The sequence below is a fragment of the Streptomyces sp. NBC_00016 genome (assembly GCF_045040885.1).
GTDB classification, from domain to species: Bacteria; Actinomycetota; Actinomycetes; order Streptomycetales; family Streptomycetaceae; genus Streptomyces; species Streptomyces coriariae.
Window position 1 is genome coordinate 4633098 of the sequence record NZ_CP108304.1, and the last position, 57671, is coordinate 4690768.

Annotated in this window: 47 protein-coding genes, 1 tRNA gene and 1 pseudogene (2 of these 49 cut by a window edge); 24 read left to right on the forward strand and 25 right to left on the reverse strand. The window is 71.1% G+C overall.

Annotation, left to right across the window (positions count from 1 at the left end; all coding sequences use genetic code 11):
- A protein-coding gene (locus OG933_RS20480) for an ArsA family ATPase (protein ID WP_362522396.1) crosses the window boundary here: on the forward strand, nucleotides 1-1016 show its 3' portion. Its footprint begins 403 nt before the window's first position; 1016 of the gene's 1419 nt are visible here — the last part of the coding sequence; the start codon falls outside the window, past its left edge; the stop codon is at nucleotides 1014-1016.
- A gap of 14 nt (nucleotides 1017-1030) precedes the next feature.
- Here the strand turns inward: OG933_RS20480 and wblA are convergent, their stop codons facing one another.
- A complete protein-coding gene (gene wblA, locus OG933_RS20485) occupies nucleotides 1031-1369 on the reverse strand; it encodes a transcriptional regulator WblA (RefSeq protein WP_020129278.1) in 339 nt (112 codons plus the stop codon).
- 407 nt (nucleotides 1370-1776) lie between these two features.
- On the opposite strand from wblA, the gene OG933_RS20490 reads away from it, so the two are divergent.
- Complete coding sequence (locus OG933_RS20490; protein ID WP_405628277.1) at nucleotides 1777-4050, forward strand: transglycosylase domain-containing protein; 2274 nt, start codon at nucleotides 1777-1779, stop codon at nucleotides 4048-4050.
- Nucleotides 4051-4288: 238 nt separating this feature from the next.
- Here OG933_RS20490 and OG933_RS20495 read toward each other — a convergent pair whose 3' ends face one another.
- On the reverse strand, nucleotides 4289-4753 hold the full coding sequence (locus OG933_RS20495; protein WP_362522392.1) for a GatB/YqeY domain-containing protein: 465 nt from the start codon (nucleotides 4751-4753) through the stop codon (nucleotides 4289-4291).
- A gap of 94 nt (nucleotides 4754-4847) precedes the next feature.
- Between OG933_RS20495 and OG933_RS20500 the strand changes: the two genes are divergently transcribed.
- The 3 genes from OG933_RS20500 to OG933_RS20510 all read left to right on the forward strand — a co-directional run bounded on the left by OG933_RS20500 (nucleotide 4848) and on the right by OG933_RS20510 (nucleotide 6816).
- Nucleotides 4848-5774, forward strand: a complete 927-nt coding sequence (locus OG933_RS20500) for a metallophosphoesterase (RefSeq protein WP_405628280.1) — start codon at nucleotides 4848-4850, stop codon at nucleotides 5772-5774.
- Between the two features lie 140 nt (nucleotides 5775-5914).
- Nucleotides 5915-6700, forward strand: coding sequence for a Pr6Pr family membrane protein (locus OG933_RS20505; protein WP_362522388.1), 786 nt, complete (start codon nucleotides 5915-5917; stop codon nucleotides 6698-6700).
- A gap of 42 nt (nucleotides 6701-6742) precedes the next feature.
- A tRNA-Pro gene (locus OG933_RS20510) sits at nucleotides 6743-6816 on the forward strand.
- A 122-nt stretch (nucleotides 6817-6938) separates the two neighbouring features.
- Here the strand turns inward: OG933_RS20510 and OG933_RS20515 are convergent.
- Nucleotides 6939-7769: pseudogene (locus OG933_RS20515) on the reverse strand (LacI family DNA-binding transcriptional regulator); the annotation flags it as partial.
- Between the two features lie 713 nt (nucleotides 7770-8482).
- Here OG933_RS20515 and OG933_RS20520 point away from each other — a divergent pair.
- Together OG933_RS20520 and OG933_RS20525 are read left to right on the forward strand one after the other, a co-directional pair.
- Complete coding sequence (locus OG933_RS20520; RefSeq protein WP_405628282.1) at nucleotides 8483-12301, forward strand: tetratricopeptide repeat protein; 3819 nt, start codon at nucleotides 8483-8485, stop codon at nucleotides 12299-12301.
- Nucleotides 12298-12672, forward strand: a complete 375-nt coding sequence (locus OG933_RS20525; protein WP_405628284.1) for a hypothetical protein — start codon at nucleotides 12298-12300, stop codon at nucleotides 12670-12672. Before OG933_RS20520 ends, OG933_RS20525 begins: the two co-directional genes overlap by 4 nt.
- A 457-nt stretch (nucleotides 12673-13129) precedes the next feature.
- Here OG933_RS20525 and OG933_RS20530 read toward each other — a convergent pair whose 3' ends face one another.
- Together OG933_RS20530 and OG933_RS20535 are read right to left on the reverse strand one after the other, a co-directional pair.
- Nucleotides 13130-13864, reverse strand: coding sequence for a hypothetical protein (locus OG933_RS20530; protein WP_405628286.1), 735 nt, complete (start codon nucleotides 13862-13864; stop codon nucleotides 13130-13132).
- Nucleotides 13854-14390, reverse strand: a complete 537-nt coding sequence (locus tag OG933_RS20535) for a SigE family RNA polymerase sigma factor (protein ID WP_362522384.1) — start codon at nucleotides 14388-14390, stop codon at nucleotides 13854-13856. Before OG933_RS20535 ends, OG933_RS20530 begins: the two co-directional genes overlap by 11 nt.
- A gap of 263 nt (nucleotides 14391-14653) precedes the next feature.
- Here OG933_RS20535 and OG933_RS20540 point away from each other — a divergent pair, with 263 nt between their 5' ends.
- Both OG933_RS20540 and OG933_RS20545 read left to right on the forward strand, forming a co-directional pair.
- Nucleotides 14654-15778, forward strand: a complete 1125-nt coding sequence (locus OG933_RS20540) for a sigma factor-like helix-turn-helix DNA-binding protein (RefSeq protein WP_405628289.1) — start codon at nucleotides 14654-14656, stop codon at nucleotides 15776-15778.
- A 107-nt stretch (nucleotides 15779-15885) separates the two neighbouring features.
- Nucleotides 15886-17595, forward strand: coding sequence for a transglycosylase domain-containing protein (locus OG933_RS20545; protein WP_405628292.1), 1710 nt, complete (start codon nucleotides 15886-15888; stop codon nucleotides 17593-17595).
- Between the two features lie 9 nt (nucleotides 17596-17604).
- Here the strand turns inward: OG933_RS20545 and OG933_RS20550 are convergent, their stop codons facing one another.
- Both OG933_RS20550 and OG933_RS20555 read right to left on the reverse strand, forming a co-directional pair.
- A complete protein-coding gene (locus tag OG933_RS20550; protein ID WP_405628294.1) occupies nucleotides 17605-18942 on the reverse strand; it encodes a HupE/UreJ family protein in 1338 nt (445 codons plus the stop codon).
- A 5-nt stretch (nucleotides 18943-18947) separates the two neighbouring features.
- Nucleotides 18948-20159 carry a DUF3500 domain-containing protein gene (locus tag OG933_RS20555; RefSeq protein WP_405628297.1) on the reverse strand — a complete coding sequence of 404 codons (1212 nt, stop codon included), beginning with the start codon at nucleotides 20157-20159 and terminating at the stop codon, nucleotides 18948-18950.
- A 124-nt stretch (nucleotides 20160-20283) separates the two neighbouring features.
- Here OG933_RS20555 and OG933_RS20560 point away from each other — a divergent pair, with 124 nt between their 5' ends.
- Both OG933_RS20560 and OG933_RS20565 read left to right on the forward strand, forming a co-directional pair.
- Entirely contained in the window at nucleotides 20284-21030 is a 747-nt protein-coding gene (locus tag OG933_RS20560) for a response regulator transcription factor (RefSeq protein WP_405628300.1), read from the forward strand.
- Nucleotides 21027-22553 carry an ATP-binding protein gene (locus tag OG933_RS20565; RefSeq protein ID WP_405628303.1) on the forward strand — a complete coding sequence of 509 codons (1527 nt, stop codon included), beginning with the start codon at nucleotides 21027-21029 and terminating at the stop codon, nucleotides 22551-22553. The genes OG933_RS20560 and OG933_RS20565 overlap by 4 nt, the downstream gene beginning before the upstream one ends.
- 28 nt (nucleotides 22554-22581) lie before the next feature.
- Here the strand turns inward: OG933_RS20565 and OG933_RS20570 are convergent, their stop codons facing one another.
- From OG933_RS20570 to OG933_RS20585, 4 genes are all read right to left on the reverse strand, one after another.
- On the reverse strand, nucleotides 22582-22815 hold the full coding sequence (locus OG933_RS20570) for a hypothetical protein (protein WP_362522370.1): 234 nt from the start codon (nucleotides 22813-22815) through the stop codon (nucleotides 22582-22584).
- Between the two features lie 5 nt (nucleotides 22816-22820).
- Nucleotides 22821-23417: a DUF5994 family protein gene (locus tag OG933_RS20575; RefSeq protein WP_405628307.1), complete on the reverse strand. Its 597-nt coding sequence runs from the start codon at nucleotides 23415-23417 to the stop codon at nucleotides 22821-22823.
- A 209-nt stretch (nucleotides 23418-23626) separates the two neighbouring features.
- Complete coding sequence (locus OG933_RS20580; protein ID WP_362522366.1) at nucleotides 23627-24025, reverse strand: DUF5994 family protein; 399 nt, start codon at nucleotides 24023-24025, stop codon at nucleotides 23627-23629.
- An 852-nt stretch (nucleotides 24026-24877) separates the two neighbouring features.
- Nucleotides 24878-25720, reverse strand: a complete 843-nt coding sequence (locus tag OG933_RS20585; RefSeq protein ID WP_362522364.1) for a helix-turn-helix transcriptional regulator — start codon at nucleotides 25718-25720, stop codon at nucleotides 24878-24880.
- 149 nt (nucleotides 25721-25869) lie between these two features.
- Here OG933_RS20585 and OG933_RS20590 point away from each other — a divergent pair, with 149 nt between their 5' ends.
- From OG933_RS20590 to OG933_RS20600, 3 genes are all read left to right on the forward strand, one after another.
- Complete coding sequence (locus tag OG933_RS20590; protein WP_405628309.1) at nucleotides 25870-26619, forward strand: SDR family oxidoreductase; 750 nt, start codon at nucleotides 25870-25872, stop codon at nucleotides 26617-26619.
- 59 nt (nucleotides 26620-26678) lie between these two features.
- The gene (locus OG933_RS20595) at nucleotides 26679-27281 is read left to right on the forward strand and encodes a TetR/AcrR family transcriptional regulator (protein ID WP_405628312.1); all 603 of its coding nucleotides are present in this window, start codon (nucleotides 26679-26681) and stop codon (nucleotides 27279-27281) included.
- A gap of 92 nt (nucleotides 27282-27373) precedes the next feature.
- Nucleotides 27374-27940 (forward strand): dihydrofolate reductase family protein, encoded by a 567-nt coding sequence (locus OG933_RS20600; protein ID WP_405628313.1) that lies wholly within the window; start codon nucleotides 27374-27376, stop codon nucleotides 27938-27940.
- Between the two features lie 204 nt (nucleotides 27941-28144).
- Here the strand turns inward: OG933_RS20600 and OG933_RS20605 are convergent, their stop codons facing one another.
- Nucleotides 28145-29566 (reverse strand): DUF2252 domain-containing protein, encoded by a 1422-nt coding sequence (locus OG933_RS20605; RefSeq protein WP_405628316.1) that lies wholly within the window; start codon nucleotides 29564-29566, stop codon nucleotides 28145-28147.
- A 315-nt stretch (nucleotides 29567-29881) separates the two neighbouring features.
- On the opposite strand from OG933_RS20605, the gene OG933_RS20610 reads away from it, so the two are divergent.
- The 3 genes from OG933_RS20610 to OG933_RS20620 all read left to right on the forward strand — a co-directional run bounded on the left by OG933_RS20610 (nucleotide 29882) and on the right by OG933_RS20620 (nucleotide 36195).
- Nucleotides 29882-30292, forward strand: coding sequence for a hypothetical protein (locus OG933_RS20610; RefSeq protein ID WP_054241834.1), 411 nt, complete (start codon nucleotides 29882-29884; stop codon nucleotides 30290-30292).
- Nucleotides 30293-30823: 531 nt separating this feature from the next.
- Nucleotides 30824-35065, forward strand: coding sequence for a hypothetical protein (locus OG933_RS20615; RefSeq protein ID WP_405628319.1), 4242 nt, complete (start codon nucleotides 30824-30826; stop codon nucleotides 35063-35065).
- A 359-nt stretch (nucleotides 35066-35424) separates the two neighbouring features.
- Nucleotides 35425-36195 (forward strand): glycosyltransferase family 2 protein, encoded by a 771-nt coding sequence (locus OG933_RS20620; protein WP_054241836.1) that lies wholly within the window; start codon nucleotides 35425-35427, stop codon nucleotides 36193-36195.
- On the opposite strand, the gene OG933_RS20625 is transcribed toward OG933_RS20620, so the two are convergent.
- The 5 genes from OG933_RS20625 to OG933_RS20645 form a co-directional block, all read right to left on the reverse strand.
- Nucleotides 36185-36358, reverse strand: coding sequence for a ferredoxin (locus OG933_RS20625; protein ID WP_405628322.1), 174 nt, complete (start codon nucleotides 36356-36358; stop codon nucleotides 36185-36187). The genes OG933_RS20620 and OG933_RS20625 overlap by 11 nt on opposite strands.
- Nucleotides 36359-36395: 37 nt before the next feature.
- Nucleotides 36396-36899: a hypothetical protein gene (locus OG933_RS20630; RefSeq protein WP_362522352.1), complete on the reverse strand. Its 504-nt coding sequence runs from the start codon at nucleotides 36897-36899 to the stop codon at nucleotides 36396-36398.
- A gap of 179 nt (nucleotides 36900-37078) precedes the next feature.
- A complete protein-coding gene (locus tag OG933_RS20635; protein WP_405628324.1) occupies nucleotides 37079-37474 on the reverse strand; it encodes a luciferase family protein in 396 nt (131 codons plus the stop codon).
- A gap of 84 nt (nucleotides 37475-37558) precedes the next feature.
- A complete protein-coding gene (locus OG933_RS20640) occupies nucleotides 37559-38299 on the reverse strand; it encodes a TIGR03943 family putative permease subunit (RefSeq protein WP_362522348.1) in 741 nt (246 codons plus the stop codon).
- Nucleotides 38296-39345, reverse strand: coding sequence for a permease (locus tag OG933_RS20645; RefSeq protein ID WP_405628329.1), 1050 nt, complete (start codon nucleotides 39343-39345; stop codon nucleotides 38296-38298). Before OG933_RS20645 ends, OG933_RS20640 begins: the two co-directional genes overlap by 4 nt.
- Before the next feature lie 188 nt (nucleotides 39346-39533).
- Here OG933_RS20645 and OG933_RS20650 point away from each other — a divergent pair, with 188 nt between their 5' ends.
- Nucleotides 39534-41423, forward strand: coding sequence for an NAD-binding protein (locus OG933_RS20650; RefSeq protein WP_362522509.1), 1890 nt, complete (start codon nucleotides 39534-39536; stop codon nucleotides 41421-41423).
- Nucleotides 41424-41475: 52 nt separating this feature from the next.
- Here the strand turns inward: OG933_RS20650 and OG933_RS20655 are convergent, their stop codons facing one another.
- On the reverse strand, nucleotides 41476-43290 hold the full coding sequence (locus OG933_RS20655) for a prolyl oligopeptidase family serine peptidase (protein WP_362522344.1): 1815 nt from the start codon (nucleotides 43288-43290) through the stop codon (nucleotides 41476-41478).
- A gap of 190 nt (nucleotides 43291-43480) precedes the next feature.
- Here OG933_RS20655 and OG933_RS20660 point away from each other — a divergent pair, with 190 nt between their 5' ends.
- Nucleotides 43481-44383 (forward strand): SURF1 family protein, encoded by a 903-nt coding sequence (locus OG933_RS20660; RefSeq protein WP_405628332.1) that lies wholly within the window; start codon nucleotides 43481-43483, stop codon nucleotides 44381-44383.
- Here OG933_RS20660 and OG933_RS20665 read toward each other — a convergent pair.
- From OG933_RS20665 to OG933_RS20680, 4 genes are all read right to left on the reverse strand, one after another.
- Nucleotides 44353-45384: a hypothetical protein gene (locus tag OG933_RS20665; RefSeq protein WP_362522341.1), complete on the reverse strand. Its 1032-nt coding sequence runs from the start codon at nucleotides 45382-45384 to the stop codon at nucleotides 44353-44355. The two genes, OG933_RS20660 and OG933_RS20665, sit on opposite strands and share 31 nt — an antisense overlap.
- A 134-nt stretch (nucleotides 45385-45518) precedes the next feature.
- Nucleotides 45519-46142 (reverse strand): SigE family RNA polymerase sigma factor, encoded by a 624-nt coding sequence (locus OG933_RS20670; protein WP_362522339.1) that lies wholly within the window; start codon nucleotides 46140-46142, stop codon nucleotides 45519-45521.
- Between the two features lie 468 nt (nucleotides 46143-46610).
- A complete protein-coding gene (locus OG933_RS20675) occupies nucleotides 46611-47669 on the reverse strand; it encodes an aspartate-semialdehyde dehydrogenase (protein WP_054241844.1) in 1059 nt (352 codons plus the stop codon).
- Nucleotides 47669-48961 carry an aspartate kinase gene (locus OG933_RS20680; protein WP_020129234.1) on the reverse strand — a complete coding sequence of 431 codons (1293 nt, stop codon included), beginning with the start codon at nucleotides 48959-48961 and terminating at the stop codon, nucleotides 47669-47671. Before OG933_RS20680 ends, OG933_RS20675 begins: the two co-directional genes overlap by 1 nt.
- Before the next feature lie 228 nt (nucleotides 48962-49189).
- Here OG933_RS20680 and OG933_RS20685 point away from each other — a divergent pair, with 228 nt between their 5' ends.
- Nucleotides 49190-49939 (forward strand): response regulator transcription factor, encoded by a 750-nt coding sequence (locus OG933_RS20685; protein WP_405628337.1) that lies wholly within the window; start codon nucleotides 49190-49192, stop codon nucleotides 49937-49939.
- The gene (locus tag OG933_RS20690) at nucleotides 49936-51303 is read left to right on the forward strand and encodes a HAMP domain-containing sensor histidine kinase (protein ID WP_362522335.1); all 1368 of its coding nucleotides are present in this window, start codon (nucleotides 49936-49938) and stop codon (nucleotides 51301-51303) included. The genes OG933_RS20685 and OG933_RS20690 overlap by 4 nt, the downstream gene beginning before the upstream one ends.
- On the opposite strand, the gene OG933_RS20695 is transcribed toward OG933_RS20690, so the two are convergent.
- Nucleotides 51269-51766, reverse strand: coding sequence for an SgcJ/EcaC family oxidoreductase (locus OG933_RS20695; RefSeq protein WP_405628341.1), 498 nt, complete (start codon nucleotides 51764-51766; stop codon nucleotides 51269-51271). The two genes, OG933_RS20690 and OG933_RS20695, sit on opposite strands and share 35 nt — an antisense overlap.
- Before the next feature lie 108 nt (nucleotides 51767-51874).
- A complete protein-coding gene (locus OG933_RS20700; RefSeq protein ID WP_054241848.1) occupies nucleotides 51875-52063 on the reverse strand; it encodes a hypothetical protein in 189 nt (62 codons plus the stop codon).
- A 113-nt stretch (nucleotides 52064-52176) separates the two neighbouring features.
- Here OG933_RS20700 and OG933_RS20705 point away from each other — a divergent pair, with 113 nt between their 5' ends.
- Both OG933_RS20705 and OG933_RS20710 read left to right on the forward strand, forming a co-directional pair.
- On the forward strand, nucleotides 52177-52908 hold the full coding sequence (locus OG933_RS20705) for a TSUP family transporter (protein WP_405628343.1): 732 nt from the start codon (nucleotides 52177-52179) through the stop codon (nucleotides 52906-52908).
- Nucleotides 52899-53063, forward strand: a complete 165-nt coding sequence (locus OG933_RS20710) for a hypothetical protein (protein ID WP_405628346.1) — start codon at nucleotides 52899-52901, stop codon at nucleotides 53061-53063. Before OG933_RS20705 ends, OG933_RS20710 begins: the two co-directional genes overlap by 10 nt.
- Nucleotides 53064-53219: 156 nt before the next feature.
- Here OG933_RS20710 and OG933_RS20715 read toward each other — a convergent pair whose 3' ends face one another.
- Entirely contained in the window at nucleotides 53220-53390 is a 171-nt protein-coding gene (locus tag OG933_RS20715; RefSeq protein ID WP_267019165.1) for a hypothetical protein, read from the reverse strand.
- A 186-nt stretch (nucleotides 53391-53576) separates the two neighbouring features.
- On the opposite strand from OG933_RS20715, the gene OG933_RS20720 reads away from it, so the two are divergent.
- Nucleotides 53577-57671, forward strand: partial view of a hypothetical protein gene (locus tag OG933_RS20720; protein ID WP_405628348.1) — the 5' portion only. 321 nt of this gene lie beyond the right edge of the window; 4095 of the gene's 4416 nt are visible here — the first part of the coding sequence; its start codon is at nucleotides 53577-53579; its stop codon lies beyond the right edge, outside the window.

The window sequence follows — 57671 nt, forward strand, 5'->3', positions numbered from 1 at the left end:
CGCTCTCGGCGGGCTTCGCGGGCACGCAGGAGTACATGGCGATGGAGAAGCTGGGGCAGCTGCGCGCGCGGGACGAGTGGGACCTGATCGTCGTCGACACGCCGCCGTCCCGCTCGGCGCTGGACTTCCTGGACGCGCCGAAGCGGCTCGGGTCGTTCCTGGACGGCAAGCTGATCCGCGTCCTGCTGGCGCCCGCCAAGGTCGGCGGCCGCGCGGGAATGAAGTTCCTGAACGTCGGGATGTCGATGATGACCGGCGCGCTCGGCAAGCTGCTCGGCGGGCAGCTGCTGAAGGACGTGCAGACGTTCGTCGCGGCGATGGATTCGATGTTCGGCGGCTTCCGCACGCGCGCGGACGCCACGTACAAGCTGCTCCAGGCGCCCGGCACGGCGTTCCTGGTGGTGGCGGCTCCCGAGCGGGACGCGCTGCGGGAGGCCGCGTACTTCGTGGAGCGGCTGGCCGCCGAGGACATGCCGCTGGCCGGCCTGGTGCTGAACCGCGTGCACGGCAGCGGTGCCGCCCAGCTGTCCGCCGAGCGGGCGCTCGCCGCTGCGGAGAACCTCGACCTCGTCCATGCCCGCGCGGATGAAAATCTTGAAGAGCCCCGCATTGTGGATCAGGACGGCGGGAAAGCTGGTCTTCGTAACTCTCCCGACACGTACGGCAGTTCAGAATCTCCCGCAACCGATCCGGAGCGCGACGCCCCCACCGGCGCGAACCGGCACACGGCCACCGACACGGACCGGACAGCGAGCGCCGACGCGAACACCGGCGCGGACGCGGACCGGACCGTGGACGACCTCACCGCAGGCCTGCTGAGGCTGCACGCGGAACGCATGCACCTGCTCTCCCGCGAGCAGCGCACGCGTGACCGCTTCACCGCGCTGCACCCCGAGGTGGCGGTGTCCGAAGTGGCCGCGCTGCCCGGCGATGTGCATGACCTCACGGGGCTGCGGGACATCGGGAACCGGCTCGCGGCCAACCGGCCGGAGCTGCCCGAGGCTGCCGACGCCTGAGCCGAGGGTTCTCCTCAGCCCACCGCCGCGTAGTTCTCGTAGATCTCGTCGTCGTCGAGCGGCAGGATGCCGGCCCCACGCTCATACTCCGAACGCGCCGTCTCCAGCAGGCGGCGCCAGGAGGTCACAGTCGGACGCCTGCGCAGCAGTGCGCGGCGCTCGCGCTCGGTCATGCCTCCCCACACGCCGAACTCGACGCGGTTGTCGAGCGCGTCGGCCAGGCATTCGGTGCGTACCGGGCATCCGGTGCACACCGCCTTGGCCCTGTTCTGCGCTGCTCCCTGAACGAACAGTTCATCCGGATCGGTAGTGCGGCAGGCAGCCTGCGCACTCCAGTCGGTTACCCAGCCCATACCGGCGCCGTCCTCTCCCGAATCGAGGCTCCCCCACGGCGGCAGCGGCATATTCACCGCCGCCAGTTGAGGACGTTACGGAAGGTGGGCACAGCGCAACACCCCCTTCGGGCCCAATCTTGAATGGCCCGAACGGACTATGCGTAAGCGGCAGATCACCCGGGGGAGTGAGCCCGCGACATATGCGGCTTTCCCGGCAACCGGGACAGTTCAGTTGAGTCACAACGGACGCCGGGTGACACACAAGGCGGATTCGGACACGTCCCCATCAAAAAAGTCGGGGAACCTCCGGAACGATTCGGGGTCGCCGGACGTATTGATACGTAGCCCTGCTGCTGTGACAGTTGAGAGCAGCTTAGGCCAAGGCATTGACGCGTGTCCGGCGAATGAGAACGTAGGCTGCCCTCATGCCAAAGAAGCGCTCGGGCGGTGGTCTGTCGCCAACGCAGCAGGCCGCCAAGTTCCTCGGTGTCAGTGTGCTCGCGGGAGCCGTGCTGGCCGGTATCGCCCTGCCCGCGTTCGGCGCGCTGGGCCTCGCCGCCAAGGGGTCGGTGGAGTCGTTCGACGAACTCCCGGCCAACCTCAAGACGCCCCCGCTGAGTCAGCGCACCACGATCCTCGACGCCGAAGGCGGCCAGATCGCCACGGTCTACTCGCGGGACCGCACGGTGGTCGACCTCAAGAACATCTCGCCGTACATGCAGAAGGCGATCGTCGCGATCGAGGACTCACGCTTCTACGAGCACGGCGCGGTCGACCTGAAGGGCATGCTGCGCGCGCTCAACAAGAACGTGCAGAGCAGCGGGGTCTCCCAGGGTGCCTCCACGCTCACCCAGCAGTACGTGAAGAACGTCTTCGTGGAGGAGGCGGGCGACGACCCGACGAAGGTCGCGCAGGCCACCCAGCAGACCATCGGCCGCAAGATCAAGGAGCTGAAGTACGCGATCCAGGTCGAGGAGGAGCTCGGCAAGAAGAAGATCCTCGAGAACTACCTGAACATCACGTTCTTCGGCGAGCAGGCCTACGGCGTCGAGGCGGCCTCACAGCGTTACTTCTCCACGCACGCCAAGGACCTCACCCTCCCCCAGGCGGCGCTGCTGGCCGGCATCGTCCAGTCCCCGACCGTCTACGACCCGGTCAAGGACGACGTCACGGCCACCAACCGCCGCAACGTCGTGCTGAAGCGCATGGCCGAGGTGGGCGACATCACCGAGGCGGAGGCCGCCAAGGCGCAGAAGTCGCCGCTGGACCTGAAGGTCAAGCAGCCGAAGAACGGCTGCATCACCGCCGTGAAGGGCGCCAGCTTCTTCTGCAAGTACGTGGAGCGCGTCTTCCTCAGCGACCCGGTCTTCGGCAAGACCAAGGAAGTGCGGGCGAAGCTCTGGAACCAGGGCGGCCTGACGATCCGGACGACGCTCGAACCGCAGTCCCAGAAGTCCGTCCAGGACTCGCTCAAGGACCACGTCTACAAGTCGGACAAGGTCGCCGCGGCCGCCACGCTCGTCGAGCCCGGCACCGGCAAGATCCTCGGCATGGGTCAGTCGAAGCCGTACGGCTACGGCAAGAACGAGACCGAGTACAACTACTCCGTCAACGCCTCCATGGGCGGCTCGAACTACGGCTTCCCGACCGGCTCGACCTTCAAGCCGTTCGTGGCCGCGGCCGCGCTGGAGGAGGGCCGCCCGGCGAACCAGAGCTACCCGGCGCCGTACGAGATGCCGTACCCGGAGACGGTCCAGACGTGCAGCAGCAAGCCGTGGACCAACCAGGGCAACGACAAGCTGGAGAACGAGAGCGAGTCCGAGAAGGGCCCGTACCAGCTGAAGAAGGCCATGGAGCTGTCGGTCAACACCTACTTCGTGCAGATGCTCGCCGACATCGGCATGTGCCCCGTGGTGAAGATGACCGACAAGCTGGGCGTGGTCCAGGGCAACGGCGACAAGGTCCCCGAGGTGCCCTCGTCGATGACCCTCGGCTCCACCGGCCTCTCCCCCCTGACGATGGCGACCGCGTACGCGGCCTTCGCCAGCCGGGGCATGTACTGCACCCCGATCGCGATCGAGTCGATCACCCAGACCGTGGGCGGCACGAAGAAGTCGCTGGAGGTGCCGAAGTCGACCTGCTCGCGCGCGATGAACGAGAAGACCGCGGACACCATCAACACGCTGCTGAGCGGTGTGACCGACTCCGGTACCGGCAAGCAGGCCGGTCTGTCCGGCCGCGCCAACGCCGGTAAGACCGGTACGACGGACTCCCGCAAGAACGCCTGGTTCGTCGGCTACACCCCGAACCTCGCCGGCGCCGTCTGGGTCGGCAGCGCCACCCAGAAGGTCGAGATGACCAACATCACCATCGGTGGCGTCTACCACTCCCAGGTCTACGGCGGTGACACCCCGGGCCCGATCTGGCGCGACGCCATGACCGGCGCGCTCGAGGGCAAGGAAGCCCCGTCCTTCAACCTCGTCAACATCCCGAACCCGCCCGACAAGGACCGCGGTGACGAGAACGACGACGATGACAACGGTGACAACAACGGCGACACCGGGGACAACGACGACGGCTTCCTCACCGGTCTGCTCACCAACGGCACGACGAACGGCGGGAACTCGACCGGCGGCAACGACGGAGGCACGTTCTTCCAGGGCCAGAGCAACGGAAACGGCAACGGCGGACGCGGCTGAGGCCGGTCCGACGCCGGCCGGTCGGTCGGTCCGCCGGTAGGCAACACAGCGAACGGCCCCTGCTTCTCGTACGGAGAGGCAGGGGCCGTTCGTCGTGCGGGGGCCGTTCGTCGTGCGAGGCCGTTCGTCGTGCGGGGCCGGTGGCGCTCGGCGGAGGCTGACGCTCCGATACGGCGCGTGGCGGCTCGCGGCCGTCACATGGACGGGGTCAGGCCGTCACATGGACGGCGTCAGGCCGTCATCCCGCGAGCAGCCTCTTGACGACCGCGGCGACGCGGCCGCCCTCGGCCAGGCCGGCCACCTTCGGGTTCACGATCTTCATGACGGCGCCCATCGCCCGCGGCCCCTCGGCGCCGGCCGCCCTCGCCTCCGCGACGGCCTGGGCGACGATGTCGTTCAGCTCCTCTTCGCTGAGCTGCTTGGGCAGGTAGGTGGCGAGCAGCTCGCCCTCCGCCTTCTCCCGCTCGGCCGACTCGGCCCGACCACCCGCCGCGAAGGCGTCCGCGGCCTCACGGCGCTTCTTCGCTTCCTTGGTGATCACCTTGAGGACCTCGTCGTCGGAGAGCTCGCGCTTCTCCTTGCCCGCGACCTCCTCCTTGGTGATCGCGGTGAGCGTGAGCCGGAGCGTCGAGGAGCGGAGCTCGTCGCGCCCCTTGATAGCGGCGTTGAGGTCTTCCTGCAGCTTCGACTTGAGCGTGGTCATGGGTTTGATTGTCGCAGGTGTCGGCGGCCGCACGCCCGCCGATTTAAGGGGCGGCGGGGCAAAGGCTTTTGACGGCGTCTGACACGATGGACGTATGCGCGCGCGATACGGAGTTCCCCTGTCCATTGCAGCGGCCGGCGCCGCCGGTCTGGTGTACGCGGCGGGCTTCGAAGCCCGCTCCTTCCGCCTGCGGCGGGTGACGGTCCCCGTCCTCCCCGCCGGGATGCGCCCCCTGCGCGTGTTGCAGGTCTCCGACATCCACATGGTCGGCGGCCAGCGCAAGAAGCAGCGCTGGCTGCGATCCCTGGCCGGCCTGCGCCCCGACTTCGTGATCAACACCGGGGACAACCTGTCCGACCCGGAGGCCGTGCCCGAGGTCCTGGACTCCCTCGGCCCACTGATGGAGTTCCCGGGCGCGTACGTCTTCGGATCCAACGACTACTACGGCCCGACGCTGCGCAACCCCGCCCGCTACCTCTTCGAGAAGGCCCAGGGACGCCACGGCCTGAACGGCAACGCACCCGCCGTCGACGTGGTCCACAACCCGTGGGAGGACCTGCGCGACAACTTCGACGCGGCGGGCTGGCTGAACCTGACGAACACCCGGGGCGTGCTGAAGGTCGAGGGTGCGTCGATCGAGCTGACGGGCGTGGACGACCCGCACATCAAGCGCGACCGCTACGCGCAGGTGGCCGGTGGCCCGTCGGCGTCGTCCGACTTCTCGATGGGCGTCGTGCACGCGCCGTACCTGCGGGTCCTGGACGCCTACACGGCGGACGACTATCCCCTGATCCTGGCCGGCCACACCCACGGCGGCCAGCTCTGCATCCCCTTCTACGGCGCCCTGGTCACCAACTGCGACCTGGACACGGAACGCGTGAAAGGCCTGTCCACGCACACGGCGGAGGGGCACACGTCCTACCTGCACGTGTCGGCGGGATGCGGAACGAGCCGCTACACGCCGGTGCGCTTCGCGTGCCCGCCCGAGGTGACCTTGCTGACGTTGGTCGAGAAGGAGTAGGGCGAGGAGCGACAAGGGGCGGCTGCGACGGAGGGGCGGCTGCGACGGTGGGGCGGCAACGGTGACGGTGGGGCGGCGGAGGTTCCCTCGAACGGCCCTCCCATATCGCCCCTTCTGTCATGTTTGCCTAGCTTGAGGGTATGACCGCGCCGATACCCAGGGACATCCCGGATCTGCCCGCGATACCGCGGACCCACGCGCTACTGCTCTCCTCCGTCCCCGCCTCGGCGGTGGTCGCCCCCGTGCGCCGTCCACTGGCCGCCGTCCTGCGCCTGCTGCTGGCCGGTACGGCGGCCGCGGGCGTGACGCTCGCCCTCCTGCTCGGCAGCCCCTTGCGGGTCCTGAGCCACTTCGCGATCCAGAGCAACATCCTGCTGGCCCTGGTCGCGCTGCTGTCCGCCCGCCGAGCGTGGACGGCCCGCCACCCCCTCCCCGCCGCCCTGACGGGCGCCGCGCTGCTCTACGTCACGATCACCGGCCTCGTCTACCACCTGCTCCTGACGAACGCGGCGGCCCCCTTCTCGGTGACCGGCACGACGACCGCCCCCACGGGCTGGCACCTGGTCGCCGGACACCTCATCCACACGGTGACACCGACAGCCGCCGTCCTCGACTGGCTGCTGCTGACACCCCCGGGCCGACTGCGCCTGCGCCGGGCCGCCACCTGGATGATCTACCCCGTGGCCTACCTGGCGTTCTGCCTCACCCGCGCCCAGCTGATCCCGGCCGGCACCCCGGGCCGCTACCTCTACCCCTTCTTCGACGTCGAGGCCCACGGCTACAAACACGCCCTCGCCAACGCCCTCCTCCTCGGCCTCTCCTTCTACGCCCTCGCGGTCCTCCTCGTGGCCCTCGACCACGCCCGCCCGAACCCGATCAGCCACCGCGCCAAAACCGGATTTCGTCTCGGGCCACCGGTGGGCTAAAGTAAACGACGTCGCCGCGACAAGCAGGACAAGCAGCGACATCGGGGTGTAGCGCAGCTTGGCAGCGCGCTTCGTTCGGGACGAAGAGGTCGTGGGTTCAAATCCCGCCACCCCGACAGTGAAACACCAGGTCAGGCCCGGTGCTGAGAAATCAGCACCGGGCCTGCCTCGTTCTCCAGGGGATCTCTGGAGAAATCCTGGAGAAGATCTTGAAATCTGTCCCCAGATCAGCGCGCTGCTAGCGAGCTTTCAGCAGCACATCCAGAGCAGTCACAGGCGAGCCGAGACTCATGGTCCGGCGCGCGTCCAGTGCTTCCTCCCACATCCCGGTGAGCGCAGTCATGAGTGCCTGCCGCATCCCTGGCGTGATGTGGTCATAGCGCGACTGGACGGAGCCGTCCTCATGACCCATGCGCTCGTCCATGAGCTTTGGCGGGGTCCCCACTTCCCTCATCAGGGTCTTGTGAGTGTGGCGCAAACCGTGCGGAGTAAGCCCCGGGGCGATCGGCACCCAGCACGCCTCAGCCCGCTTGGATGCTCCTCGCCCGCGTGCCGGGATGCCAGGCCACGGCTCAGCAACCACAGGCACTGGCCGCTCTTCCTGACTGCCTCGCCCGGGATACCGCCCTGTCGCAGCCGGTCGAAAGAGCCACGTGGCGAAACCGGAGCGCCGCCAGTGAGCAGCCAACTCCCCCGATGCGGCGTTGCGGATGTACCCGAGATCACTGATGGCTTCCAGCACCTTCAGGCGAATCGGCTCCGCCACAGCATCCGGGCGGTTGAGGACGTTGGAGACGGTGCCGGTCGATACGCCAGAGCGGCGCGCCACGTCGACTAGCTTCGCTCCGGGGCGGCTTACGGACCCGTTGGCGGTTCCATGGCCGCGGAAGACGTAGGCCAGTCCGTGGCACTCGCACGGCTTCGGTCTCGTCCGGGCGATGTGGCCGGCCAGCAGTGAGGCGAGGAAGTCCGGCGTGTCGATGTCGCGGTAGGAGTGGTCCTTGGGCGGGCAGCGGTGCAGTTCGCCTGTGTCGAGTTCGTAGAGCTGCCACTCCACGCGGATGCTCTGCCGCGCCCTGCCCCTGCCCCTCCGGGCCCCGGAGACTGACGAGTTGTTTCGAGGCTGCGTTTAGGAGCCACAACTCAAATTCACCGTCCGGCTCACTCGCTGAAATGCGACGCAGCACTACACCTCCGGCAGGGGGCCGGCCCTGTGAGTCGTGCACTGCACCCTCATGGTGCGCCAACGTCGCTACGAGGTGCGGAGTGGCGGCTCGGGCCAGGAAGGTGAAGCAGGGGACCGCGCCTCAGTGGGAAAGGGTTTCGACTCTGAGTGCGTCTTCGACGTTGCGACGGTAACGCACTCAATCCTTGCGCTGCCGAATCGACTAGGAGTGTCGGGACACCATGTGCGCAGGTCGGACGGGTCGAAGTGGCTTCGATGTTTCACGTGAAACAAGATCCCCGACAAGACCCAGGGCATCTCATCACTTGCCGCAGCACCCTGAGCCTGCCTGCCACAGCCGTGCCACATAGTGCGGTCAGCAGCGGTCAACGACGGCTCGCACAGTCGAAATACGCCCCTCTCCTGGAATGCCGCTACGACCCGAACGACCTGGGGAACAGCGCTGCCAACCACGTCCGCCCTTACGGGGGCTGCGGCCTGCCCTCCTCCGGTGCAGTCGTGCTCGGGTCGATATCCGGCGAGGTGGCCGCGGAGCCGCTTCAGCTGATTCGGGCGTTTTGGCCTCACGGTTAGGGCCTTGTTTCTACGCTGAGTTCATGGTTACGGGGCTGGTGGTGGATGCCAACGGGTTTGAGCTGGTCGTTGAGGGCCGGCGGGTCGGCCCTCGTCGGGTGTTGCAGACCTCTGACGTCGAGCTGCTCGATGCCGTGGCTGGCCGGTATGTGGATGCGGTGCGGAACGGCTCCAGAGACCAGGCGTTGCTCGCGGTGGGACGCGAGTTGTATCGGTGGCTCGACGGCGACCTCGGTCCATTGACGCGACTGCTCAATGAGGCCTCGGCGCCTTTGGTGTTCGAGGTCCGAGCGCCAGCGAACCCGTCCGCAGCGGCGTGGGCGTTGCTGCGGGCACCGTACGAGCTACTGGCCGCGCCCGAGGGCGGGTTTCTCGCCGAGGCGCCGAAGCTGTTCGCCGTGGCGCGTCGGCTCGGTCAACCGAGTCCGGCGCCGGCCCTGGACGGGTATCGGCTCGGGGTGGCGTTCATGGCCTCGGCGCCTCGGGGTCAGCACGAGCTGGACTTCGAGGCCGAGGAAATGGCCATCCTCAGCGCCGTCGGGGAGACGAGCCTTGATCTCGTCGTCGAGGACTCCGGCAATCCCGAGCATCTTGGCCTGCGTCTGTCCGAGCTCGGCGGGATGCCGGTGGTTCATCTGTCGTGTCACGGTCTGCACAACTGGCGCCCGGGGCCCGATGGACCCGCCACCCCTGTCCTACTGATGGAAGACGATCTCGGGAACGGATGTCCGACGAGCGCGGACGAGCTGGTGGGCCTGTTGACTCCTCGGCCGCGGCTGGCGTTCGTGTCGGCTTGCCTGACCGCCACCGGTGCCGACGTGGCCGGGCACGTTCCCGCCGGTGCTGGCCACCGCGGCGGTCCGGCAGCCGAGCCGGGCGTGCCGGTGGCGTACTCGATGGCCACCGGGCTGGTGACCGCTGGGATTCCCGCGGTCATCGGCTGGGACGGCTCGGTCAGCGACCAGGCCGCCACTCGTTTCGCCGAACGCCTGTACCGGCAGCTCAGCCGCCGTGTCGAGGTGGCCGAGGCCGTCGCCGACGCCCGTCGCCACCTGTTGGCCAGTCCCGATGAGCGCCTGCGCGCCGAATGGCACCTGGCGCGGCTGTGGCTGGGGCCGGCTGGTGGCGGTCCGCTGGTCGCGGGAAATCGTAAACGCCAGATGGTGCCCCCACATCATGTGACCAAGACGTTCCTGGACCGCAAGCACCAGCTGCCGGTCGCGGCCGCGGAAATGTTCATCGGCCGCCGTTCGGAAATGCAGCGCACGCTGCAGGCTCTGCGTGGCGGGCAGAAGTCCGGGGTCCTGCTCCACGGGCAGGGACGGTTGGGCAAGTCGAGCCTGGCCGCCAGGATCGCCGACCGTCACCCCAACCGGGCCGTGGCGGTCGTGTTCGGCGCCTACACCCCGACGGCGATCCTCGACGCCATCGCTGACGCCGTCGCCGCCAACCCCGAGGCCCGCGCCCTCATCGAACAGCGGCGCACCGAGATCCGCCAACAGCCAGAAGGCCTCAAACCGCTACTGACTGATCTGCTGGCCGGACCGTGCGCCCAGGTACTCGACGACGTCCGCAAACCCCTCCTACTGATTATCGACGATCTCGAACAGATCCTGACAGCCAACCCTGACGGTCCGCACCGGGTCCACCCCGAGCACGCCACCGTGCTCGCCGACGTGCTCTCCGCGTTCGACCCCGCTCTCACCGATAGCCGGCTACTGCTCACCAGTCGCTATACGTTCACTCTCGGCGGGTTGGAGGCCCGGCTGGAACCGGTCCAGTTGCAGCCACTGAAGCCGGCGGCCCAGCGCAAGCTCCAGCGTCGTCAGCAGGACCTCGCCCCGGCCGGGTACCAGACCCGGCGCGCCGACCTGGCCCAGCGGGCACTTGACGTCAGTTGCGGCAACCCCGGGCTGCAGGACCTCATCGGGTTGCGCCTGGTCTACAGCGACCAGGTCGACCAGGCCCGCGCCGAGGCCGCGGTCGCCGGCATGGAGGCCTACCTTCACCAGGGTGATCTCCCAGCCGACAACTCCGACATCAGAGAGTTCCTGGAAAATCTGGCTCTCGACACCCTCCTCGACCAGGCCGGGCCCGCCCACCGCGACCTGTTGCGAGCCTGCACCCTGTTCACCGTCCCGGTCCCGCAACCCGTCATCGACGTCCTCGCCGATGCTGTCGGTGGATCGGCGTCCCGTCTTTGCGGCCTGGGGCTTCTTGACGCCTTTCCCGACCAGCAGCGCCCCGACTTCCCGGCCTTGGCCGTCAATGCCCTCGCAGCCGGACGCTTGGCCCCCCTCACCCCCGACGAGCGGGCCGCCCTCGCCACCGTGGCTGCCGAACCGCTGTACGCCCAGTGGGGCGGTGCCACACCCCACCCCGACCGCGGCAGCGACCTGGACTTGCAACTGACCCAACTGGCCCTGGCCGCCGACAACCCGACCATCACCGCCGACTGCGCCGCCGTCGCCGTGTCTGCCCTGAGGCAAGGCCCGGCCTCCACCGCCGCCGAACTCGGCCACCAAGCGATCACCCTGCTCGACCGGCACCACCACGAGGTTCCTGTCACCCTGCTACGGGTCGTCGCCAGCGCGGCCGTCACCAGCGGCAACGGCGACCACGCCGACACCCTGCTCCACCGTGCCGTCCAGCAGACCCAGACCAGCGACCGGCAGATCAACCCGGTCGCCCACGCCGCAGTCCTCTACGACCACGCCAACCGCCTGATCACCCGCGGCGAGATCGACCAAGCCCAGGACTTACTCCACCAGGCCCGCCAACTGTTCACCGACACTGGCGACACTCGCTCGGTCGCCATCATTTGGGGAAAGATCGCCGATATCCTCGAGCAGCAGGGCGAGGTCGACGAGGCCCTGCGCATCCACCGCGAGACCGCACTGCCGGCGTTCGAGCGGCTCGGTGACACCCGCTCGGCCGCGATCATCTGGGGCAAGATCGCCGACATCCTCCAGCAGCAGGGCGAGGTCTACGAGGCCCTGCGCATCCACCGCGAGACCGCACTACCGGTGTACGAGCGACTTGGTGACACCCGCGAGGCCGCGATCACCTGGAGCAAGATCGCCGACATCCTCCAGCAGCAGGGCGAGGTCGACGAGGCCCTGCGCATCCGCCGCGAGACCGCACTGCCGGCGTTCGAGCGGCTCGGTGACACCCGCTCGGCCGCGATCATCTGGGGCAAGATCGCCGACATCCTCCAGCAGCAGGGCGAGGTCTACGAGGCCCTGCGCATCCACCGCGAGACCGCACTGCCGGTGTACGAGCGGCTCGGTGACACCCGCGAGGTCGCCATGACCTGGGGCAAGATCGCCGACATCCTCCAGCAGCAGGGCGAGGTCGACGAGGCCCTGCGCATCCGCCGCGAGACCGCACTGCCGGCGTTCGAGCGGGTCGGTGACAGCCGCGAGGTCGCCATGACCTGGGGCAAGATCGCCAACGTCCTCCAGCAGCAGGGCGAGGTCGACGAGGCCCTCGAACTGCAGCTCAAGCGTTTGAGAGTCAATGAGCAGCTCGGCGACATGGACGGCATCGCGGCAACCAACTGGGACCTTGCCCGAATCTATCTGGATCGCGAGGATTTCGACGCGGCGACGCCGAGACTGGTCACCTCGTTTGAGCTCTTTCTGAAGATGCAACGGCCGGAAGGCATCGCAGCAGTCGGGACTGTATTCGGGCAATTTCTGCTGGCCGCGGGTGCACGCGGGCAGGCCCAGCAGGTGTTTCAGGCGAGCCGAACCGCTGCAGCCAAGATCGGTCACGCGGACGCTGTTGACCAACTAGATGAGCTACTGAAGGCCACTGGCGACGGAAACGAGGAATTGTGATCATCAAGTTTGTCGGAGCGGACGTCCAAACCGCCGGGAAGAGCTTCGCCGCGTTGACCTCGAGCTGGGGCTACCCTCCCGAACCAGCTCCGACAGCGGAACCGGCGACCGGTCCGGAAACCAAGGGCGTCGATCCAGTCGCGGTGGCGTCCCTGCTGGTGTCCATTCCATCGGCCATGCTCGCAGTCGCGGACATCGCCGATCGCATCCACAAACGGCGCCGCGCCGGCGAGCTCATCGAACGTGCCCAACAGCTCAGAGCGCAGCAGGCGGCGGCACGACTTGTGTGCGATGACCGCACCGTCGACCTTGCCACTCTCACCCCCGACCAGCTTTTGGAACTCGTCGCCGACGAACCTTCTGCAACCTGATAGCAGGGAACACGGCCCGACGACCGGACTTGGTCCGCCCGGCCCGGCGAACCCGGGACCGCGACTGTCCGCAGGAGAGGAACGTGTGTCAAAGTGTCGTGCCCCAGGGTGTCGAGGAGTTGGCGCGTCAGACCTCTGGTGCAGTATCCGAGCCAGGAGGCGCGACGGAGTGAGTGTCTAACTGCGTGACAACGCCGACGGACAACGACGGACGAGCGCGGACGCCTGTGGACCATCAACGTTGAGTAGCAGATCAGAGGGCCCTTGCCGGGTAGGTGAGGGCCCTCTGGCGTTGCCGCGTGTCTCGCGGCGCGGATTGCCCGGCCGGCGCACGTCCTTCTGTGGTGGGGCGACGACCCGACTCGCGTGGATCTGTGGGCCTGCCTGTCGGCGCACCGCAAGCGACCCGGACAGGGCCGGCGTCGGCTTGGGCCGCCGTGCAGGTTTCGGCGCGGTCCTAGCCCGTTCCCCCCACGGCGGGGGCGATGTGGGCCCCGGTGGATGGGGACGCCGTGGCGGCGGGTGAGGGGGTGGCTGCCGGTGTCGGGGCTGTGGTTACCGAGATGTTGGTGCCGAGGTGGATCCGGGCGTGGAACCACTGGGCGTCCTCGGTGCTGAGGGCGATCACGCCGGCTGTGACGTCGTAGTCCCCCCGCGCCTTGATGTCCGGGGCGAAGGCGCCGACGTAGAGCAGGCCGCCCTTTGCGTCGCGCAGCTGGACCGCGTACATGACGTTCACCACGGTGGTGCCTTTGGAGGGCAGGTCGGCGGCCAGTGCTATCCGGACCGGCTTCGCGACCACCGTCATCGGGGTCGTGCTCGTCGGCCCGGGCGAGAGGTCGAACGTCGAGAGGATCGGCATCACCCGGCCGCCGAACGTGAGGTCGCTCCCGGGCAGGTCGAGCGTGCCGGAGACGGGTACCGGGGTGGCCGCCGACGGCGGGGCGGAACCCGAAGATGCCCCGGCGGCGGTTCCGCGCCCGGCCGGGTGGTCCGGGTCCTCGCCGAGACGCAGGGTCAGGGCGAAGCCCAGCAGCGCGAGGGCCGCGGTCCCCGCGCCCAGGGTCGCGGCGGCACGGCGGCGGCGCCTGCGGCGCATCGCCCGGGCACGTGTCGCGGGGCCGCCGACGATCGGAGCGGTCGCCCGGGCGGCGGCCAACTCGCGTAGTGCGGCGGACAGTTCATCGGACACGGCGGCTCTCCTTTCGGACCGGCCCGTCGGCCTCGTCCACGCGGCCGTCGGCGTCGTCCTCCGCGAGTCGCTTCGCCAGCTCTGCCCGCCCCCGGAACAGCCTCGCCTTGACCGTCCCCACGGGCGCGCCGGTCTCGGAGGCTACCTGCTCCACACTCAGGTCGCACAAATGGTGCAGCACGATCGCCATCCGCTGGGCCGGGGGCAGTTCGCGCAGGGCGGCCACGAGCGCGGTGCGCTCGGGACCCGGGCCCGGGGTCGATTCGGGCGGCGGAGTGCGCCGTACGAGTTCCAGCCAGCGCCTCGCACGCCGCCAGCGGCTCACCGCCAGCCGCATGGCCACCGTGCGGATCCACGCCTCGGGAGCACTGTCCGACAGGAAGTGCTGTCGCCGGTCCCAGGCCCGTACGAACGCTTCCTGAACGACGTCCTGGGCCTCCCCGTGGTCTCCGGTGAAGGCGTAGAGCTGTCCGGTCAGCCGGGGGAACGCGGTCGCGTAGAAAGCGTCGAACTCGTCCTCGGTCATGCCTCCACCGGAATCTCTGCCCTTTCCTTGCAACCCCGCCCCCTCCGTCGTGCGTACAGGTCGCGTAGGTCGCGTAGGTCGCAGCCGGCGAAGCGCAACCCCACCGGGAAGACGGCGTACACGGGTTCCAGGCTCCCTCTCCCCTGACGGCGTTGGCTCACTGCCTGCTCAACCTACTTGCACGACCGAACGGTTGCCCGACCAGGACGGACGGCCCCATGCGTCCGGCCACGACCGAGTTCCCGAGCCGAAGGACCGCCCACGTGCCACCGACCCCCGACGTACTCCCCGGCCGCCCCGTCCACCCTGTCCGCCCTGTCCGCCCGGTCCGCCCCGTGGTGCTCGCCGCCGCCGGCCACGACTTCGCCGCGTACGCCCGGGCGCACTGGTCCCGGCTGGTCGTGACCGCTCGGCTGCTCACCGACGATGCCGGTGCCGCGGAGGAACTGGCGCGGAGAACGCTGGTGCGGATGTACGCACGGTGGCGGCGCGTTCCGCGCAACGACGTGGACTTCCATGTGCGGCGCTGTCTGGTGCGCACCCACCTGCGCCGGCCGCGCGGACGACGGGCCGCGCGACGACGGGCCGTTGTGGTGCTGCGGGTCTGGGAGGGGCTGGCGGACGCGGAGATCGCCCAGCTGCTGGGCTGCTCGGTGGGGGCGGTGCGTGCCCATGCCAGACACGGTCTGAAGGAGGCCGGCACCGGCCCCGGGCAACTGCGCGAGGTGTTCACCCGTGCCGCCGCCCGGAGCGTCGTCCCGTCCGAGGTGCCTCTTTCCGACATCCGGGCACAGGGCCGCATCCGGCGACGACGTCGCCTTGCCGTGGCCTCGGCCGCCTGCGCCGCGCTGCTCACCCCCGTCGCCCTCCTCGGCGCCGACCGTCTCGGGGGTGGCGGTGCGCAGGACGGGACGTCCGGAGCCCGGTCCGGGGACGGCAGTCGCCAGGCCACGAGCCCGATCCGGGTCGTGGCGCCGGGCGAGCGGGTGACCGCCGGGGCGGGGGTACGGATCTGGCTGACGGCCGACGGCGCGCACTGGTCCGTGCCCCTCCCCGGGGACGACAGCGACCGCCCCCTCGACGAACCGGGCGTCTCCCTCCGGGTGGACAGCGTGACCGGCGGGTTCTTCCTGTCGGGCCTCTTCCACGGTCTCGGCGGCGATCCGGGTCGCGTCGAGGTGAGAACCGGCGACGGCGGCAGAACCACCGCGAAGGTCCTCGTCCTGGCGGGCAGTCCGGGGTGGGGCATCTGGTACGCGAGCACGCCATTGCCCAGCAGGAACGTGCAGGCGCTCCTCTCCATGGACGGCGACGATCGGGTCGTCACGGTGTACGACGCCGCCGGCAGGGTCGCCGTACGGTCGGACCGCGAGTGGTGGCGGATATGAACCCGATCGAGGACGGCAACCTGGACGGTGACGGGGACAGGGACGGGGACAGGGGCAGGGACGGGCTGCCTCGACCGGGGCGCGCTGCGCGGCGGCCGGGGAAGGGGATGCTGTCGAGGCGCCGGCACCGTGAGCGCGCGCCGCTGCGGATCCGGTTCCGGCGCAACCGCGGTCGGCGGCTTCGCCGGCTGCTCTACGCCTTCCTCACGCTGCTCGCGACGCTGTGCGCGGCGGCCGTCGTGGCGTACCACCTGACGTCCATTCCGAAGCCACACCCCGAGACCGTCACCCAGAGCACCGTGTTCCTCGACGCGGACGGCGCCTATCTGGGCCGGCGCGGACCGGTCGACCGGCAGGACATCCCGTTGTCCGCGGTCCCGAGGCATGTGCAGGAGGCGGTGATCGCCGCGGAGAACCGTTCCTTCCGTACGGACAGCGGGATCTCGCCGAAGGCCATCACGCGGGCCGCCCTGGCGACGCTGACGGGCGGCGACCCGCAGGGCGGCTCCACCATCACCCAGCAGTACGTGAAGAACGCGCTGCTGAGCCCGGAACACTCGTTGGCCCGCAAGGCACGTGAGGCGCTCATCGCGATCAAGCTGGACCGCACCCGCACCAAGGACGAGATCCTCGAGGGCTATCTCGACACCGTGTACTTCGGGCGGGGTGCCGCCGGGATCCAGTCCGCCGCGCGCAACTACTTCGGCGTGGACGCGAAGAGCCTGACGGTCGCGCAGGGTGCCGCGCTGGCGTCCATCCTCAACATCCCCTCGTACTACGAGAAGGCGGGCTCCGATCCGAAGGTGACCGCGAAACTGGAGAACCGCTGGGAGTGGGTGCTCGACGCGATGGCCGCGAGCGGAAGCATCACGGCGAAGCAGCGGGCCGCGGCGCGTTTCCCGGCGTTCCGGTTCTATCCGCCGGGCGAGACCGAGGGGCAGCGGCAGTACCTGATCGACGTCGCCGCGAAGGAGGCCGCCGACCGGCTCGGCATCACCGAGGACCGGCTCGCGAGCGGCGGCTACAGCGTGACGACCACCTTCGACCTGGCGCTGCAGGACAGCGCCACCCAACTGGCGCAGAAGCATCCGGGGGGCAAGAAGGGCGTGCGGGTGCACACCGCCGTCGTGGGCATGGTGCCCGGCGACGGAGCGGTGCGGGTGCTGTACGGGGGCTCGGACTACGCGCGGCAGTCGTTCAACGACGCCGTGAGCGGGGCGGTGGAGGCGGGTACCGCGCTGGATCCGTTCAGCGAGGTGGAGCGCGCGGGCGAGCCGTTGAGCAAGCTGCTGAAGAAGCCGGCGCCGACCCCGCTGGACCTGGCATCGGTGTACGCGACGGTGGCGGCGGACGGCAAGTACACCGGCCCGTACACCGTCGCTCGCATCACGAAGGAGGGCCGCACCGTCTACCGGGCGCGTCCCGACGTGCGGCAGGTCCTGGACGAGAAGGAGGCGCTGGTGGCGGGCGCGCGATCCGGGGCCGGACCGACGCCCGTCGCCGTCGCCGTCGATGCCGGTGCCGATGCCGATGCCGATGCCGATGCCGATGTGGCCGCGGGCCCGGCGGTGGCGAAGGGTTTCGCCACCGCCGGGGCGGGCGGCGGCATCACCCGGCGGACCGTGTGGACCACCGGGTACGACGGCCGACTCGCCCTGACGGTCGCGCTGTTCGCCGACCGGGCAGGCAGCAAGAAGGGCACGACGGTGCCCGCGCAACTGCCGAACGAGCCGTCACCGACGGAGTTCGCGCAGAGGGTGGCGGCGGGGATCTGGGACGCCACCACCTCGAAGGGCGAGGCGAAGGCCGGGCCCTGATCTTCGTGCCTATTTCCCGGCCACCGTCCAGGGCACCCCACACCGGAGGCGGGCCGCGACGGCGAGGGTCGCGACCGCGCCGGCGACGAGCAGAGGGTGCCCGACCAGCCATGTCTGAGCGCCCTCGAACGGGTCGCCGGCGGTCAGCGTCGCGCGTTCGAGCATCCAGGACACCGAGAACACGAGCCCGATGACGGCCACCCCGATGCGGAACGCGGGGTAGACGGTCGTGCGGGACAGCACGATCAGCGACGGCATGATCAGGGCGACGACGAGCAACTGGGTCAGCTCGATGCCCAGGTTGAAGCCCAGCAGCGTGGTCACGAGCGACCCGCGGTCCAGGCCGAGGTCGCCGATGAGCGAGGCGAACGCGAGGCCGTGGACGAGCCCGAAGCCCGCGGCGATGAGCACCTCGCCGCGCGCCACCAGCGGCCGTATCGCGTGGACCGCGGAGACGGCGATGGAGAAGGCGATCAGCGTCTCGACCGGCCGTGACGGGACGTGGATCACTCCCGAGGCGGCCAGGGCGAGGGTGAGCGAGTGGCCCAGGGCGAACGCCGACACGACGTGCACGACCCGTACGAGACTGCGGCGCGCCGATGTGCCTCCGGCGACTCCGGCGACTCCGGTGGCTCCAGTGGCTCCGGTGGCTCCAGTGGCTCCAGTGGCTCCGGTGCGCCATCGGCCGGCGGTGGCCACCAGCGGGGCGGGGATGAGCAGCATCAGCAGGAACAGCAGGTGGTCCGCGCCCTCACCGACGTGCTCGATGCCGAGCCCCGCGGTGGTGACGAAGCCCTTCAGCCAGGAACCCTCGTCGGCCGGGACCCGCAGGCTCTTGGTGTCCCAGTCGAGGACGCCGAGGGTCTCGGCGTCGTCCGTCTTGAGGATGCCGCGGTCGAAGTCGTACCGGACGGTGGCGATGACCTTGTGGGTGAGGAGTTCCTCGACGATGACGTCGTAGCGCAGACGGAAGTCGGTGACCCGTCCGTCCGGCGGGCGGATGGTGAGCGGGTAGACGAGGTGCGCCGTCCCGTCGATCGTCCGCACCGACCCCGTGCCGAGCCCCACGGTCCAGGGGGTGCCGTCCTCGCCGACGGCGCTGATGTGCCGCGCCGTGTAGCGCTTGAGGAAGGACCGGTCCTCGCCGAGCACGCCGGCGGGGGTGAGGTCGCGGTCGACGGCGATCGCCAGACGGTCGATGGGCAGCTGCACCTCGCCCTCGACCCGGTCGTCACGGATGTCGAGCAGGACGGCCGAGGTGCTCATCGGGTGGGCGGCGGCCGGCGACGCGAGGCCGCCGACCAGCAGGAACGCCGAGAGCAGCAGGGCGGAGACGAGACGGCGCACGGACGTCACTCCCAGCCGTAGTCGGAGGTCTCGTCCCGGAAGATCGTGTGCTGGTGGATCTCGTCGGTCGAGGCGCCGGGCTGGTTGGAGAACTCGATCCAGGCGGACGGCCCGTCGAGACGGACGTACGTCTGGTCGTTGTCGATGGTGGTTCCGCCGCTCCAGCCGATGTACGTCTCGTCGTACTCGGCGACGTACTTGGCCAGGAGCCGTGCCGCGGCCTTCTCGTCCAGGTCGTCGACCCAGGTGCGCAGCATCGCGGTGACCTTCGCCTGCTGCTTCTTGGTGAGGCTGCCGACGAGGACGCCCTCGGGTTCGGTCGGGAAGGGGCCGTCGTTGCCCGGGCCGAGGTAGAGGTCGTCGAAGCTGCCGTCGATCTCGGCGGCGGCCAGTTCGTCGGCGGTGAGCGACTGGACGGCGCCGATGGTGGCGGCCCGCTTGTCCGCGAGCGGGGCGTAGGCCTTGTCGTCGAGGATGAACTCCTCCGGCTCGACCGCGGTCAGCGTGGGTGACATGGTCACGTTGTTCCCGGCGTAGGTGATGTTGTACGCCGCGTGGTGACCGCCGTACTGGACGGTGAACTCGCCGGTTTTGCTGGGCTGTCCGAAGAAGGAGAGGTAGTACCACTCCGAGCCGAAGTTGGCGCCGCCGCCTCCTCCGCCGGGACCGCCGGGGCCGCCGGTGGCGCCGTCGGTCGGGGCTCCGGAGGGAGGCGTGCGGGTGGCGGTGGGGGAGGCCGACGCGCTGTCACCGGTGTCCGCGCCGTCCGACAGCGACGCGAGGTAGTCGTCCGCCTTGCGGATCTCGACGAGTTCCTCGTAGCCCTGCTTGCTGAGCGCCGCCTCCATGACCTTCATGGCCGCCGCGTCCTGCGCGTCGGTGAGGTCGCCCAGCTTCAGGCCGTTGCGCTCGACGACGGGCGTCGGGAAGTTCGACCAGCCGGTCTTCTTCGCCTCGTCGTCGAAGTCGTAGAGGACGGCGTCCTTCTGTTCGTCGGAGAGCGTCGCGAGGAAGGCATCGGCGGCCTTCACGACCTCGGCGGTGTTGGCGCCACCGGCTCCGGTGCGGGCCGCGGAGGCCGGGACCGCCTGCTTGGCGACCGTCGCCGAGGCGGACCCCGGGTCGAACGCGAGATAGCCGACGGTACCGAGGGCGATGCTGAGGCACGCGGCGAGCACCACGGGCCGGCGCAGAACGGGGCGGGTGTGGGAGGACATGGGGCTCCTGTGGCCTGAGGGTGGTGGGGTCCTCCATCGTGGGAGAGCGGTCTCAGAGCGCGGCCGGAGCCAGTCCGGAATTGGATGAGAAGGGGCTCACAGAACGCTGTGCGAGCATGCGCGCATGCCGGAACGTGTCCTCGTCGCCGACGACGATCGTGCCGTCCGCGAAGCCGTCGAGCGGGCGCTGGAGCTGGAGGGGTACGACGTCGTCACCGCCGGTGACGGTGTGGAGGCCCTGGTCCTGGCCCGCAGGGAGTCCTTCAGCGCGCTCGTCCTCGATGTGATGATGCCGCACATCGACGGTGTGGCCGTGTGCCGGGTGCTGCGCGCCGACGGTGACCGCATCCCCGTGCTGATGCTCACCGCACGGGCCGAAATCCCCGACCGGGCGAACGGTCTGGACGCCGGCGCCGACGACTACCTGCCCAAACCCTTCGAAGTGCCCGAACTGCTCGCGCGTCTGAGGGCGCTGCTGCGTCGGGCCGTGCTGACGGCAGCGCCCGCCTCGCCGGCCGAGCGGAAGGAGGGCGCCGAGGGCGCCGAGGCCGAGGAGGGCTCGCGCTCCGGTGACGTGCTGCGGATGGCGTCGCTGCGCATCTCCCCCGGTACGCGGCGCGCCTGGTGGGGAGCGGCGGAACTCCGGCTGACCAGGACCGAGTTCGACCTGCTGGAGCTGCTGGTGCGCGACGAGGGGCTCGTTCTGGACCATGCGGCGATCTACCGGAGCGTCTGGGGTCCCGACGCCGGTGTGGACGCGAAGAACCTCGCGGGGTACATCGGCTACCTGCGGCGCAAGCTCACCGATGCCGGGGCACCCGATCTGATCCGCACGGTACGCGGCGTGGGTTACGCGGCGCGGCGGCCGTGAGTCTGCGCTCGCGGTTCGCGCTCGCCTTCGCCGCCGTCGGTGCCGTGGTGGCGGTGACGGTCGGCGCGCTGAGCTATCTCGCCGCCTCCGACAGCGTGTTCGCGGAGGTCGACCGGACGCTGCGGTCGACCACCGTGGCCCTGACCCGTGGCATGGAGAAGCGCCAGGAGCAGACTCCGGCCGACCAGGCCGGCCCGGTCGGCCCGGTCGGCCAGAGCCCCGGCAGCCAAAGTCCGAGCAGCCGGGATCCCGTCGGCCCGAGCCCCGGCGGCCGGGATACCGGCAGTCGGACCCCCGCGCCCTTTCCCGGGCTGGACCTGCCCGCCCCGGGAGGTGAAGCGGCACCGCAGCCGGTCCTGCAGGCCGTGGGCCGGGACGGTACGCCGATCCGCCTGAGCGGCCCGCTGGAGAAGCTGCCGGTGTCCGACGCCGCGCGCGCCCTCGCCGCCTCCGGCGAGGCCGGGCAGTCGGACACCACCGAGATCGACGCGGGCGGTCACAGCTACCGCCTGCTGACGACCGCACTCGGCGAGAGCCGCGGCGCCCTGCAGGTGGCCGTCCAGGTCGACCAGACCCGCCAGGTGCTGGCCGGCATGGCGCGACAGATCGCGGCGGTCAGTCTGGCGGTCATGCTCGTCGCGGCGGCCGCGGGCCGGCTGCTCGCCGGACGCGTCACCCGACGGCTGGCCCGGCTGGCCGAAGTCGCCGAGGAGGTCAGCACGGACGGCCGCGTCACCCACTACGCCACGGAACCGGTGGACGGACGCGACGAGGTCGGGCGGCTTTCCGCGTCCTTCAGCAGGATGCTCGGCCGCATGGTCGCCGCCCGCGAGGCCCAGGAACGGCTGGTGCACGACGCCGCCCACGAGCTGCGGACCCCGCTGACCAGCCTGCTGGCCAACGCCACCGTGCTGCACCGCGTCACCGAGCTGTCCCCCGACTCCCGCGACCGGCTCCTCGACGACGTCCGGCACGAGACGCGCGAACTCGGTCACCTCGTCGACGAACTCGTCGAACTGGCTCTGGCGGGCGGCCGCGAGGAGACCGAGGAACCCGTGGACCTGGCCGAGGTGGCGCGGCGAGCGGCTCGGCGCGTGTACCGGCGCAGCGGACGCCTGGTGCATGTCGACGCCGACGGCTCCGTGGTCCGCGGCCGCCCCCAGGGCCTCGAACGCGCGGTGGGCAATCTGCTGGAGAACGCCGCCAAGTTCGACGCCGACGGCGACGAGCCCATCGAGGTGTACATCCGCCAGGGGGCGGTCACCGTCCACGACCGGGGGCCCGGCATCGCCGCCGACGACACGCGCCGCGTGTTCGACCGCTTCTACCGGGCCGACAGCGCTCGCGGTCTGCCCGGCTCCGGACTCGGCCTCGCCATCGTCCACGACGTCGCGGAGGCCCACGGCGGGTCCGTGTCGGCGGGTGCGCGGCCCGGCGGTGGCGCCGCGGTGGGCTTCACGGTGAGCCGGTCACGTCTTCTGCCGGCCTCCCGCCCACCTACGGGGGCCGCGGCGGCGGACTGACCGCGCCCACGCGTCCGAGGAGGACACCTCAGAGGTGCGGCGCCGGGGGTGGAGCCGTCCGCGACCGCCGTCGCGACGGTCGCCCGCCGCGGGTCTTCCGCGGAGTCGCTGGAGACGGTCCCGGTCCCGCGACGGGCGTCCCGGAGCGGGCGTAGTGGAAGGCGGCGATGCGTTCGCTGTGCTGCGAGTTGAGCCGGTGGATGAGGAACACCCCGACGGCGATCATCGCGAGGATCACGATCACGACCACGAACGTCTCCACGGTCCTCACCTCACCATCGGCCGATGCGGCATCGCTGCGGTGCCGGCCGGGACACGTGGACGTGCGACCCGGTCGCCGGCCTCGTGCCCCCCTTCGGAAGCCCAGACCGCTTCCACGGCCCGGTCGGTCTCGGACACCGTCCGCCGGCGCGCCGCCTCCTCCATCAACCGGCTCGCGGTCGATGTGCCCAGTGGGTCGCTCGCGGCGGACATCAGCCAGGCGGCCGAGGCGGGATCCGTCCGCGGCGGGACCACGAGGAGGTTCCAGCGGCCCATGCGGTAGGAGAGCAGCAGCAGTTCGTGCGGGTCCTGCTCGGCCAGGAACCAGCCGACCTTCACCACGTGCCCGGCGCCAGTCACCTTGCGCGGGAAGACCGGCCAGTGGGTGGGATTCACCGTGACCCGGGTGATCCGCCCCCACAGCGGGTCCAGTACGGCTGTCAGAGAGGGGAGTTCCGCCGCCAGATCGCGGGAACGGGGCCACCAGGCGCCGTCCAGCAGCGCCGGGGCGGAGCCGACGGGAGCGAGCGACAGACGGAGGGAGGTCGGGGAGGACCGGTCTTCGGCTTCGAGTGTCGGCGAGGGGGAAACGGTCGCAGTCATGACGCGAACCCTGCCCCGGGCCGGTGGCGACCGGCCCGGCATAGTGAATCGCCGAAAACGACACGGGCATGAAAGCCGGTGCGCGAAATGCCCTCGGTCACTCCAGGCTACTCCTCGGACAAGGCGAACGGACTTCGCCGGCCGGTCCGCCAGCGGTCCGTCCGCCGGTCCGCCAGCGGTCCGTCCGCCGGTCCGTCCGCCGGGCGATGTCAGGAGTGAGCGTCTGCCGCGGCTGCCATGGACAACTGTGCGGCCTGCTCGGTGGTGTCCGGAGGGACGACCAGCAGATCCCAGCGCCCTTGGCCGGGCGCGAGCAGGACGACGGTGTCCGGGGCGGATGCCGTCGCGGTTCTGCGCAGTCGTACGACCTGGTTGCAGACGAGGGTCCGGCCGGGCGTCGCGGACCACTTCGACCCGCTGACGGTGACGCTGGTGATCTGGCCCCACTCGGGCGGCAGTCCGCCCAGCAGGCGGGGCAGTTCGGCGAGCAGGTCGTAGGAGCGGGGCCACCATGCGCCGTCGATGGACCGTGGCATGGTGCCGCGGGGCGCCAGGCTCAGGCGGAGGAGGGGATGGGAGGGAAGCGGGGGCTGCAGTGCGATGGTCATATCTGCTCCTGTCGGCTGCCGTACGGCGGTCGCATCAGTGGCGGTGGTCGGTGGGCAGGGCGCGGTGGGCAGGGCGCGGTGGTCGGTGGGCAGGGCGCGGTGGGCAGGGCGCGGTGGTCGGTGGGCAGGGCGCGGTGCGCGGTGGCCGGTGGCCAGTGCTCGGTGCTCGGTGCGCAGCGGCCAGCGGCCAGTGCTCGGGTGGTCGGGCTCGGGCCCGGCGGTCGGCGATCCGGGCCGGAACTCGACCGCCGAAGTCGGCGGAGCGGCCGGAGCGGCGGACGCATGTCGTGCACGCTGCCGAGGTGTTCGAGGAGGCGGATGACGGCGGCGGGCTCCGACCTCGGTAGGCGCGAACCCGTCGGGGCCTTGCGCCTCGGTGGGGGTGGGCCCCTCCGGCGAGGGCGCGGCCGGGGGAAGCGCTGCCCTGCCGGAGGGGGACGGAGGTGCCGCGGGGGCGGCGATCAGCGGCTTCTGCCGTCCACGAGGGACTGTCCGCGCGAGCCGTCGTCTTCGCGCCTCGCAGGAGAGCTCCCGGTGTCGTCACAGGCGAAGAACCAGCGGAGCGCGTCGGCGGCCTGCCGGGCGACCGCCGGGTACGACGACACCCTCGGCGCGGCCGAGGCACGATCGGACCGGTGAGCGGCTTCGGCTGCCATAAGGCGGAACCTGCCTCGAGCGCGGAGCACCCGGTGTGGTCGAACCAGGAGGACGAGACCGGCCTGAACGCCGGTGTACGGAGGATCCTCGCTCCCCCAACCTACTCCCCCGTGCCCCGGGACGACGCGGGTCCATGACGACGGCCCGCTCCGGGACCTCGGACCGAGGCCTGCCGCGCCGTCACGTTGCGGCGGCTCAGGGGGTGAGCTGCTGCCGTCCCATGACGGAGAGGAGTTCGAGCTTTCCCTGACTCTCCGTGCCGGGCCGGGCGGTCATGACCACGAGGGTCTGGGCGCGGTTCTCGGTGAACAGGACCTGGGCGTCGACGTCGATGCGGCCGAGGTCGGGGTGCAGGACCGTCTTGCTCTCGCCGTAGCGCTGGGCGACTTCCTGGAGTTCCCACAGGCCGGCGAACTCGGGGCTGCGTTCCTGGAGTTCGGCGACGATCCGGGAGGCCCGGGGGTCTCCGCTGCCGACCGTGAGCGCGGCCCGCAGGCGTGCTGCCTGGGTACGGCTGTGGCGGGGGTGGTCCTCCTCGGGGTACACCAGCCGTTCGGCGGGGTCGGTGAACCAGCGGTAGTAGGCACTACGGGACAGGCCGGTGTGGCACGTCTGGTCGCCGAGCAGCGCGAGGGCGATCGGGTTCATCGCGAGGGTGTCGGCCATGTCGGACAGCACCAGGGCCGGGGTGTCGTCGTTCAGGCGCTCCAGGACCCGCATGAGGGCCGGGCTGACGTGCTCGGAGCGCTGGAAGCGGGCGGGGGCGTTGTGACCGATGAGGGCGAAGAGGTGGTCGCGTTCGTCCGGTGTCAGCCGTAGGGCCCGGGCCAGGGCGGTGGTGATCTGGAGGGACGGTTGCGGTGCGCGCTGCTGTTCCAGGCGGGCGTAGTAGTCGGTGGACATGCCGGCGAGCTGGGCGACCTCCTCGCGGCGCAGCCCCCGGGTGCGCCGGCGCGGGCCCTCGACCAGCCCGACGTCGCGGGGACGCAGCGTCTCGCGCCGCCGACGCAGGAACTCGGCCAGCTCTTTCCTGTCCATGCCCTCCATCGTCGCCGCTTTGCGTGGTCCCAGCCAGGGACCACCGATCCATGGATAAACCTTCCTCTCCCGCCTCCGCGCGGGCGCTCCTACGGTCGGGGCTGCGGGCGTGGGTTCACCGGCTCGCGCTCGGCGAAGGAGAGATTTCCATGAAGACGACCGGCAACACGATCCTGGTCACCGGCGGCACCTCGGGCATCGGGCTCGGCCTGGCCCTGCGTCTGCACGAGGCCGGCAACAAGGTGATCGTCGCCGGGCGCCGCAAGGAACTCCTCGACGAGATCACGACCGGGCACCCGGGCATCGAGGCGCTCGTCCTGGACGTCGCGGACCCGGCGTCGATCGCACGGGCCCGGGAAGCGGTGGCGTCCGCCCACCCGGAGCTGAACGTGCTGGTCAACAACGCCGGCATCATGCTGCGGGAGAACCTCCTCGACCCGGCCGACCTCCGGGTCGCCGAGGAGCACGTCGCGGTCAACCTGCTCGGCACGATCCGGATGACGTACGCCTTCCTGCCGCTGCTGCTGGGCACGGAGGACGCCGCCGTCGTGAACGTCACCTCGGCGCTGGCGTTCGTGCCGCTGCCGGTCACCCCCACCTACAGCGCGACCAAGGCCGCGCTGCACTCCTTCTCCGAGAGCCTGCGCGTGCAGCTCTCCGGCGCCGACGCCGGCGTCCAGGTGATCGAGGTGGCTCCGCCGGGCGTGCGCACCACCCTGCTCGGTCAGCAGGACGACGAGAACGCCATGCCGCTCGACGACTTCCTCACCGAGACCCTCACCCTCCTGCGCGAGCGGCCCGACGCCGGGGAGATCGTCGTCGAGCGCGCCAGGCCCGTCCGCGACGCGGAGGCCAACGGCACGTACGACGACGTACTCGCCATGCTCAGCGGCATCTGACGGCCCCTGACGGCCTCTGGCCGACTCTGATGCGGACCCACGGACCGAAGGAGCCGACGGTGACACCCACCGCCGAGCGGGCCGATGCCGCCCGCAATCGTGCCCGGCTGCTGGAGGCGGCCGCCCGGCTGGTGGCCGAGCGAGGGGCCGAGCACGTGACGATGCGGGAGGTCGCGGAGGCGGCCGGGGTGGGAAAGGGCACGCTGTTCCGCCGGTTCGGCGACCGCGACGCGCTCCTGCTGGCCCTGCTCGGCGAGGCGGAGGCCGAGTTCCGGGAGGCGTACCTGTGCGGTGCCCCGCCGCTGGGGCCGGGTGCCCCCGCGAGGGAGCGGCTGGTGGCGTTCGGCTGCGCGCTGATCGAGCGCATCGCGGCCGAGACGGACCTGGGCGCCGCGCTGGGGCGTCAGGTGGTCCACGAGCGCCGCCACGCGTCCGGCACCGGCCGCGCCTTCCACCGTCACGTCTCGACCCTTCTCGCGGAGGCCGGAGTCGACGGGGACCACGACATGCTCGCGCACGCCCTGCTCGCCTTCACGAACTTCGAGACGACGGACTACCTGCACGTCGGGTGCGGGGCCTCCGTCGCACGTCTGAAGGCCACCTGGGCGGACCTGGTACGGCGGGTGGCCCCCGCCGAGCGCCGGGCTCCCGGCTCCGGGTAGCGGTCGCCGTTTCTCCGCGTCCCGGTCAGAGTCGAGCGTGCGAGGGGCAGCGGCGCCGGATCGCCGCGCCGGTGGAGCGAAGGAGGCTCGGGATGAGCAAGGTCGTGCTGGATGTGTCGATGTCCCTGGACGGGTTCACCGCCGGACCGAACGTCCGTGCGCAGGAGCCCATGGGGGACGGCGGCGAGCGGCTGCACGCGTGGATGGCCGGTGCGGGGCCGGACGGCGGGGTCGACGTCGCCGTCCGCCGGGAGATCGATGCGAGGGTGGGGGCCGCCGTCGTCGGGCGGCGCACCTTCGACCTCGGTCTCGGCCCGTGGGGCGGCACGCCGTGGCCCGGCGTCCCGAGCTTCGTCGTCACCCACCGGACCAGGGAGGACCTCCTCGGCGACAACGGCGGGACGTTCGCCTTCGACGGGCTGCCGGCCGCGGCCCTGCGGGCGAAGGAAGCCGCGGGGGACAAGGACGTCCTGGTGCTGGGTGCGGACATCGCCCGGCAGTTGCTCGGGGCGGGCCTGCTCGACGAGGTGCACATCCATCTCGTGCCCGTCCTGATGGGGCGGGGCACCCCGCTGTTCGCCGGGGAGCGGGCCGACCTGATCCCGCAGGGCAAACCGCGCACGGGGTCCGTGACCCACCTGCGCTACCGGGTCGTCTGAACGGCCACGGGGCGGAGGCCGGAGGCAGGTGGCCGATGGCGGTGGCGGTGGCGGTGGCCGATGGCGGTGGCGGAGGCGGTGGCCGGAGGCGGTGGCCGGAGGCGGTGGCCGGAGGCGGTGGCCGGAGGCCGTGGGACGGAAGCCGCCCGGCCGGTGCGAGGTGCCGCTGTGAGCCACCTCCGCACCTGCCGGGCGCGCCCGGCTTCAGGCCGCCTGGGCCGGCAGTCGCCCCTCCGCGACGGCGGTGACGAGCGCCTCGTGGTCGCGCTCGTTCTGGTCGGCGTACTGCTCGGCGAAGGTCACCAGCGCCCGGTCGAAGCTGTCGCCGCCGCCCAGATAGGCGGCGATGGCGATCCGGTCGCCGGATCTCGCGTGGGCGCGGGCCAGCGTCGCTCCGCACAGCGCGCCGAAGGTGCGCATGCCGCGGGGCACCATGTCCTCGGCCACGGCGACCCACTTCCAGTCCCGCAACTGCCGTACGTAGAAGTCCCGTCGCCGGCCGTCGATGCCCTCGACGCGCTCCCAGCCCAGGAAGATGTCGCTGGTGGCCTGCATCAGCCGCTGTCCGGCGACCACCCGCTCGCCCTGCGTCCGGTACGTGCTCACCCCGGCGAAGGGCGCCAGCACCGACTCGTCGGCCTCCTTGGCCTGCAGGAACAGCGGATCCTCGTCGTCCTTGCCGAGCAGCAGCACGATCCAGCAGCGGGTTCCCACGCTGCCCACGCCGACGACCTTGCGGGCCATGTCGGCCACCCGGTACTGCTCCAGCAGGTACCGCCGGTCCGACTGGATGGACTGGCCGTAGCGCTCGATCAGCCGGCGGATGCCCTTCTCCACGTCGCCACCGCGGCCTTCACCGGGCAGCAGGTCGTCGAGACGGGTGATGAGCGGGGGGTCGGGGGCGATGAGGCGCCTGCCGTCGACGACGTGGGTGAGCTTGTCGAAGACCTGGAGGGTGTCGTGCGAGAGCGCCTTGGTCACGGCCTGCGCCCACCGCTCGCGGCCCCGCGCGGACAGGTCCGCCCCGAACCGGTCCCGTACCCAGTTGACGTCGAACTGGGCGTACCAGACGGCCAGGTTGCCGAGTCCGGCGAAGGACCGCATGCTCTCCCGGTACGACCGCACGGTGGCCCGTACGATCCTGGCCCGCTCCTTCGTGCTGAAGCCGTTCGCCCGGCCCGCGATGACGAGGCTCGCGGCCAGGCGCTTGACGTCCCACTCCCAGGGGCCCGGCAGCGTCTCGTCGAAGTCGTTGATGTCGAACATGAGGCGCCGCTCGGGTGAGGCCAGCAGCCGGAAGTTCAACATGTGGGCGTCACCGCACAGTTGGGTGCGCAGCCCCGTCGTCGGGGTGTTCGCGAGGTCGGACGCCATGATGGCGGCGGCCCCCCGGTAGAACCGGAACGGCGACTCGGACATCCTGCTGTAGCGGATCGGCACGAGGCCGGGCAGCCGGGTCGCCGACTGCTTTTCGATGATCTTCAAGGGGTCCGGCCGCTTCGGTCCGGGCGCGAACTCGGCGTGGCTGGAGCGGGGCGCGTTCGCCCGCGCGGCCTTGCCGAGCGCGGCCCGTTCCTTCGGGGCGCGGTGCCGCACGTCGTGTCCGTCCAGTTGGTTGTCGGTCATGGCTGCGGCTCCGTGGGGTGGTCTCGCCGGACGCCCGGGGCATCGACGAAGGTCATGGCCATGGCGAGATTGCGGGCTCCCTTCGGCCGATCATGAGCGGTCCGCGTGCCCGCGTCTCGACGGGAGCGCGGTCGGCGTCGGCCGGTGCGAGCGCCCGGACGCCTGCCGCATCGCCGGTGTGTCCGCTTCCAGGGCACCAGGGATCCGCGCCGCAAACTTCACCCGCCCCGGGTGATCTCCCCGCCCCGGCCACACCACAGGCTCGGAGAGGCAGTGCCGCACATCGCGCATCACCGACGAAGTGAGGAATCCGCCATGACCACGAGCACGGTGCACCACAGGTCGTCCGCGTCCGAGGCGACCGCCGGCGGGCTGGTGACGTTCGCCGGCGTGATGCTGTTCCTCGCCGGTGTCCTCGATCTGTTCCGGGGCATCATGGCCATCGCCGGGGACGACATCTACGTCTCCACCCCCAACTACGTCTTCAAGTTCGACCTGACGAGCTGGGGCTGGATCCAGCTGGTCCTCGGCGTGATCGCCATCGGCGTGAGCGTCGGTCTCTTCTCGCGTGCCACCTGGGCGCGGGTCGTCGCGGTCGGCATCGCGGGGCTGCTGATCATCGCCAACTTCCTGTCGATCCCGTACTACCCCGTCTGGTCGCTCACCCTGATCGCGCTGTACGCCTTCGTGATCTGGGCCCTGTGCACGGCCCCGCGGGAGCGCTGACGGCACGGCCCCGCGGGAACGCTGCGCGCGGGCGACCCGGTCGCGGCAAGCCCGCCGAGCGGCCACCCGGCCGACCCCCGGGCTGCTGGCCGCCGCGCTCCTGATCCCGCGGCTCCTCCCCGACGTCTCACCGCGCAGGGTCGTGCGGTCCGGGATCCTCGCCCTGTTCTTCACCCACGGATCCCGACGACCCAGGCTCGACCCGGCGGTAGCGGGGAGCCCTCGTCCTCCACCGTCGTCTCGTCGAAACCCGGGGATCGTCACACGCCGCACCGTTGGCCACCGGTCCCTCCCCTCGTGCGGACCGGTGACGAACGGTGCGGGTGGAGTCGACCACGCCATGGCGGCGTGGTTCGCGCGCCGGGCGCGCGGTCGCCCGCGTTACGCCCGGTTCATGCGCTTCTGCCTCCGGATCCTGCCAGCTGAGGCCCGAACCGAGGAGGATCCGATGTCCGGTCAGCCACTTAACCGCAGGTCAGCCATATAAAGTGGTTTTTCCGGTCCGGATTGCAGGTGCGGGGGAAGTTAGGGGTGGAGGCCTTGAGTTCCGACTCGGGCGCACGCACAGCCTTCGCGGAACGACTCGCGCTGCTGTACAAGGAGGCCGGCAACCCTCCGCTCAAGCGCGTGTCCGAGACGGTCGCCCGACTCCAGCGGGTCGACGAGCGGGGACGGCCCGTAAGGGTGTCCACCCAGCGGATCAGCGACTGGCGACGGGCCAGGAACGTACCCGCCCAGTTCGCCGCCCTCGCCGCCGTACTGCACGTCCTGATACCCGAGGCACGGCGCGCGCGGCCCGCACCGGTGTCCACCGGGCTGTACGACCTCGGCCAGTGGCAGCGGCTGTGGGAGCGGGCGGTGGCCGATCCGGTCGTCGGCGATGCCCCCGTCGCCCCGGTGACGGAAGAGGAGGGCGAGCGGCCGGCGGCCGAGGCTCAGGGTGTCCCCGGAGGGGTGTGCCCCTATCGCGGGCTCGCCTCGTACCGCGAGCAGGACGCCCGTTGGTTCTTCGGCCGGGAGCGGAGCACGGACGCCCTCGTCGCCCAGCTTCGCGCGGCGGAACGGACGGGCGGCCTGGTCATGCTGGTCGGCGCTTCCGGGGCGGGCAAGTCCTCCCTGCTCAGCGCCGGTCTCGTGCCCGCCCTCCAGAACGGTGCGGTCTCGCTCGTCGCCGACCGGAACCGCGACGGCCGGGCGGCGAAGGCCGGCGGCTCCGCACGGGTCCTGCAACTGGTGCCGGGCGCCGATCCGCTCGCCGAGCTGACCAGCCGAATCCCCGAGCTCGCCCCTTTCGTTACATCGGCATCGACCTCTGCCTCTGCCTCTGCCTCTGGCTCTGCCTCTGGCTCTACCTCTGACTCTGGCTCTGGTTCTGGCTCGACCTCAGCCACGACCTCAGCCACAGCCGCGGCTCCCGGCGGGAAACCCGGCACCCCCGGCTTCGCGCGGACCGTACGGGAGGCCGTCACCGCCTGGGCGCGACGAGACACGGCCGCCTCCTCCGAAGCTTCCGCCTCCTCCGAAGCTTCCGCCCCCTCCGGAGCGTCCGACCCCTCCGGTCTCCCCGCCCGCCCCGTCATCATCGTCGACCAGTTCGAGGAGGCCTTCACCCTCTGTCCCGACGAGGCGGACCGGCGCCTCTTCATCCAGCTCCTGCACGACGCCTGCACCCCCGCCGACCCCGACCCCGGCACGGACGGCAGGCCGTTACCACCCCCCGTCCTCGTCGTCCTCGGTGTCCGCGCCGACTTCTACGAGGAGTGCCTCAGCCACCCCGAGCTCTCCGACGCGCTCCAGCACCGGCACATGGTGCTGGGGCCGTTGTCCACTTCGGAGCTGCGCGAGGCGGTGACCGGGCCGGCCAGGGCCGTGGGGCTGGAGCTCGAGCCCGGGCTGGCGGAGCTGATCATCCGTGAGGTGACCGTAGACGGCCCGCGCGGAGCGCACGCGGGCGCGCTTCCCCTTCTCTCGCACGCCCTGCTCGCCACCTGGCAGCGCCGGAAGGCGGGACGGCTGACGCTGGCCGGCTATCGCGCGGCGGGCGGCATCCAGGGCGCGGTGGCGGCGACCGCCGAGCGGGCCTGGTCCGGGCTCGACCCGGCGGCGCGTACGGCCGCCCGGCTGCTCCTGATGCGGCTGGTCCGGCTCGGCGAGGACACCCAGGCCACCCGGCGCCGGGGCACCCGTCGGCAGCTGGCGGAGGAGTCGGCCGACCCCGGCAAGACGGAGGAGTCGCTCGAGGCCCTGGTGCGCGCCCGGCTCGTGACCCTCGACGCGGAGACCGTCGAGATCACCCACGAGGCGCTGCTGCACGCCTGGCCGCGGCTGCGCGACTGGATCGACGAGGACCGCAGCGACCATCTGCTGCGTCAGCGGCTGGAGGAGGACGGCCGGGCCTGGGACAGCTCGAACCGTGACGCGGCGCTGCTCTACCGGGGCTCCCGGCTGGAGCAGGCCCACAGCTGGGCGAAGTCCGCCGGCGACACCTTCCTGACCCGCAGCGCGGTGGAGTTCCTGGCCGCGTCGGTCAGGCTGCGCAGGCGCATCGTGTGGATCAGCCGGGGCGCGGTGTCGGCGCTGGTGGTGCTGGCGATCCTCGCCGTCGGCGCGGCCGTGGTCGCCTGGCAGCAGCGCAACGACGCCGTGTTCGAGCAGGTGGTCGCGGAGGCCGACCGCGTCCAGTACACGGATCCGTCGCTGTCCGCGCAGCTCGACCTGGTGGCGCACGACCTGCGGCCGGACGACGCGGGCACCAACAACCGGCTGATCTCGATCGTGAACGCGCCGCTGGCCACACCGCTCCTCGGCCACACCGGTGCCGTCTACCTCACCTCGTTCAGCCCGGACGGCAAGGTCCTGGCCACCGCCAGCTACGACCGGACCGTCCGGCTGTGGGACGTCGGCGACCGGTCCCGTCCCAAGCCCCTGGGCAAGCCCCTGACCGGCCACCGGAGCTGGGTGAGCAGCGCGGTGTTCAGCCCGGACGGCCACACCCTCGCCGGCGCGGGCGACGACGGCACCGTCCGGCTGTGGGACGTCCGGGACCCCGCCCACCCGCGCCCGCTCGGGAAGCCCCTGAGCGGCCACACCGGCACGATCTACCTGCTCGCCTTCAGCCCGGACGGGCGGACCCTGGCCTCCGCGGGCGAGGACCACACCGTGCGGCTGTGGGACATGACCGCACCGGGCAGGCCGAAGGCGCTCGGCGCGCTGACCGGCCACACGGCCGCCGTGCGCTCCGTGGCGTTCAGCCCGGACGGCCGGACCCTCGCGGCCGGCGGCGACGACAACACGATCCGGCTGTGGGACACGGCCGACCCGCGCCGGCCGGAGCGCATCGACAGGGTCCTGACGGGACACACCGACACCGTGCACTCGCTGGACTTCAGCCCCGACGGGGACACCCTCGCCAGCGGCAGCGCGGACGACACCATCCGGCTGTGGAACGTGACCGATCCCGGCCGGGCGACCCAGCTCGGCCCACCGCTCACCGGGCACACCGGCCCCGTGTGGTCGGTCGCGTTCAACCCCGCTGGGACCATGCTGGCCGCCGGCAGCGCGGACAGCACGGCCACCCTGTGGAACGTGAGCGACCCGGCGTACCCCTCGCAGGTCGGCGAGCCGCTCGCGGGGGGCAGCGGCGAGATGTACGCCGTCGGCTTCAGCCCCGACGGCCGGACCCTCGCCACCGGCAACGGCGACAGCAAGGTCAGGCTCTGGTCGACCCCGACGTCGGACATGATCGGCCGCAGCGGCGCCTTCCGGCCGGACGGGCGGGTGCTGGCCACGGCCGCCCGCGACGGCAGGGTCCGGCTGTGGAACGTGGCGGACCCCGACCGGCCCGTCACACTGGGCGCGCCCTTCATGCCCGACGACGGCAGCGAGCGCACGCTCGCGTTCTCACCCGACGGCCGCACGCTCGCGGTGCTGACGGCCAACCGGGCGGTGTACCTGTGGGACGTCACCGACCCGGCCCGGCCGGTCTCCGCGGGGCCGCCCGTCGAGCTGCGCACCCGGTTCCTGGGCCCCGACGCACTGGCCTTCGCGCCGGACGGACGCACGCTGGCGACGGCCTACGACGACCGCACCATCCAGCTGTGGGACGTCGGCGACCCCGCCCACGCCACCGCGCTCGGCTCCCCGCTCACCGGGCACAAGGGGTTCGTCAACGCCCTCGTGTTCAGCCCGGACGGACGCACCCTCGCCAGCGGCAGCGCGGACCACACCGTACGGCTGTGGAACGTGACCGACCCCCGGCACACCACGCCCGTCGGCAAGCCGCTCACCGGGCACGTCGGCCCGGTCAACGCGCTCGTCTACAGCCCGGACGGCCACACGCTGGCCAGCGGCAGCGACGACGACACGGTACGGCTGTGGGACGTGACCGACCCGGCGCGGGCGTCCCGGCGGGGCTCGCCCCTCACCGGCCACACCGAGGCGGTGGTGTCACTGACCTTCAGCCAGGACGGCGGCACCCTCGCCAGCGGCGGCAACGACAACACGATCCGGCTGTGGAACGTGACCGACCCGACCGGGGCCTCCCCCATCGGGCAGTCGATGAGCCCCAACGCCAAGACCGGCAACTTCCTGTCCTTCAGCCCCAGCAGCCAGATGCTCGGCGTCTCCAGCGGCGCCGACACCGTACGGCTGTGGAACCTGGACGTCGACGAGGCGATCAGCCGTATCTGCGCGACCACGCGAGGCGTGCTGACGGCCGACAAGTGGCACGAGTACCTGCCCCGGCTCTCCTACGAGCCCCCGTGCGAGGACTGACCGGGAGAGTGATCCCGATCACAACGGCAGAGCAGCTGAGAAGTCGGCTCCCCGCCGACCCGGCCACCTTGTTAGCCTTGGCCATAGCCCGGTCGCTGGTGCATCCCCCGTCGCCAGCGACCGGGCCTTTTCCTGCCCTTTTCCCGGACGGTCCCGCCCTTTCCCGCCCCTTTCCCGCCCGGCCCGTCCCGGTGAACCCCGCCGGTGCCCCCCGGTGCACCCTCGGTGAGTTCCGGTGACCGGGAGTCGTAGGCTGGCGGGGTGCCGATACCCAGCGAAGTGATCGCGGTCCGTGACAACGGGGGCCACGAGCGCTCAGGGCACCTGGATCTCCCGGAACTCTGCCCGGACGTGCCCTCGTGAGCCGACGCATCGTCATAGTCACCGCCGTGCACGCCCCTTCGGCCCGGTATCTGCCCGAGGCCTACGAGTCGCTGCGCACCCAGGAGTTACCCCCCGGCTGGGACTGGCACTGGGTGATCCAGGAGGACGGCACGACGGACGAGGTCGCGTCCCGCGTGCCCGACGACACCCGGGTGACCTTCCGTCAGGGCCGCCCGGGCGGACCGGGAGTCGCCCGCACGATCGCGCTCGCGCACGCCGAGGGTGAGTACGTGAAGGTCCTGGACGCCGACGACCGGCTCGCGCCCGGCACGCTGGCCCGCGATCTGGCCGCCCTGGAACGCGATCCGGGCCTCGGCTGGGCGACCTCGAGCGCCCTGGACCTCCTGCCGGACGGTTCCACGATCGGCTTCCCCGGCGATCCCGCGGAGGGGCCGATCGAGCGGGGGGCCGTCCTCGACCACTGGAAGGCGAACGACTTCCGCGCGCCGGTGCACCCCGCGAGTCTCTTCGTACGGCGGGACCTGCTGACCGCGCTCGGCGGCTGGATGGCCCTGCCGGCGTCCGAGGACACCGGCGTCCTGCTGGCGCTCAACTCGGTGAGCCGCGGCTGGTTCTCGGCGCGGACCGGACTCCTCTACCGCAAGTGGGACGGTCAGGTGACGGGCCAGTCCGCGCATGTCGATCCCGCCGAACGGGAGGCGCGCATGGCGGTGGTGGAGGCGCGGACCCGCGCGCTGGAGTCCTTCCGCTGGAGCTACCCGCCCGGGGGAGCCCTCAGAGACTGATGGCCTGCGACGGGCAGCGCTCGGCCGCGTCCCGCACCTCCGGGTCGTCGCCCGTGTCCTCGCATCCCGGGACGACGGCTCCGAAGCCGTCGTCCGCCGTGGTGAAGACGGAGGGCAGGCGGAAGGCGCACTCGCCGGAGCCGTAACAGAGTTCTCGGTTCACGGAGACCGTCATACGACGTGTCTGCCCTCCGGCCCCCTCACTCAACCGGCCCGCCGGCCAGGGCCATCCAGTGGGCGACCCTGCGCAGCGTGGCCTCGTCCACCTGGTCGACCAGGGTCCGGACGGCCGTCACGTCGTCCGGCGCGAGATCGTAGAGGCCCGCCTTGCTCAGGCCCGCCATGAGGACCTGATGCCGGCGGTCCTCCATGCGTTCCGCGAGCTTGGCGTGGCCGGGCCGTGCGGCGCCGTCGCCCGGCGGCGGGGGCGCGGTCTCCGGCGCGGCCGCGGCCGGGGACGCGTCGTAGCGCTGCCACTCACCGTCCTTCGGCCCCCACAGAGCGACGGCGACCTCGTCGCCCCGGGCCCGCTTGACCTGCGTCATCTCGCCGATCGCGTACAGCACGGGGGTGCGGTCGGGGGATTCGGCGCCCGGCCGCCAGGAGGTCGAGGCCGGGTCGTAGAACATCGCCACCCAGCGGGGAACGCCCGGAGGCTGCGGGCTCAGGGGAGGACGGGTCGGACGATCCGGTTCGGTCTCCATGGCGCTCGCCCCTTCCGTATCGGTATCGGCGTCGGCGTCGGCGTCGGCGTCGGTATGGGTGATGGCTTCAGCACGCCAGGGCGACCATAACTGACGGACCGTCAGCTCACCAGACGGCCGGGGCGGGCAGCTGCCGACCGGCACGGATTGCGGCACCGGGTGACAGGTGCCTGAGCGGTCTAGATGCCGCCGGCGCTGTCGCGGGTGAGCGCCACTTCCCGGTGCTCGTTGCAGCGCGGAAGGGCGGTGAGGTCCATGTCCGGGTGCCTCTGGTGGGCCTGGAGAGCGGCGCTGACCAGCGTCATGAGCAGGTCGATGTCCGTCTCGCACTCCAGATGCACGGTCACCCAGGGCGAACCGGGCAGCAGCCGGATCGCGCTGGAGTGCCTCAGGTCCCGCTCGAACCGGTGGATCGCCTTGCCGGTGAGATGCAGGTCGACACTCCGGTCGGAGTGGAAGTGCGCGATCTCGGCCCGGCCCGAGCGCAACGCCCGACCGGTGCCGCAGCTGGGCCGGACCTCCGCGAGGTCGGGCCAGGTCGCCAGTCGTGTCAAGGCACGCGAGGCCGCCGTCATGGCCCCCATCATGAGGCGCTAACCGCCCGGCCACCAGGGGTTGAGGGAGCCTTAACCGGGCTGTATCGCGGAGAGTTCCACCCCTCAGTTGTTCCACGACTCGTCATAGGGGTCCCGCGGGGTCGGGGTCGGGGTGGCGGTGGTGACCTCGATGAAGGGGATGGGGCCGTTGTTGACCGGGTCGTGGGTGGTGCGAGGGGTATAGGCGCCGGTGATGGTCAGCCAGGTGTCCGGCTGGAGGACCGGGGGGATGTCGCCGGTCAGGCCGACCTTGACCGGCTGGGCGTCGGCGGCGCAGCAGTTGAGGGCCATGCGGACCAGATAGGGCGTGCCGTCGTGGTCCAGGGCCACGAAGCCGGTCAGGCGGACCTCGCGGCCGGTGAGGGTACGACCGTGGTCGTATACGGCACGGCCCGCGTAGTCGACGACGCTCAGGGGCAGCGGGTCCGTGGCGGGGAGGGCCGGGTAGGCGAGGGGCTCCTGGAGGGCCGTACCCGTGCGGGTCGCGCTGTACGAGCCCAGGGCCGGCGGGGCGACCAGGATCAGCGCCAGGAGGGGGAGGATCAGGAGCCAGGAGACCCGGGGTTCGGGGTGGGCGTGGGTGTCGGCGTCTGCTTCCTGTTGCTCCTGCTCGCGCTTCGTCTTCGTCCTGCGGTGTTCGTACCAGGCCGTCGCCAGCGCTGTGACGATCAGGATCACGCCGGACGCCAGCAGCAGCGGGCGCAGGCCCGCCTTGACGTAGCGGAGGTAGAGATCGGTGGTGCCGGCGTGCAGCAGGGCCGCGCCGAGGAGGAAGAGGACGGCCGCCTGGGACTGTCGGTTCACAGCAGGACCCATCCCGTCAGGACCGCCGACACGATGGCCAGCGCGAAGGTCGCCGGGGCGAAGCGCAGCGCGAAGCCCCGGCCGAAGGTGCCCGCCTGCATCGCGAACAGCTTGAGGTCGATCATCGGGCCGACCACCAGGAAGGCGAGCCGGGCCGTGAGGGAGAACTGGGTCAGGGACGCGGCGACGAACGCGTCCGCCTCCGAACAGATGGAGAGGACCACCGCGAGGACGGCCAGCGTCAGGACGGCGACCGCCGGGTTCTCCGCGGCCGTGCGCAGCCAGCTCTCCGGGGCGACGGCCTTCAGGGTCGCCGCCGCCATCGCGCCCAGGACCAGGAAGCCGCCGGCGTGCATCACGTCGTGCCGGACCGAGTCCCAGAACGCGGCCCCCTTGGTCTCCCCCTCGTGCGGCGCGTGGGCCGGCAGCCGGAACCAGTCCGTGCGGCCCAGCCGTTGCCACAGCCAGCCCATCGCGCACGCCACGAGCAGACTCGCGACGAAACGGGCCAGCACCATCTCGGGGTTGCGGGGAAAGGCCACGGCCGTCGCCGTCAGCACGATCGGGTTGATCGCCGGGGCGGAGAGCAGGAAGGCGAGCGCGGCGGCCGGGGTCACGCCCCGGCGGACCAGGGCACCGGCCACCGGTACCGACGCGCACTCGCAGCCGGGCAGCAGCGCGCCCGCGACCCCGGCGACCGGGACGGCGAGTCCGGGACGGGACGGCAGGGCGCGGGCGAAGAAGGAGGGCGGTACGTAGACCGCGATCGCCGCCGACAGCAGCACCCCCAGCACCAGAAACGGCAGCGCCTGCACCACCACGGCCACGAACACCGTGGTCCAGCTCTGCATCACGGGGGCGGACAGGGCGCGCCGGATGGGGCTCTGCAGCAGCACCATCAGGAGCAGCAGCATCGTCAGGACCAGGGGCGAGGTGAGCCGTCCGGGCTCGTCGGGCGGCGCGGGCGGCGCGGGCGGCGCGGGAGGCGCCTGCGGTCGGTCCCGGCGGGCGCCCTCCTCGTGCGGGGCCGCTCTGGTGATGGCCACGGGTCGCGCACCTCCGGCTTCCGTGTTCTCCCTGATGCCTGTTTCTCGCATTCCCTCCCCTTTCATACGGGAGTTCCGTACGGGGTGTTCACTACATCCGTGGAACCTCCCGTCCCGGTGAGGCAGTCTTCTCCCTCGTGGGGAGTGTTCCGAATCAGGGTCAGCCGCCGGGGACCGCCGGCGCGCACATGGTGGTGTGCGGTGACGACGGTCTCGCGCACCGGCTCGCCGCCGAACTGCGGGGGGTGTACGAGGAGCAGGTCACGCTCGTCGTGCCGCCCGCCGAGCGGACGGTACGGCCGCCGGTCGTGGGGCGGGCCCGCGCCGTGTCGGCGGCGCTGCTCGACCGGGTGGTGAGCGCGGCCGTCAACCGGGCCGCGGGCAACGGCACGCCCACCGCCCCGAGCGAACCCGCGAGCGGACAGCGGACGTTGGAGGCCGTGGAGGCCACCGAGGCGGTGCTCGCCGAGGCGGGTGTGGAGCGGGCCGCCGCGCTGGCGCTCGTGTACGACGACGACGAGACCAACATCCGTGCCGCCCTCACCGCCCGCCGGCTCAACCCCCGGCTGCGGCTCGTCCTGCGGCTCTACAACCGGCGATTGGGCCAGCACATCGAGGAACTCCTCGACCAGGCAGCCGCGTTGGCCACCGGAGGCGCGCAGGGAGACGGCGCGTCGAGCGACGCCTCGACCACCGTCCTGTCCGACGCGGACACCGCCGCACCCGCACTGGCCGCGACCGCCGTCGTCGGCACCAGCAAGGTCGTCCAGACGGACGGCCTGCTGCTGCGGGCCGTGGAACGGCTGCCGGCCGAACCCGGCGGGCCCGACCTGCCGGGCCTGCCCACGCTCGCGCTGCTCTCCGCGAACGCCAACGACCCGGCCTTCGCGGACGGATCCGAGGCCAGCGGTGAGCAGGGGCCGCTGCTGCTGCCCGACGCGGCGGCGGTGCGGGACGCGGCCGGGCGGCGCGGGTCGGTGGTGCTGGAGCAGGTGTCGTACTCCGCCGGGCCCGCGCTGCCGTCCGGGCGGGGGGTGGGGATGGTGCCGTCGTTCGCCTCCCTCTTCTCGCGGCGACTGCGGATCTCGTTGGCCGGGCTGGTGGCGTGCGTGTTCGCGCTGGCGGTGGCGTTGTGGCTGGCGACCGGCATCCATCCGCTGGGGGCCCTGTACCTGACGCTGCTGGACCTGTTCTCCGTCAACGACCCGGCCATCGGCTCGAGCACCGACCGCCAGATCCTCCAACTCCTCTCCGGACTGGTGGGGTTGCTGTTGCTACCGGTGCTGCTGGCGGCGGTACTGGAGGCGCTCGGGACCTTCCGCGGGGCGGGCGCGCTGCGCCGGCCTCCTCGGGGGCTCGGCGGGCACGTCGTACTCCTCGGGCTGGGCAAGATCGGCACCCGGGTACTGATCCGTCTGCGCGAGCTGAACATCCCCGTGGTGTGCGTCGAGGCGGGACCCGAGGCGCGCGGCCTGGCGGTGGCCCGACGGCTACGGGTACCGGTCGTCCTGGGCGACGTCACCCAGGAGGGGGTCCTGGAAGCCGCGAAGATCCACCGCGCGCACGCACTGCTGGCGGTGACCAGCTCCGACACCACCAACCTCGAAGCGGCCCTGTACGCACGGTCACTGCGCCCCGACCTACGGGTGGTACTCCGCCTGTACGACGACGACTTCGCCACCGCCGTGTACCGCACCCTGCGAGCCGCCCATCCCCAGGCCCTGACCCGGAGCCGAAGCGTGTCGCACCTGTCGGCGCCGTCGTTCGCCGGGGCGATGATGGGGCGGCAGATCCTGGGGGCGATCCCGGTGGAGCGGCGGGTGTTGCTGTTCGCCGCGCTGCAGGTCGGGGGGCATGCCCAGCTGGAGGGCAAGACGGTCGGGGAGGCGTTCCGGGCGGGCTACTGGCGGGTGTTGGCGCTGGACACGGGGCGGGAACGGCAGGGCGGGTCGGGGCTGGTGTGGGATCTGCCGGACACGTATGTCCTGCGGGGCTCGGACCGGGTGGTGCTGGCCGCCACCCGGCGGGGGCTGGCGGAGTTGCTGCGGCGCAGACGGCGAGGGGGGTCGGGGGCGTAGGCCCCCCGGGCGGGACGGGTGGGTGGGGGCGAGGAGGTCTCGCCCCCACTTCCTACCGGAGGTGTCGTTCCGCGAACTCCAGTTCCAGTCGTACCTGCTTGATGCGTTCGTCCACCACCAGCGAGCCGTGGCCCGCGTCGTAGCGGTACACCTCGTGCACCGCTCCCCTCGCCTCCAGGCGCCTGACGTAGTTGTCGATCTGACGGATGGGGCAGCGGGGGTCGTTCACGCCGGCCGAGATGTAGACGGGGGCCCGCACCTTGTCGACGTACGTCAGCGGGGACGAGGCCTCGAAGCGCTCCGGGACCTCCTCGGGGGTGCCGCCGAGCAGCGTGCGGTCCATCGCCTTCAGGGCCTCCATCTCGTCGTGGTAGGCCGTGACGTAGTCGGCGACGGGGACGGCCGCGATGCCCACGGCCCACGCGTCGGGCTGGGCGCCGAGGCCGAGGAGGGTGAGGTAGCCGCCCCAGGAGCCACCGGTGAGGATCAGCCGGGCGGGGTCGGCGAGACCCGAGCTCACCGCCCATTCCCGGACCGCCTCGATGTCCTCGAGCTCGATCAGGCCCACCCGGTGCTTCAGGGCGTCCGTCCAGGCGCGGCCGTAGCCGGTGGAGCCGCGGTAGTTGACGCGGACGACCGCGTACCCGTGGTCCACCCAGGCCGCCGGGGCCGCCGCGAAGGCGTCGCTGTCGTGCCAGGTCGGGCCGCCATGGATGTCGAAGACGGTGGGCAGCGGGCCGGTGGCACCGGCGGGCCGCTGGACCAGCGCGTGGATGCGGCCGCCGGGGCCCTCCACCCACACGTCCTCCACCGGGACCGAGCCCGGGGACTTCATGCCGGGCGGGTCCAGGACCACTTCGCCGGTCGTCGAGCGGACCGCCGGCGGCCGGGCCGCGGACGACCACAGGTACTCCACGCTGCCGTCCGGACGCGCCGTGGCCCCGGAGACCGTGCCGGGCGGGGTCGTGATCCGCTCCAGCGCGGCGCTCGCGAGGTCGTAACGGAACAGTTCGCTGCGGGCCTCGAAGCTGTGCACGATGAGCAGGCCCGAGCCGTCCGGGTACCACTCGGCGCTGACGTCGCCCGGCAGGTCCAGGTCCAGGTCCGTCTCCAGGCCGGTCGCCACGTCCCAGACCAGGGGCTCCCAGCGGCCTCGGCGCTGGTGGCCGATCAGCAGCCGGGTGTCGCCGTCGACCGGGGCGAAGCCCAGCACCTCCAGGCCCAGCTCCTCGACGCCGCCCTTGGTGTCGTCCAGCTCGGCGACCTTCGAGCCGTCGGGGCGCAGGACCCGCAGCGCGGAGTGCATCGCGTCGCCGTGCTCGGTGTGCTCGACGGCGATGAGGGAGCCGTCGTGGGAGAGGTCGCCCACGCCCGCGGACTCCCGGTGGCGGTACAGCTCGAAGGGGGGTTCGCCGACCCGCGCCACATGGATCGTCGTGCCCTCCTCGTCCGTGGAGCGGCCGACCACCGCGGTACGGCCGTCGCGGCCGAGGGCCAGGCCCGCCGGGTAGGAGGCGTCCAGGCCCGGGGTGGCGGGCTCGTCGGCTCCGCCGCCGAAGGGTTGACGGCGCCAGACGCCGAACTCGTCGCCGTCCTTGTCGTCGAACCACCAGATCCACGCGCCGTCCGGGGAGAGCACGCCGTCCGTCGTGCCGTTGGCCCGGTCGGTCACCTGGCGCTGGTGGCCCGTGGCGCGGTCCCAGGCGTACAGCTCGTACGTCCCCGTCGCATTGGAAACGAACAGGGAGCGGTCCGGCGCGTCCTCCGCCCAGTCGGGCAGCGACACCCGGGGCGCCCGGAAGCGCTTCTCCCAGTCCGGCATCTCCTCGTACTGCTCGGGTGCGGCGGACCCGTTGCTCTCAGTCATGACCCCATACTGCCCGCCCGCGAGGGCAATGGGACGCCAAGGTCCCCAGGCTGTGGATAACTTCCCACCGACTTCGCACCTCCTTCCCACCAATGAGCCCCACCCGAGCCCCGCCCGACCCTCACCCGCCTGCCGCCCGACCCTCACCCCGCGGGTCGGCGTCCGGCGCGCGCCCCGTACCGTGGAGGGCGTGTACCGGTTCCTGCTGACGCCCCGCTGGTGGGGGATCAACGTCTTCGTGCTGCTGGCCATCCCCTTCTGCGTGTTCATGGGGTCCTGGCAGCTGAGCCGGTTCGAGGCACGGGTGGACGACCACCGCAGCGCGAAGGAACAGGCCGAGTCCGCCCGTACGCAGGCCGCGCGACCGCTGGCCGAGCTGCTGCCCGTGGACAAGTCGACCTCCGGCCGGCGCACCACCGCCACCGGCCACTACGGCAAGCAGTTGCTGGTGCCCGACCGGCAGCTGGACGGCAGGGACGGGTACTACGTGCTGACCCTGCTGCGCACGGACGGCGGCAAGGCGCTGCCCGTGGTGCGCGGCTGGCTGCCCGGTGACGCCGACTCCGCGAAGGCCCCGAAGCCGCCGGCCGGCCAGGTCACCGTCACCGGCACGCTCCAGGCCTCCGAGACGCCGGGCGACAACGGGGTGAGCGCCCAGGGCGGTCTGCCGGCCGGGCAGACCTCGGCGATCAGCGCCGCTTCACTGGTCAACCTGGTGCCGTACGACCTCTACGACGCCTGGGTCACGCTCGACACCGCAGACTCGGGGATGACGGCGGTGCCCGCGACCGCGGCGGCCGACACGGGGCTCGATCTGAAGGCGTTCCAGAACCTGGGCTACACCGGCGAGTGGTTCGTCTTCGCCGGGTTCGTGGTGTTCATGTGGTTCCGGCTGCTGCGCCGCGAGGTGGAGTTCGCGCGGGACGCCGAACTCGGCATCCTCCCCGAGGAACCCGAGGAGCCCGGGGAGTCCGAGAAGCCCCGGGAGTCCGAGAAGCACCGGGAGTCCGAGGAGCCCGGGGAGTCCGGCGCCGACACAGCCGGTCGCCATGAGCCGCGGGCTCAGGAGGACGCCAGCACGCCCGTCCGGTAGATCGTCCCCGCGCACGCGTCGGACACCGTGGCCACGCTCGTCGGGGAACCGCTCTCGGCCGTGTAGGACACGTTCACGCTGCCGTCGACCGTGCCGTCCTCGGTGTACATCTGGGCCGAGGTGCCGGAGGTGGTCTCGCCGGTCGTGCTCGACTGCTCGGTCGGAGTCGGGGACGGGGACGCCGAACCGCCGCTGTCGCCGCCGCTGCTGCCGCCCGTGGTGGGGCAGGTCTCGGAGGGCACCCAGGCGAACTTGACCTCGTAGGCCGAGCCGGGGGCGAGCGCGTGCTGGGAGACGTAGAGGGAGGGGTCGGGCAGGCCGGCCGCCACGTCCCCGGAGGCGTGCTCCACGACGGCGATCTTCGAGGCGTCGGCGGCGCCCTGGGCGCCGAAGGTCACGGAGACCGCACCGCTGACGGTGCAGGTGGCGCTGGAGGCGTTCTGGACGAGGAAGGTGCCGTAGACGGTGCCGGCCGAGTCGGGGACGTCGACGCTCGGAGTGCCGGCATCGAGCTGGTCCGCCGTGCACGCGGGCGCGCTCGCCGCGGACTCGGAGGAGGGGCCGGTGCCGCTGGAGGCGGTGCCGCCCTCGGACTCCTTGCCCTGGCCGGAGTCGGTGGCGCCGCCCTTGCCCTGCTCACCGGTCTTGCCGGAGGAGTCGCCGACCTTGCCCGAGGAACCGCCGTCGGGGCCCTTGCCCTGATCCGCGCCCCCCTGCGCCTGTGAGGCCTGGCCGGCGATGGAAGGGTTGGCGTCGGAGCCGCCGGAGTTCGAGACGTGCAGCACGGCCGGGACGGCGGTGCCGAGGAAGAGAGCCGCGGCCGCCATGCCGACGGCCGCCTGCCGCTTGCGGGCCCGCCGGACGGGAACGGCCCGCCGCAGGTGGTCCAGCGAGCCGTCGCGCGGCTCCATCTCCTGGACGGCGTCGTGCAGCATCCGGCGCAGTGCCAGCTCGTCCGAGTCGAGCCCGTCGGGGCTCTGTTCGTCGAGGTGGTGGTTCACGGTTGAGTTCCCAGCGTGCGATTGCTTCGGCTCTTGTGTACGCGACGAGGACGTCGGCTCGTGCCACGCGAACGGCTCGTGGCGCTCATGACTGTCGTGACCGCCGTGTGAGCCCTGCCCTTCGGCTTCCCCGCTCACGCCGACGCCTCCATGGCTATGCGCAGCGCGGCTATGCCACGCGAGCCGTAGGCCTTGACCGAGCCGAGGGAGACGCCGAGGGTCGCGGCGACCTGGGCCTCGGTCATGTCGGCGAAGTAGCGCAGCACGAGGACCTCGCGCTGCCGGCGCTGAAGGCCCTTCATCGCCTTGATGAGCGAGTCGCGCTCCAGCTGGTCGTAGGCGCCCTCCTCCGCGCTGGCCATGTCCGGCATCGGCTTGGAGAGCAGCTTCAGGCCGAGGATGCGGCGGCGCAGGGCGGACCGGGAGAGGTTGACGACCGTCTGACGCAGGTAGGCCAGGGTCTTCTCCGGGTCGCGGACGCGTTTGCGCGCGGAGTGGACGCGGATGAATGCCTCCTGGACGACGTCCTCGCAGGAGGCGGTGTCGTCGAGGAGAAGGGCGGCGAGACCCAGCAGCGAGCGGTAGTGCGCCCGGTAGGTCTCGGTGAGGTGGTCGACGGTGGTGCCGGCCGCCTCGGCGGTCTCGGCGGCGACGGTCGCTTCGGCGACTTCCGCGCCGTCACGCTGACTGGGGACGCGGGCGGGCCGCGCTGCGGGCATGGGCGCGATCACCGGCATGCCGCCGGGCGAGCCGGGCATACGGGGTCGGAGGACGGCCCGCGGCGGCCGAAGGGCCGCGCCGCGGGGCGCCACTGGGAGTTCGAGTACCTCTGCCACGCCAGTTGGACACACTTCCCCCCGTGGGGGTTGTACGCGTCCGGCGTCACTTTTGCGTCGACCAAGGCCCCGCGCACCCGTCTCATCTGTCCCGCTCTTCCCCTATATGCCATATGAACGGGCGTCCCCACGCCCAGATCACCGCGTCCCCGAACGCTGTGATCGTTCACACGTCTGCGCACACCCCGCAGGGTGTCCACAAAGACGCTCCCCGCCCTGCGCACGGTTGCGGAGAGCGGGGAGGAAAATCTTCGGATGCCAAAGGTGTCCGATACAAGTGGTTCGGACCATCGACCCGCTCACATTGCACTGGAGATCCTACAAACCCACCAAGCCCTGGCCAGCGCTTTTAATGCCGGCAGCACCTCGCCGGACGCCGGTACGGCCGCCTCAGGACAGCTCGGCCGCCACCAGCTCCGCGATCTGCGCGGTGTTCAGCGCGGCCCCCTTGCGCAGATTGTCCCCGCACACGAACAGTTCGAGCGCCGTCGGGTCGTCGAGGGCCCGCCGCACCCGGCCCACCCAGGTGGGGTCGGTGCCGACCACGTCGGCGGGCGTGGGGAACTCCCCCGCCGCCGGATTGTCGAACAGGACGACACCGGGCGCCGTCGCGATGATCTCGCGGGCGCCGTCCACGGTGACCTCGTCCTGGAAACGGGCGTGCACGGTGAGGGAGTGCGTGGTGACCACCGGGACGCGCACACAGGTCACCGCCACCGGCAGCTTCGGCAGCCCGAGGATCTTGCGGGACTCGTCCCGCACCTTCATCTCCTCCGACGACCAGCCGTCCGCGCGCAGCGACCCCGCCCACGGGACGACGTTCAGTGCCACCGGCTCCGGGAACGGCCCGGTGTCGTCGCCGACGGCCCGCCGCAGGTCACCGGGGCCGGTCCCCAGCTCGGTGCCGGCGACCAGCGACATCTGCCGCCGCAGTGTCTCCACCCCGGCCCGCCCGGCCCCGCTCACCGCCTGGTACGACGACACCACCAGCTCGCGCAGCCCGTACTCGGCGTGCAGCGCGCCCAGGGCGACGATCATCGACAGTGTCGTGCAGTTGGGGTTGGCGACGATCCCGCGCGGGCGGGTCCGCAGCGCGTGCGCGTTGACCTCGGGGACGACCAGCGGCACCTCCGGGTCCATCCGGAAGGCGCCCGAGTTGTCGACGACGACCACGCCCTTGGCGGCGGCGACCGGCGCCCACTGCGCGGCGACCTCGTCGGGCACGTCGAACATGGCGACGTCGACACCGTCGAAGGCCTCCTCCGACAGGGCCACCACCTCGACCTCCTCGCCGCGCACGGCCAGCTTGCGGCCGGCCGAGCGCGGGGAGGCGACGAGGCGGATCTCGCCCCAGATGTCGGCCCGCTGGGAGAGGATCCTGAGCATGACCGAGCCGACGGCCCCGGTCGCTCCCACGACCGCGAGGGTCGGGCGCACGGTACTGGCCATCAGCGGCCGGTGCCCCCGTAGACGACGGCCTCGTCGCTGTCGGAGTCGAGCCCGAAGGCGGTGTGCACGGCGCGCACGGCCTCGTTGACGTCGTCGGCGCGCGTCACGACCGAGATGCGGATCTCGGAGGTCGAGATGAGCTCGATGTTGACGCCCGCGTCGGACAGGGCCTTGAAGAAGTCGGCCGTGACGCCCGGGTTGGTCTTCATCCCGGCGCCGACCAGGGAGATCTTGCCGATCTGGTCGTCGTAGCGCAGCGAGTCGAAGCCGATGCCGGCCTTGTTCTTCTCCAGGGCGTCGATGGCCTTGCGGCCCTCGGCCTTGGGCAGCGTGAAGGAGATGTCCGTCAGACCGGTGGAGGCCGCGGACACGTTCTGCACGATCATGTCGATGTTGATCTCGGCGTCGGCGATCGTCCGGAAGATCACGGCAGCCTCGCCCGGCTTGTCCGGCACGCCCACGACCGTGACCTTGGCCTCGGAGGTGTCGTGCGCGACACCGGAGATGATGGCCTGCTCCACCGGCTTTTCCCCTTGCTGCTGTGTCTTCGGAACGAGTGGCTCACTGCTGACCCACGTGCCCTGGAGTCCGCTGAAGGACGAGCGGACATGGATCGGGATGTTGTAGCGGCGGGCGTACTCCACACACCGGTGGAGCAGCACCTTGGAACCGGAGGCCGCGAGCTCCAGCATGTCCTCGAAGGCGATCCAGTCGATCTTCTGGGCCTTCTTCACCACGCGCGGGTCGGCGGTGAACACGCCGTCCACGTCGGTGTAGATCTCGCAGACCTCGGCGTCCAGCGCGGCGGCGAGGGCGACGGCCGTGGTGTCGGACCCGCCACGCCCCAGCGTGGTGATGTCCTTCTTGTCCTGGCTGACACCCTGGAACCCGGCGACGATGGCGATGTTGCCCTCGTCCAGCGCGGTCCGGATGCGCCCCGGCGTGACGTCGATGATCCGGGCTTTGTTGTGAACCGAGTCGGTGATGACGCCTGCCTGGCTGCCGGTGAACGACTGGGCGCTGTGACCCAGGTTTTTGATCGCCATCGCCAGCAGGGCCATGGAGATCCGCTCTCCGGCGGTCAGCAGCATGTCGAATTCCCGGCCGCTGGGCATCGGGGATACCTGCTCGGCGAGATCGATCAGCTCGTCCGTCGTGTCGCCCATCGCGGAAACGACCACGACCACCTGGTGGCCGTTCTTCTTCGCTTCCACGATTCGCTTGGCGACGCGCTTGATGCCCTCGGCATCGGCTACGGAGGAGCCTCCGTACTTCTGCACGACAAGGCCCACGTGCGCTCCTCGCTCAGTTTGTCTGTTTCCGCACATACGCCCTTGTACTGCGGGTCGGCTCAGTCTAACGAGCGCCCGAAAACCACCTCCCGAGTACCGCATGGTGAGACTCGTCGAGGCTCGCGGAAGAGGCCGGAAAGGGGTCCGGACGCCCGTCGTCGGGTCTTCCCTTCCCACTGAAGCCGAAGTGATAGCTGTGAATTAAGTTTCAAGCACTATCGTGCGGCTGTGCACGTACTCCTCGTGGAAGACGACGAACCGGTCGCCGAGTCGCTGCGGCGCGGGCTGAAGCGCTACGGCTTCGAGGTCGACTGGGTCACCACGGGCGCCGCCGCGCTCGCCCACTCCGACCCCTACGACGTCGTCCTGCTGGACCTGGGTCTGCCCGACACCGACGGCCTGGACGTGTGCAAGGCCCTGCGCGAGCGGGGCGACGTCCCGATCATCGTGATCAGCGCCCGCAGCGACGAGACGGACCGGGTGGTCGGCCTGGAGCTGGGCGCCGACGACTACGTGTCCAAGCCGTTCGGGGTACGGGAGGTCATCGCGCGGATACGAGCGGTGATGCGGCGCGTGCGGCGGCGGACGGCGGACGAGGGCACGGCCGGCGGCCCGGACCGCTACGGCACCCGGCTGACCGTCGACCGCAAGGCGGCCCGCGTCCACGTGGACGGCGCGGAGATCGCGCTCGCGCCGAAGGAGTACGACCTGCTGTCCTTCCTCACCGAGGAACCGGGCGCGCTGATGTCGCGCGAGCAGATCATGGAAGCGGTCTGGGACGCGAACTGGTTCGGGCCGACGAAGACGCTGGATGTGCACGTGGCGGCACTGCGGCGGAAGTTCGCCGGGGTCGTCGCCATCGAGGCGGTGCGGGGGGTGGGCTTCCGGCTGGAGATAGTCGGCGGGACCGCTCCCGCCGTCCCGAGCGGCCCCGGCGGTCCGGTCGGCCCCGGCGGTCCGGCCGGCCCGACGTCATGATCAAGCAACTCATCCGCAGCTATGTGCTGCTGGTGGCCGTCGCCATCCTGCTGTTCACCGTGCCGGTGGCCTTCACCCTCACCGCCCAGCTGCGCGGCGACACCGAGGTGTCCATCGAACGCGAGGCGACCACCATGGCGCTGCTGCTGGGCAACGGTGACACCGCCTCCTGCCAGGCGCTGGAGGAGATGGCCAGGGCGTACGCCGTGGAGACCGAGGACGAGGTACAGGCCACCACCACCGCCCGGTGCACGCCGGCGCTGCCGCGCCCCGAACGGGACGCGGCACTGGCCAGGGCTCTGGAGCGGGGCCGTCCGACCACAGACTGGGGGTCGGACCTCATCTGGGGCCGCGACCTGGTGATCACGGTCCCCGCGAAGGACGACGGCCGGGTCGTCGGCGCCGTACGGATCGTCTACGCGACCTCGGGACTCACCCACAGGCTGTGGACGATCTGGGGCTTCAGGGCGGGCCTCGCCGTGGCGGTGCTCGGCGTGGCCGCGCTGATCGGCGCGGTCGTCGCCCGCCGCATCACCCGCCCCCTGCGCCAGCTGAACGACATGGCGAGCAAGTTCAGCGACGGCGACCTGACGGCCCGCTCCCCCGTGACGGGCCCCGAGGAGACCCAGACCCTGGCCCGCACCCTCAACCAGGCCGGCGAGCGCCTCGACACGCTGATCGCCTCGCAGCGCATCTTCGTGGCGGACGCCTCGCACCAGCTCAGGACCCCGCTGACGGCACTCCGCCTCTCGCTGGACAACATCGCCGACGGTGTCGACGACGAGTTCGTGCGGGAGGACGTGGAACAGGCCACCGCCGAGGTGGTGCGGATGAGCCGGCTGGTCAACGGCCTGCTGGTGCTGGCCAGGGCCGAGGCCAAGGTGACCGCGGCGGAACCGCTGTCCCTGACGGACATCGTGGCGGAACGCCTGTCGGTGTGGAGGCCGGCCGCCGACGAGCGCGGAGTCACCATCGCGCTCAGGGGGAGTGTTGTCGACGACCGGCCGTCTGTGCTGGCCAGCCCCGGTCATCTGGACCAGGTGCTGGACAACGTGCTCTCGAACGCCCTGGAGGTGTCACCCGACGGCGGGAAGATCACCGTCCGGACCGAGGCCGGAGCCAGGGAGGTGGTCCTGTCCGTCGCGGACGAGGGACCGGGCATGTCGGACGCGGAGAAGTCCCGCGCCTTCGACCGCTTCTGGCGCGGCCAGGGCCTGACCGGGCGCTCCGGTTCCGGGCTCGGCCTCTCCGTCGTCAAGCAACTGGTGACGGACGACGGCGGGACGGTGGCCCTGGCGGACGCGCCCGGGGGCGGGCTCTCGGTGAGGATCAGCCTTCGGGCATCGCGGACGAGTGGTGGTTGACGATCTTCCACACGCCGTCGCGCTTCTCGTACTCGTAGGTGTAGCGGGCCTCGACGACGCGCTTCTCGCCGGTGTCGTGGTCGGTGAGCGTGAACGCGTAGACGCCGGTGTCGATGGCGGAGTTGCTGTCGAGGACGTTCACGATCGTCCGGACCTTCTTGCCGACCGGCTTGTTCTGGAGGAAGTGCTCGAAGTAGTCGACGATGCCGGCGCGATCGGTGCGGACCTTGTTGGAAACGGTGGGCAGCAGGACCGCGTCCTTGGCGTAGCGGTCCGCGACGATCTCCGCGTCCCCGGTCCGCAGCGCGGCGTTCCAGCCGTCGAAGAGGGCGGCGATCTGCTTCTTGGTGGGCTTCGCGGGCTTCTCGGACCCGGCCGCACTGACTCCGACCGACACCGTGGCGGCGGTGACGACGGCGGTGGCGGTGACGAGGGCGGCGCGTATGCGGGTCGTGCGGGTCATCGCAACTCCTGTGCGGCTTGCTGCTGTTGGGATGACCCAAGATTCGCGTCCGGCCGGTTAGCGCCCGTGCAGCCCGCGTACAGGGGACGTCCAACACCCGGCCAATTCTCAGGAGGCGGTCTTCCGGCCCCGGTCCCGGACCAGGCTGACACCGGCCCCGAGCGACACGACGCCCATCCCGACGGCCGTCATCACGCCCTGCGACCCATCGACCACGAAGGGGGCGACGGCGGCGACGGCGAGGTTGAAGAGGAAGAGGAACCACAGGACGGGACGGGAGGAGAGCAGAGCCTTCATGACAGGCCTTCCTTGAGCGGGAGCCGGTTTCGCTTGCGAGATCAACGATCCCGTCCCGGGCCTGCGGGAACGAGGGAGCGCACTCCCGAAGGCATGGTGTAGGCAGGTACACCATGACGAGCGGGACGAGTGAGGCACTGCTGGCGGGGATCGTGCTGCTGGGCTCCTGTGTGCAGTGGCTGACCGGGATGGGCTTCGCCCTGGTCGCCGTCCCCGCGCTGGTGCTGCTGCTCGGCCCGGCCCAGGGGGTCGTCCTGGCGAACTGCGCGGCGGGCGCGATCAGCGTCGTGGGCCTGGCGGGCGGCTGGCGCCGGGTGCGCCCGGCCTCGATGGTCCCGCTGTGCGTGGCCGCCGCGTGCACGGTCCCGGCGGGGACCTGGCTGACCCGCCGCCTCCCCGAACCCGCCCTGCTGTCGGTCATGGGCGGGCTGGTGACGGTCGCGGTCCTGCTGGTCATGCGGGGCGTCCGCATCCCCGCACTGCGCGGCGTCCGGGGCGCGGTCGTGGCCGGCGCGGCGGGCGGCTTCATGAACTCGGCGGCGGGCGTCGGCGGCCCGCCCGTCTCCCTGTACGCCGTCAACGCGGGCTGGACGGTACGGGAGTTCATCCCGAACGCGCAGTTCTACAGCGTCGTCGTCAACGCCTTCTCGGTCGCGGCGAACGGCCTCCCGCAGCTGAGCGGCCCCCAGTGGACGTCGGTTGCCGTCGCGATGACCACGGGCGCACTGATCGGCAGGGGTCTCGCGGGACGGCTACCGGAGAACCGGGCCCGACTGCTGGTACTGGGCCTGGCCCTGGCGGGCGGGATGACGGCAATGGGCAAGGGCGTGTGGGGGTGGTGGTGAACGACGGCGGCGATCGCCTTGTACCCCATCGCGTGACCCGCTTCGAGGTGATCGACGAAGACGGCGATCTCGCGGTCACGGGGACTCAGGTGTGCGAAGTCCGCGTCGGCGTGCGGGTCTTCGTCAGCGGCAGCACGCTTTCCGTATCCCATTGATCACGCAACGTCACTCGTTCGAGTTCGGCTCTTCAACTCACCTTCCCGCTTGGTTGGTTGGTCCGGATTTCCCCAACCCAGAACCCGTGGAAAGAGCTCGGGGCCCGAGGCTCAAGCCCCGGGCCGACCTGCGCAGACAGCCGCGTACGCGTGGAGTCAGCGCTTCCCCCGCACCGCCCGGACCACCTCGGCGACGGCCCCCAGGATCCCGGCCCGGTCCTTCGACTCGGTGCCGTGGAGGGCGGAGCGGACGACGAGAACGGCGGCTGCGGCGACGATCAGCAGGGTGAGGACCGTACACACGGCGGCAGCGACCACCGGGTCCATGGCAACTCCTTCGAGGCGTTGTGCGACGTGGACGATGACACGGACGACGATGCCGGGAGCGGAGGTGTCACTGCGCCGGGCAATCTGCCTGATCCCCGGTTACCGCGCAGGTCAGAGCGCTACCTTGGGACTTTGCGAGTCGACCGAGTCGCCCGACTCGGGGGACGGGAACGGGTGCGGGGAGCCATGACGGAACCCTTGAACTACCAGAAGGCGCTGACCACGCTCCTGAGGTCGGCTGGGGAACCCGGAAAGACCGCCGTGCGTGCGGCAATGCTGCGCGTTCGGCAACAGGACGTGCAGGTGCGGGGCGAAAGCACAGTCGCCGACTGGATCGCGGTGCGCAGGGTCCCCCGTGACGACAAGGAACTCGAACTCTTCCTGGACGTGCTTCAGCGCATGGCGTTGGAGCGCCGGCGCGACCAGCCGCCGCCGCGCTTCCTCCCCCGGGAGCGCTGGAGGCAGTTGGCGGAGCAGGAACGGACGCGACGCAGCGAGCGGCGGCGGCCGGCGGACCCGCCCACCGCCCCCTCGCGCAGCTCGGCCCTTGGACGGGGCTGGCGTAAGGAGGTCGCCGACTCCCCCGTGTGGCGGCTCCTGAAGACGCCCGCCGACCCACTCAAGAAGCAAGCCGAGCAAGTCGCCGATCTGCTGGAGGAGTTGTACGAGGAAGCACGCCACGAGCTCGCCGGCGACCCCTGGCACGAGGAGCATCTGGCCCGGCGGATCTGCGGCCGGACCAATCAACTCGTCCTTCTCCTCTGGCGTGACAGGGAGAACCTCCTCACCCCCGCCGAGGCCGCGGTGATCACGTTGCTCCCTTTTCTCCACCAGGCTCACCGTTCGCGCACGGCGGCCGAGCTTTCCCACGTCGAGCCGACGGATCTCGGACACCGGTCCGAGCCGGACGGCGACCGGCGCATGTACGAGAGGCTGCTGCGCGGGCATCAACGATTGGTCCGGCGCGCCGGGTTGGGCGACCTGAACGACCGTGGCGACGACGGGCGGCCGCTGATCGGCTGGTGGCTGTTCCACCAGTGGGCGAAGCGGCAACCGGGGCGGCTGGGAGACCTGCTGTCGGCAGTGCGGACGCGAGCCGACGACCTTGACGAGCTCGGAGTCGTTCTCGACCCCGACCTCCTGTCCAGACTCCTGCACTGCACACAGTCGAGCCCTCCGGAACTCTTCGACTCCGCGCGCCCCGAGCATCTTCGGGCGGACGCCTTCCAGCTCGACTTCCATGGCCGGGACTTCCAGGACGTGCGTGAGCGGCTGGTCGGGCCGCTGTTCGTCGTCGCCCAGTCCATGGCGATCGAGGTCACAGGCCTGTCCTCGGTCATCGTGCGACACGTCGGCATCCCGGAGGCCCTCACTCCGGGCTCGCTCCTGAGCACGCTGAACAAGGCGTCCTGGCCGCCCCGGCAGGACGGCATCGCGCTCCGTGCCGCCTGTGACCATCCCGCCGTCGTAGCCGCTCTCACCGAGCACATACAGCACCTGGAGTCACTGCTGCGGGTCGTGCGGCGTTCGGGTTCGCCCGAGTTCGGTGATCTGCCACTGTTCACCTGGGCCGACGAGGTGCGCGAGGTCGACGACAGCGGTGCGCCGGTGCCGGTCGAGGGGATCATCCGGTTCCGCCTCGACGAAGAGCGCGTCCAGGAGCTCCTCATGGGCGAGAACCTCTACCGCGATCGTTCCCTCGCGATCCGCGAGCTCTACCAGAACGCCCTGGACGCCTGCCGCTACCGGCGGACCCGCTCCCGGGCCGCCGATCCCTACAGCTCGTACGAGGGGCGGATCGAGTTCGTCCAGGGATTCGACGAGAAGGAGGGCCGCCACTACCTGGAGTGCCGGGACAACGGCGTCGGCATGGACGAGCTGACACTCTCCGAGGTCTTCTCCCAGGCCGGTATCCGCTTCACGGACCTTCCCCGTTACGAGGAGGAACAGCAGGAGTGGCAGAGCAGCGGGGTCACGCTGCATCCCAACAGCCGGTTCGGTATCGGCGTGCTCAGTTACTTCATGCTGGCCGACGAGGTGCGGGTGACCACCTGTCATATGGACCGGGTGAACGGCCGGTTACGGGAGCTCACCGTCCTCATCACCGGGCCGGGTCACTACTTCCGGGTACGTCCCACCGACGGGCCGGGGACGACCGGAACGACGGTCCGGCTGTATCTGCGGGACGGTGGCTCGGCGCCCTCCTGTGTTCGGCAGCTACGCCGGTTCCTGGGTATCGCGGAGTTCACGACCACCGCCCGGCACGGCGGAGAGCCCGTGCGATGGGATCCCGGAGCCATGCGCCCCCGGGAACCCATGGGTGTCGAGTCCAACGGCTTCGAAGCCCACGGTCGTCATGTGTCCTGGTCCGCCGGGCCACGGGGCGAGGACGGCCAGGTGGTCTGGTGCGAGAACGGCGGAGGCATCCTGGTCGACGGCATCCATGCCGAGCCCAGGGTCCGCCGGGGCATCCTGGCCGGGCCGGGCCGACTGCGAGGCGTCGTGGTGAACCTCACCGGAGCGACCCGGCCCCAGGACCTCTCCGTGGACCGTACGGAGATCCTGGACGAGGATCTCTGCCTGCATGTGGAGCAGTTGATCAGGGGCGCGCTGCCCACTCTCCTCTCCGCACCGACACCGCTGCTGACCCATGGGTGGCTGGGCGAGGTCGCCAACGAGAGCCTTCGACTGGCCGATATCGTCACGGAGGCGGCCGGGGCGGCGAAGTACGAACTGGAGGTGGGCGGCTCTGTCTCTGCCATGTCCGTCACCGGGTTCTTTCCGGCCGACGAGGACATCGCTCTCCCCGACGTCTCCGCATTCGAAGCAACCAGTCACTTCCAGAGTTCCATCGACGCACCGACCCGGCTCTGGAGACTGCTCGCCCATCGGCCCAATCCCCTGCTGGGCATGCTGACCGAGATCGTGCCGGAGCTGAACCGGGTCGAGCGGGTGCTCCCCGCGCGCCCTTCCGACTACGTGGCACGGACAGCCGGCCCGGATGGTTGGGAAAGCCGCGACTGGCCTTCCCTGGATGATGACGCTCACGAGATGACGGCTCCTGGGCACGGACTCTTCGTAGCCAGTGTGAGCGGGCTCTCGTACGGGGAGGTCCTGTCCCGCATGGCGAAACTCGGCCTGCCGGCTCCGGAGCCGCCCGACGGCGACCCGGTCACGGACGAGATCAATCTCGCCCTCGTCAGCCACGACCTGCGCGGTGCTGCGGGAGGTTCCAACTTCCTCCCCACCGACAGCACTGTTCCTCCGGGGCACCTGCTCCAAGCCCACTTCGGGTTCGGCATCTCCACCGAGGAAGCCGCCCAGAGACTGAGGGCGTTCCGGTTTCGCGTACCGGCATCGATCCCGTCGGCCTCGGCCTCGGACGAGCTGGTGATGCGCCTGCTCAGCCACGACCTGGACGGCCAGCTTCCCTGGCTCGACCCTGATGAGCCGGTCTCGCCCGTACACCTCTACCGGGCCTACGCCAGCCTCGGGGTCCGCACCGGCATCGCGATCCGGTGCCTGGAATCATTCGGCTTCGATGTTCACGGATCGAGTGCCATGGCGGACGAGCCCGACGAGAGCACGATTCGTCTGTTCAGTCGATCCCTGCTCGGCCGAGGTGTGTCGTCCCCCACGCCGTCCGTCCCGGTCGGCCCCCTCTTCGACACCGCCATCGCGCTCCAGCGACCGGTGGCCGACCTGGCGCAAGAGCTGCGTGCTCATGGATTCCACGTGGAGTCCGCCGCCGTTGCCGAACGGTTGCCACTGGACGTCCTCGAAGAAGGCGAGGAATGGGGCCTGAGCCACCGCGACTGGGAGATGATCTGCGCCACCGAAAGGATCCCTCCGGGGCTTCTGGTCCGCATCGCCGCCCACCGGCAGACCTCTCCCGAGGAGGCGGCCCGCTCCTTCAGGGCGCTGGGGTTCGAGACACCCACGAAGCTTCCCCCATGGCCGGAACCCACGGACCCGACGATCCTCAGTGTCGACCTCGACGAACTCATGCCCTGGTTCGACGAGGGCGACCCGGTCTCCCTGAGGCACGTGGTGCGAGCATCGCTCGAAACCGGCACCTCGCCAACCGCGGTGGTATCCCGACTGCGTGCCTACGGTCTGGTCCCGCCGGACACGTCGTTTCCGGCCGGGTACGGAGAGGGCGACGCCTACAGGATCAGCTTTTCCTTCCGTGATCGAGGGATGCACGACGACGATGATCTGCCCGATCTGGGCCGCCCGGTGCCACTGCACTACCTGCTGTCCGTCGCGTCGCAGCTGTCC

What these genes read in the sequence shown, in the direction of transcription:
- wblA (WP_020129278.1), bottom strand. Translation starts at nt 1,369, where the DNA reads ATGGGCTGGGTAACCGACTGGAGTGCGCAGGCTGCCTGCCGCACTACC.
- OG933_RS20560 (WP_405628300.1), top strand. Translation starts at nt 20,284, where the DNA reads ATGCCGGAACGTGTCCTCGTCGCCGACGACGATCGTGCCGTCCGCGAA.
- OG933_RS20690 (WP_362522335.1), top strand. Translation starts at nt 49,936, where the DNA reads ATGATCAAGCAACTCATCCGCAGCTATGTGCTGCTGGTGGCCGTCGCC.
- OG933_RS20580 (WP_362522366.1), bottom strand. Translation starts at nt 24,025, where the DNA reads ATGACCATCGCACTGCAGCCCCCGCTTCCCTCCCATCCCCTCCTCCGC.
- OG933_RS20585 (WP_362522364.1), bottom strand. Translation starts at nt 25,720, where the DNA reads ATGGACAGGAAAGAGCTGGCCGAGTTCCTGCGTCGGCGGCGCGAGACG.
- OG933_RS20715 (WP_267019165.1), bottom strand. Translation starts at nt 53,390, where the DNA reads ATGGACCCGGTGGTCGCTGCCGCCGTGTGTACGGTCCTCACCCTGCTG.
- OG933_RS20495 (WP_362522392.1), bottom strand. Translation starts at nt 4,753, where the DNA reads ATGACCACGCTCAAGTCGAAGCTGCAGGAAGACCTCAACGCCGCTATC.
- OG933_RS20600 (WP_405628313.1), top strand. Translation starts at nt 27,374, where the DNA reads ATGAGCAAGGTCGTGCTGGATGTGTCGATGTCCCTGGACGGGTTCACC.
- OG933_RS20655 (WP_362522344.1), bottom strand. Translation starts at nt 43,290, where the DNA reads ATGACTGAGAGCAACGGGTCCGCCGCACCCGAGCAGTACGAGGAGATG.
- OG933_RS20650 (WP_362522509.1), top strand. Translation starts at nt 39,534, where the DNA reads ATGGTGGTGTGCGGTGACGACGGTCTCGCGCACCGGCTCGCCGCCGAA.
- OG933_RS20675 (WP_054241844.1), bottom strand. Translation starts at nt 47,669, where the DNA reads ATGGCCAGTACCGTGCGCCCGACCCTCGCGGTCGTGGGAGCGACCGGG.
- OG933_RS20670 (WP_362522339.1), bottom strand. Translation starts at nt 46,142, where the DNA reads ATGCCCGGCTCGCCCGGCGGCATGCCGGTGATCGCGCCCATGCCCGCA.
- OG933_RS20700 (WP_054241848.1), bottom strand. Translation starts at nt 52,063, where the DNA reads ATGAAGGCTCTGCTCTCCTCCCGTCCCGTCCTGTGGTTCCTCTTCCTC.
- OG933_RS20490 (WP_405628277.1), top strand. Translation starts at nt 1,777, where the DNA reads ATGCCAAAGAAGCGCTCGGGCGGTGGTCTGTCGCCAACGCAGCAGGCC.
- OG933_RS20555 (WP_405628297.1), bottom strand. Translation starts at nt 20,159, where the DNA reads ATGTCCTCCCACACCCGCCCCGTTCTGCGCCGGCCCGTGGTGCTCGCC.
- OG933_RS20635 (WP_405628324.1), bottom strand. Translation starts at nt 37,474, where the DNA reads ATGACGGCGGCCTCGCGTGCCTTGACACGACTGGCGACCTGGCCCGAC.
- OG933_RS20695 (WP_405628341.1), bottom strand. Translation starts at nt 51,766, where the DNA reads ATGACCCGCACGACCCGCATACGCGCCGCCCTCGTCACCGCCACCGCC.
- OG933_RS20590 (WP_405628309.1), top strand. Translation starts at nt 25,870, where the DNA reads ATGAAGACGACCGGCAACACGATCCTGGTCACCGGCGGCACCTCGGGC.
- OG933_RS20575 (WP_405628307.1), bottom strand. Translation starts at nt 23,417, where the DNA reads ATGACTGCGACCGTTTCCCCCTCGCCGACACTCGAAGCCGAAGACCGG.
- OG933_RS20630 (WP_362522352.1), bottom strand. Translation starts at nt 36,899, where the DNA reads ATGGAGACCGAACCGGATCGTCCGACCCGTCCTCCCCTGAGCCCGCAG.
- OG933_RS20500 (WP_405628280.1), top strand. Translation starts at nt 4,848, where the DNA reads ATGCGCGCGCGATACGGAGTTCCCCTGTCCATTGCAGCGGCCGGCGCC.
- OG933_RS20545 (WP_405628292.1), top strand. Translation starts at nt 15,886, where the DNA reads ATGCTGTCGAGGCGCCGGCACCGTGAGCGCGCGCCGCTGCGGATCCGG.
- OG933_RS20605 (WP_405628316.1), bottom strand. Translation starts at nt 29,566, where the DNA reads ATGACCGACAACCAACTGGACGGACACGACGTGCGGCACCGCGCCCCG.
- OG933_RS20610 (WP_054241834.1), top strand. Translation starts at nt 29,882, where the DNA reads ATGACCACGAGCACGGTGCACCACAGGTCGTCCGCGTCCGAGGCGACC.
- OG933_RS20705 (WP_405628343.1), top strand. Translation starts at nt 52,177, where the DNA reads ATGACGAGCGGGACGAGTGAGGCACTGCTGGCGGGGATCGTGCTGCTG.
- OG933_RS20520 (WP_405628282.1), top strand. Translation starts at nt 8,483, where the DNA reads ATGGTTACGGGGCTGGTGGTGGATGCCAACGGGTTTGAGCTGGTCGTT.
- OG933_RS20535 (WP_362522384.1), bottom strand. Translation starts at nt 14,390, where the DNA reads ATGACCGAGGACGAGTTCGACGCTTTCTACGCGACCGCGTTCCCCCGG.
- OG933_RS20505 (WP_362522388.1), top strand. Translation starts at nt 5,915, where the DNA reads ATGACCGCGCCGATACCCAGGGACATCCCGGATCTGCCCGCGATACCG.